The organism is Scytonema sp. PRP1 (genome assembly GCF_036697665.2).
GTDB lineage: Bacteria > Cyanobacteriota > Cyanobacteriia > Cyanobacteriales > Nostocaceae > Kalymmatonema > Kalymmatonema gypsitolerans.
Map to the genome: position 1 here is coordinate 1 of NZ_JBAHYJ020000104.1, position 57671 is coordinate 57671.

The following is a 57671-nucleotide window of genomic DNA, read 5'->3' on the forward strand; positions in this document are numbered from 1 at the left end:
GCCCGGTTTTGGCGTAACGAGGTAAGAACACCGTAACCATCTAGTTCTGGCATCACAATATCGCAAAGTATCAAGTCAGGGGCGTGTTCTTGTGCTTTTTCGACGCCGACAAGACCGTTTTCTGCACTAATGACATCGAACCCTTCCGCCTCCAAGCATTCTAGAAAGATATTTCGGTTTTCTGCCTCATTTTCAATTACTAAAACTTTTGTCATGTTTCCCTCAATCTTTAGTTATTCTTACTGATTGACATAATGGCAATGTGATTGTAAAAGTGGTACCAACGCCTACTTCACTCTCCACAAAAATTTGACCACCATGTATATCCACAAGCTTTTTGACAATTGCTAGCCCCAGTCCACTACCTGGTCTATCGCCAACATTCCCACCTCGATGAAATGCTTCAAACAAGAGTTGTTGGTCTGCTTTTGGAATACCAATTCCTTTGTCTTTTATCTGGAAAATAACTTTTTCATCTTGGCAGGAAAGTACCAAATCAACCGTACTGCTTTTTGGAGAATACTTGAGCGCATTCGAGAGTAAATTCGTGAGAATTGGCTGCAGCAATTTTTTATCCATGCAAACTGCTTGACAATCACCTTGACTGACAAAGGTAACTGTATGTTGGCTGCTTTCGCTCAAATTCATTTGAGCTAAGATGTCATGGCAGAATTGAATCAAATTAAGTGGTTTTGGCTCAAACTTTAGCTTTCCTGCTTGTGCTGTATCGATGATGAAAACTTCATCCATTAATTGATTGAGTTGTTCAACTGTTGTTTGAACCCGTTGGAGATACTGTAGTTTTTTCTCCTCACTCCAAGTGTCACGATGACGTTTCAATAAGCTCGTGGAGAATGAAATCATGTTCAGCGAAGAGCGGAATTCATGACAAATCATGGAGACAAATCGCTCTTTTTGTTCACCTCGTTCTTCTTGTGCTACATTTTCGTCAATTTCTTTTTCTACTTGCAAACGGTTGGTGATGTCCCAAAACTCCATACTGTACCGATGATTTGCTCACCAAGCCGCAGAGGTTGACAGTATCGCTCGAAAATCCGACCATCTTTCAACTCCAGAGTATCGTAGCCCTCAACATCTGCTTGGCTATCTAGTTCCTGGATACGCCTGCAAAAGTTATCTGGATCTTTCAGTTGATTTTTATAAAAAGTCAGGCATTGATTATGGTTGCGTGACTTAACGAGGAATTCTGGAATTTGCCACATTTGGACAAATTTCTGATTAAAACTAACAATATGTCCCTTGGAGTTGACTGCAACAACACCTTCTGCAGTGGATTCTAGAGTTGCTTGAAGTAAAGAAAGAGACTTTTCCAGTTCAGCCTCCGCTTGCAGACGCGCAACTTTCTCGTGGTATAGTTGTTCTGATACGTTACGTAATTTAGCAACAAGGTTTTGCGTTCTAGAGTCTAGAGCTTCATTACTCCTCTGTGAGGGTAATAAAGACAGCTTGCGGTTGTTGGTATCGCGAAGAAACATACAACTATACTCCTTACTGTTGTATTTCACATAGATAACGGTAATTTTTACTGGAAAGCTTTGACTTTCCTGAATCTTAAGTAGTTTATGTATTCATATATACAATTAACTCTCAGAGCTTACGCACCCTTGACGGCATTTCAGGGATTTCAGACGTTGCAAATCCCCCTAACCTCCCTCAAGAAGGCAGGCTTGGTGTAAGTCCTGTGTTTGATAGTTTTCTAGTGCTTTAATAAAACTTGTAGTCATTCCTGTTAGGAATAACCAACAAAACTGTATGCTGCATCAACGACTTTTTGTATAAAAGCATTTTTCTGAAATTGAAGAACTTGGTTTTTATAGAAAGAACTTCTCAACCAGTTCATGAATTTCATTATAAAGTTTCAACCAGGAAAAAATCTCTGAAAAACGTCTTGATTCTTACCGCAACGAATAGATAAACTTCCCTTGACTAAAGTTGACCACATAAGTAAATATTCTTATAACTTTCGTCATGGTTTATCCTGACTCTCATCCCAAATTATAGAAGTGGCATAAATTGCAAGTTGTGCTCGGTTCTTCAAATTCAAGCGGTTAAATAGATTGGTAACGTAAGACTTCACCGTGCCTTCCGAAATAAAAAGCCGCTGAGCAATCTCGCGATTGGTAGCACCTGTTCCAATTAAGCGCAACACATCTCGCTCCCTAGCAGGTAACTCAGTCAGAACAGTTGGGGTAGATTCGCGATGCTTAGAGGCTGAACTGGAAGATTGAGTTATCAACTTTTCCATTAGTCCGGGGGCTAGCTGCGTATAACCACGATGGACAAACCGAATTGACTCTGCCAATTCTTCAGATGGCATATCTTTGAGCAAATAGCCCTTGGCACCAGCCTGTATCGACTCAGCAATGTATTCATCATCATCAAAGGTACTCAGAACAATGACTTTAACTTTTGGAAACCGCTGAGTGATAACCCGCGTAGCATGCTTGCCATCCATGACTGGCATCCGCATATCCATCAGTACCACATCTGGTTGCAGTGCCTCTACTTGCTGGATTGCAGCTTCTCCATTGTCAGCCGTACCTACAACTTGCAAATCTGGCTCTAAGCTCAACATGACTTTGATACCGTTGCGGATAAGACTTTGGTCATCTACTAATAACAAACGAATCATAAAAATGCACCTTCTTTGTAGGCAATAGCTTAAGGGATACCTTGTAAAAAGCGGGACGGGATAGGGTTGGGTGTTCAAGCAACTTATAGCAGTGAGTGACTATCGTAGTAAGCTTTATCTCTATCAAAGAATAGCGGGAGCGCGAGAACCCCTACTCTTTAGAGAGGGGATGAAGCGCGACGAGCGAGGGCTTTAGCCCTTTGTTTCTCTTTATCTCTTTATTTTAGTTTATCTCTTACCTCCTACAAAATGTGCTATGATTTTGTAGGAGGTAAGAAACAAGTGTTAACTTTAACTTACGAGTACAAAGCAAAGCCTACAAAAGAACAGATCCAAGTGATTGAACACACTTTGGATATGTGTCGAAAAGTTTGGAATTTTGCTCTTCGTGAGCGCAAAGACTGGCTAAACTCTCGTTCATGTCAGGTTAACGCTTGTTCATTAACATCTGAATATATTATTCCAGCTTCGGAACCATATCCGAACTATAATGCTCAAGCCAAGTCTTTAACTTTGGCAAAAGAACAGTATCCAGAACTCAAGACAGTCAACGCCCAAGTGTTGCAACAGGTTTTGAGAAAACTAGAGACCGCATTTATCGATATGAAGCGTAAAGGGATGGGGTTTCCCCGCTTTAAGAATCGATACAGAATGCGGTCTTTTGTTTATCCTCAATTGGGTAAGTCTCAATTTTTAAGAGGCAACCAAATCAAGCTGCCACAGTTGGGATGGTTAGAGTATGTCAAGTCTCGCGAAATACCTGATGGGTTTGTTGTAAAACAAGCTCGAATAGTTCGCAAAGCTTCTGGATACTTTGTGATGTTGACGTTGGAATGTGATGTTAATGTGCCTTCACCAGTTGCCTCTGGTCATCCAGTTGGTCTGGATTTGGGTCTAGATAAGTTTACTGCAACTTCCGATGGTTTATTGGTTGAACGTCCTCGTTTTTTGAATTCATTGCATCGCAAGCTGAAATTGCTGCAACGCAGGCTAAAGAACAAAAAGAAGGGGTCGAACAATCGACATAAACTCAATCGTAAGATTGCTCGATTGCATCAACGTATTTCTGATACTCGTAAGGACTGGCATTTCAAATTAGCTCACAAACTTTGTGATAACGCTGGGATGATGTTTGTTGAAGACATTGATTTCCGGACGTGGGCTAAAGGAATGCACGGGTTACATACATTGGATGCAGGGTTTGGGCAGTTTATTGAAATCCTGAAATGGGTATGTTGGAAGCGCGGAGTGTATTTTGAAAAGGTTAGCAAAGACTACACCTCTCAAGTATGTCCGCAATGCGATACGCATACTGGGAAAAAGGAACTGAAGGACAGAATTCACTCTTGTCCTGAATGCGGTTACACTACTCACCGAGACGTGGCAGCCGCACAAGTGATCCGCAATCGTGGGATCTCTGGGCTGGGACGCAGCCTGGAAGAAAATGCCTGTGGAGACGGTCTGACGGGGACGGGAAACCGTCTAGTTAAGAGTCAAAGAAGCAGGAACAAAGGTGGAGAGGCGCGACTAAGTCCTTCGGACACGCTACGCGAACAGTCCGCCTCGTAACATCTTTTAAGAATCTCCGTGGCTTTAGCCCGGAGAGTACGTCAATAATACTCTCAGTTGAGCTTCTGCACTACGAACAACCGCAATTTTCAGACCACAGGTATACCAATTCTCTTCATAGGAAGGCTACAATGCTGACTGAATAAGCGCCATAGCGCGTAGACCTTTCTGAAAATGAGGCAGCTTATGGGTTTCAGGCTGTGCATGGCGGCAGTGCCATTGCTACTTTTACCCCAGATTGGTAGTCAAAGCCAGCAATTGTTTACGCTCTCCAACTTTAGCGTTAGCCTTTAAAAAAGATGTCGTACAGTGATAGCAGAATCTCCACCACAATCAGAATCACCACATACCACTCTACTCGCTGGCTACTGCTATGCTGCATGAACTCCAGCACTGTTTGTGCTGTTTGGGAAATGAGCTCTAGTTTGCGTTCCAAGGCATTGTGACGCTCACGGATTTCGTATTCATCTTCCAAGCGCAGATATAAGTTTTCTAGCTGTGGGGATTCCCACAGCAGATCCGGCTTATCGATGATCTCTACTCGACCGACAATCTTATGTTGAACTAACAATGTAGTGCCGAGTTGACGCAGTAATTCCCGACTCTGGCGTCTACTCCTGTTTTCAGAAAGGAGACTAGCTGCAAACGGTTCAATTTGATCAAATACAGTAGCTAGGCTAGTTTCATAATGAGACAGCACAACACTCTTAGCGAGAATATCAGCCACTATCTGCAAACGTTCTACACTAAAATCATGCAGTAAAATTGTTCCTTCCTTAACTTTCTCACTCTGTGCAACGTTGAGCTGAACTTCTACCTCTTCTGTTTCCGGGTCAGCAAAAGAGTCAATAACTTGAGACTGGAGTTTAGTCAAGAAAGCTACCTTTTCTACAGCCTCAAGGTTAAACAGGACAACTGCACCATAGTCCAGCAGTACCGCACAGCCGTGTTCACCTACTGTAACCATTACTGGCATAGCCGCCAAGCAAACGTAATTCTCCAATCTTTGTACGTTAATCTTCTTACCAAGGAATAGGGCTTGCGCTCTAAAGCTATCTCTGTCATTAAAAAGGAGTTTTTGCATTGTCGCCTTATGCTATATTCTGGCTGTTAATCTGTGCGGGTAGCGATAGCAATTGATCCGGCGTTGTTAGAAATCACTACAATCTCAGCTTACCAAGAAACGGATTAATTAATCTTTTTTGTTCGCCGAGATTACTACATCCTCATTTTCATAGTAATAGCCAATAAATTGCTATCGCTATGATTGTCTCTAATTAAACTAATCATAAAAATGTTTTGGTCACGCCACTGCCTGTCAATACCAAATGTAAGTTGTTTCCCTTTTTTTTAGTTTGTACGTTTTTACTAATTTTTTCATAATCGGAAACCAAAGTAATTTTATGCTTAATTTTGACCAGAAAGAAAAAGGTACAAGCCCCCAACTTTGTTATGGAAAAAGAAAAAATGTATTTCATCGAGTAGGCGCAAGAAATACGGCATCCTTGTTACAAGCCCCCAACTTCAGTTATGGGGTTCTTACTTTTGACTTTTGACTTTTGACTTTTGACTTCCCCGAAGGGGCTGACCTATCTTTTCTTACCATAATTTGGTTTCTTCTTTATCCAATAAGGGTTTTGGCGTGCTTGTCACCTCTTCAGGTATGCAAATTAAATGACACACATAATCCTCTCAAAGACTTATTGAGCAAGGCGAGAGTGTAAAATTCATTTTGCCCAGGTACTTATGATCAGGACTAACTTTTGTTTCGGCTCCATAAATACATCCGCTGTTGAAATTCAACAGCCACCTGAGCATCGGGAATTTTTTTTGCTATCTTTTCTACCAGCTCTAGTTCGCAAATTCCAGGTGAAGACTTGAGCGTTTCCTTCATCAGGAACGAGGCGAACGGTCCTACCAAATCCGTCAGTTGTTGCTTACATTGGCGCAGAAAACTCTCATCAATAATTTGGTAGCTCGATTGCGAGAGATGTCCCCCAGTGGTTTCCACTTGCCTGACGGTTGAGTTAAACACAAGCGTTACCCGCTCTTCAAACTCAGTTTGTTGAGCTGGAGGGATGTGAGACAACAGCCGCGCAACGAGTTCTTTGCAGTTAAGCACCTGTTGCGTCACTTGTTGCAGTAGAGATGAGGCGAGCGGACCAATATAGTCTGCCAAAATTTGTTCCAACCATGACGATTGCTCGTAACAAAGAACCAAGCCTCCTGTTGATTGTGTGGCGGTCAAAGCCAAAATATCAGCAGCAATATTGTCTAGTGAGTGCTTTTGCTGAAACGGCAGTTCAACCCTAAACTGACGGCTCTTTCTTGGTTCTGTTTCAACATGGAACTGACTGCTCAATGCTTGTCGAAATTCAGCAGCCACCTGAGGATCGGGAATTTTTGCTGCTATGGTTTCTACTAGTTCTTGTTGGGAAATTCCGGGCGAAGACTTGAGCGTTTCTTTCATCAGGAACGGAGCGAACGGTCCGACCAAATCCATCAGTTGTTGCTCGCATTGGCGCAGAAAGCTCTCATCAATAATTTCATAGCTTGAGTTCGATAAATAATGTTCGCTATTGGTTTCCAGTTGGCTGGGAGGAGGGTTTAACTTTGAGGATTGTTCGTTGTTACGACGAACTAAGGCTGCTGTTGGTGGTGCAGCGGTCAAGATAGAGACATTATTATTATTATTATGGGCAACGTTATTATAAGCAACGTTATTATGAGCAACGTTATTATAAGCAACCTTGATTGGCGATTTCTCTAGTGTCGCTTCTTGCTGGATTGGCAGTTCAACCTTAACCTGACAGCCCTTTCCTGGCTCTGATTCGATGTGGAACTGACCGCTTAATGCTGCCACCCGTTCTGCCATCCCTTTAAGTCCGAATCCCTTTGGCAAGGCATTCCGTCTAAACCCCTTGCCATTGTCCGCGACTATAAGTTGCATCGCGCCTGGAATGGTTTTGATCTGAATTTTCACTGCTGTTGCTGCTGCGTGCTTGCAGATGTTGTTCAGGGCTTCTTGCACAATTCGGTAGACTGTGGTATTAACCTCTTGAGGCAGAGCACCAGACAGATTTATGCAAGTCGAGATTGATAAGCCAGTGACTTGCTGAATATCTTCTACTAGAGATTCAATCAATTGTTCTAGAGGCTTGCCGGCATTCTCCGTTGCTCGTAACAAACAAACAGACTGCCGTACTTCCTTGATAGCATTGGCACCAAGCCGTTGAGCCTGCGTCAGAAACGATTTAGCTGCTTCAGGATCGAGCCTCCAAAGCTTGAGAGCAGTTTGCAACTGAATATTGAGCGCCGTTAGCGTTTGTCCCAGTGAATCATGCAAATCGCGAGCGATACGTTGGCGCTCTTTAGCTCTAGCGATGTCCTCAATTTGAACTGCACACTGGTGTAGTTGCTCATAGACTGATGAGAGTTCTTCCCAACCCATGCGATCGCTCCCTCGCAATTGAAACTGCGGTACCTACAATCATGCCATGCAGCAACTAGTAGTCTGTCAATTTTAGTTTAAAGGATTAATTTTTTCTATGTATTGCCTTTGCAAAAGGCTCAAAGAAATCTAGCCATCCCTGTTGAATTTCCTTGACAGTCTACTAGCCTCAAACTTTTTATACTGTATTAAGTTCTACTACCCTTCAACGACTCCCTATTCCGCAAAAATATCTGCCTAATATGATCTTTGTAAAACAACTTCAGAAAGCCAAAAGTCAAACAAAAGAAATATTTTGTAACTTTTGAATTTTGACTTTTAATTTGAATTGCTACTTACTACTGAAGTTCACCAAATTGAGTGAAGATATGTAAAGAGAACTAAGAATAATCTTGAACTCAAATTGGGCACAAAGCTGATAAGTCACCCACTGCGGTAGTCTAGATAAAGTGAATTTATCTCTTGGCTTGACATATTTCTTTATGACATCAGTTATTTCCAGTCCTACTCGCACAATTCGCATAGGTTCTCGCAAAAGTCAACTGGCTCTGGTTCAAACTTACTGGGTACAAGAACAACTCCAGAAAAGCTTTCCAGAGATGTCTTTTGAAGTCCACACCATGTCTACCCACGGCGACAAAATCCTCGATGTTGCCTTAGCCAAGATTGGCGACAAGGGATTATTTACCAAAGAACTCGAAGTGGGGATGCTCAACCAGGAGATTGACTTTGCCGTTCACTCCCTCAAGGATTTGCCGACTCGCTTACCAGAAGGGTTAGTCCTCGCAGCGATTACAGAACGGGAAAACCCAGCAGATGCGTTAGTGTTGCATGAAAAACACAAAGGTAAACAAATTGATACACTTCCAGAAGGCGCTGTCATCGGTACATCTTCCCTACGACGCTTAGCACAGTTGCGGCATCATTTCCCACACCTACAGTTTAAAGATGTGCGGGGAAATTTGAACACGCGCATGGCAAAGTTGGATGCAGGTGAGTACGATGCGCTGATTTTGGCTGTTGCTGGGTTGCAGCGATTAGGAATGGGCGATCGCGTCCACCAAATCTTACCAAAAGAAATTTCCCTCCATGCTGTTGGGCAAGGAGCTTTAGGGATTGAATGCCGTGCTGATGATGCCGAACTGCTATCACTCCTTAAAGCTATCGAACATCCCGAAACACGCGATCGCTGTCTTGCTGAGCGCTCCTTTCTACGTGAGTTAGAGGGAGGTTGTCAAGTTCCCATTGGTGTAAATACTGAAATAAATGGTGATAATTTAACTTTAACGGGCATAGTTGCAAGCGTGGATGGTCAAAAGCTTGCCCAAGACACAGTCACAGGCGTTGCTCAAGATGCTGAACAGGTAGGGAAAGAACTAGCACAAATCTTGCGGAAACAGGGAGCTCAGGAAATTTTGGATGAAATCTTCACCCAGATTCAACGAGGTTCCTGAGCTGTTCTGCAAACAGATGTGATTAGATAAGAATGAGATCTCTTGCAATCATTCGGTTTCTTTTAAAAAAAACCACAGATGGACACAGATGGACACAGATAAATCATCTGTGTTTATCTGTGTCCATCTGTGGTTCTAAATAATACAAAGACTTGGATTATTGCAAGCCGTCTACTGATTTCTGTGGCACAGAATGTGAAAAGATGCAATTCGCGTCTTTTCTGTTAGTAGACTTCTAACCTAGGCAGAATCGAGGGACACACAGACTATCATGCGGATTTTATTTGTTGCAGCAGAAGCAGCTCCCGTTGCGAAAGTTGGTGGAATGGGTGATGTTGTCGGAGCACTACCCAAAATCTTGAGAAACATGGGGCATGATGTGCGGATATTCTTGCCTTACTACGGCTTCCTACCAGACAAAATGGAAATTCCCAAAGAACCAGTATGGAGGGGATATGCCATGTTCCAAGACTTTGCAGTTTACGAAGCCGTTCTGCCTGGTACTGATGTTCCCTTGTATTTATTTGGACATCCAGCTTTTTTGCCCCGTCGCATTTACTCAGGAGAAGATGAAGAATGGCGGTTTACATTATTCGCCAACGGAGCAGCTGAGTTTTGCTGGAATTATTGGAAGCCGGAAATTGTCCACTGTCACGATTGGCACACAGGAATGATTCCCGTGTGGATGCATCAATCTCCTGATATCAGCAGTGTTTTTACGATACACAACCTGGCATATCAAGGACCGTGGCGCTGGTACTTAGAGAAAATTACTTGGTGTCCTTGGTATATGCAAGGACACAATACGATGGCAGCTGCGGTGCAGTTTGCAGACAAGGTGAATACAGTTTCCCCAACTTATGCCGAGCAAATCAAGACAGCTGCTTATGGTGAAACTTTAGAAGGTTTATTGTCTTTCATCAGCGGCAAGTTGTCGGGTATTATCAATGGCATCGATACAGAAGTTTACGACCCAGCCACCGATAAGTACATTACCCAAACCTTCACTGCTGATACTTTAGACAAACGCAAGGCGAACAAAATTGCTTTGCAAGAAGAACTGGGGTTAGAAGTAAACTCCAATGCCTTTTTTATTGGTATGGTGACGCGGTTGGTGGAACAAAAAGGCATTGATTTGGTGTTGAATATTCTGGATCGCTACCTGGCGTATACAGATGCACAATTTGTGCTGTTGGGGACAGGCGATCGCTACTACGAAAGCCAAATGTGGCAATTGGCATCGCGCTATCCTGGACGCATGGCAACTTACCTTCTATATAACGATGCCTTGGCTCGCCGCATCTACGCAGGTACAGATGCCTTCCTGATGCCGAGCCGTTTTGAACCTTGCGGTATCAGCCAAATGATGGCTTTGCGTTACGGTTCCGTGCCAATTGTCCGCCGCACTGGGGGATTAGTTGACACCGTATCCCACCATGATCCAACAAACCATGCAGGCACTGGTTATTGCTTTGACCGTTATGAACCACTAGATCTGTTTACCTGTATGATCCGGGCTTGGGAAGGTTTCCGTTACAAAGATTACTGGCAGGCAGTACAGCAACGTGGTATGAGTCAAGACTTCAGTTGGTATCAATCTGCCAAGCAATACGTCAAGCTGTATCGGTCAATTTATGGCTTGCCTGAGGAAGAAGAGCAACCGCCACAGCAGGAAACGCAACTAAGCGAGTCAGTAGCAACTCACACTCCTGAGGAGATTGAACAATTACCAGCTTAAAGTTCTTGTGGGGTAGGCATCCTGCCTGCCCAAAAAATTGAAGGGATGATTGTTGTGGGGTAGGCATCCTGCTGCCTGCCCAAAAAATTGAAGGGATGATTGTTGTGGGGTAGGCATCCTGCTGCCTGCCCAAAAAATTGAAGGGATGATTGTTGTGGGGTAGGCATCCTGCTGCCCAAAAAATTCAAGGGACGGGCAAGATGCCCATCCCACAAGAACACAAAATTCATCCTGCAAATATGCAATGCCATAAATTTAGTAGGGTGCGTTACGGCTTTGCCTAACGCACCAACTAATTTGTATCGTTTGTATCGGCGGTGCGTTGTTTGACTCAGTTAGTGTTGTTTAACCAATGTGATCATCAACAGCGCCATTGCACCCGTAGCAGGTGAGATTAAAGCCGATCGTCCACCGACAAAGGCTGTGATCACAGCGATAGAGAAAGAGGCGTACAGCCCAACTTTCGGATCGACACCTGCGATGATGGAAAAGGCGATCGCTTCCGGAATCAGTGAAGAACGCAACTAACGTACCTAACAATATGTCTGCTTTGATATTGGAAAACCACTCTCGCTACAAAACTTTTGTATTCAAATCATCCTCCGCTTCAGTTGAATCCAGAACACACGAAACTACACGACAGAAAATCTATTTACGCTACATGCTTTAAAGTTTGGCTGTAGTTAGTGAAGTGACTTTCATAAATTTTCTCCAAAGTCGTCTCCAGTAAGTATCCCGCCATCCTGACCAAGCTGTTATGTCAAGATATTGAAAGAACAAATTCTTTTTAGGGTGTTTACATTCCTCTTTCAATCCTGCATACCAGGGTTTAGGAGAATTCGTATAGTGAATAACGCAAGGATTCTCAAGCAGTTCATTATAGACTTCTGGTGCCAAGGGGCTATCTTGCCATGATTTATACTCATATATTTTTGGCATTATATTCCATTTAGGGTGAAGTTCTCCCCATTTTCCTGCAAGCACTGCGTTGAGACCATCCTGATCGTTACGCACATATTCTCTATTTTGTTTTACATATTCGATGACTTTTTTACCTATACTCTCATCTCGCCATTTTTTCAAATTAATGACTAAAAGCCCCGAATTAAAGTATTTATAATCTGGAGAAATACCTACCTCTTTATAGTTTCTTAAACCCTCGGACATTCCTATATTTAACTCAACGTCATCCTGAACTGCTAATACATAATTCTCTTCAATATCAATGTCCCATAACTCTGCTAAATCTCCCGTCACTACCATATCGGTATCTAAATAAATTGCCTTATCAAATTCTTTGGGCAAAAAATCAGTAATCACAAGCCGATAATAGCAAGTAGGTGTCAGATGCCTAGTCAATACAAGATTTTCAAAGAGTGCGTTATCTGGTTTGACCCAGGAAACACTAATTTGTGCTGGGTTAAGCGATTTTGTAATCTTACCTTTATTAAACTCGCTAATTCCTCCATCTAGAACGAATAAGGCTATTTTGCGATTTTTTCTCAGGTTTGCAACTGCTGAAGAAACTGTAACAGCAAGTGGCATTGCATAGTTATTATCAGCAGCACAGACAAGAACGATTGGTTGAATATCAGAATTAACAGACATAAGTTCCACCCTGTTGATTTCTAAATAAATAATGACCTTTCAAAACATTCTTAATCACAAATTATTTGTCATCCTTAGAAAACGAATTTTACTGTGATGATGCCCGTCAAGTAAAACGGAAGGATTAGCTTATAAAATGACTGAAACTATCCTTTAACCACCTAAATACGTAAAAAGCTTTCGGTAAAATTTACACCTACTTAATACCTTGATGACATCAATTTGATAGCAAGACAAATAATTTCTTTTCTAACACATCACTTCCAAACTTTGGCGAAAGTTTGCTGAATGATCAAATCAGAAAATTGAGAGCGATCAAACCGTTGTAGTATTCGGGAAGTTATCCAGGTTCCGACTATAATGACTCCGAAAAGAGAAACCCGCAAAACTTTAATTCCAATCAGTGAATTATTAAATAAAGGTGTCAAGATGTCATCCATCTTTTGGGTGATAAAAACTAAGAGATAGTGAGTCAAAAAAATGTAATAAGACCAAACACCTAACTCACTCATTTTGGAAAAAAAGGCAGGCAACTTTTTCTGGAGAAGTGAGCCAAGGTTGACAAACCACAGAATAATACCCACGGCAATTACAAAATCAGCAAAAACCCACCCCCAGAAGCCCTGATATATCAAGGCATTACCAGCGAGCCAGATGAGGAATCCCAGAACACCCATCCAAGGATTTAAGAGTACTTTATGAAAGATGGAAGGGTTTCGCACCAGAGCAACAGCTGCTACCATACCAATCGCAAACTCACCGAGCCTCGATGGAAAAAAGTTAAAGGCATATTCGTGCTGGAATCGAAACTCGGTTGGAAGTTTATCGAGTGGTACACCTAGCACTGGAAACAGTTTGGAATAATGTGCGTATCCGATAGGACGACCATCTAACCAGTAAAGTGCGATCGCTCTATAGACAAACTCAACTATGATTGCCACGAAAAGGGCAAACAGCACAACTCTCACGGTTTTGTGTTTAGCGATCAGCTGATACAACCAGGGAAAGGCTAGGTAAAAACTAACAATCAAAGGAATAAACCACAATGACCCATTAGGCTCAACTTTGACAGTGGGATTTAACAGGGTTAACTTAAGCAGTAGGGCATTGTTGACTAATACATCCAAGGGTAATGCAAGTGCCTGAAGCAGATTGCGACCTTCAAACAGGTAAACACAAGCCAGGATCAGGTATCCCCAAAGGCAAACCATCCAATACGGGGGTAGAACTTTCCTGAACCGCTTCACATACCATTTCTTCCACGAGATGTCTGAATCTCTTTTGAGACAGGAATAGGTGAGCCCAAATCCACTTAACACAATAAAGACATGAACCCCCTGCCAACCAAACCATTCTGGTCTCCAATGAATCAGAACTATCCAAACAATTGCCAAACCTTTACAGAAATCTAGCAAGCCGAGGACAGGCGATTGCGCGGAGCGCAGTGCCCTCGTGCCCAATCGCGCTTCGGAAGTATTTTTCTGCACCTCGGGATTGACCACAATACAACCTCCTGATGGTAGATACCTGTTCACGAGTTTCCCTTCTCCTTTGTTCACCAAAGGAATAGGGGTTATGGAATGAAGATGAAGGTGAATAGTCTGACAACAAAATACCAGATCAACCGTGCAGCAAATAAACTCTAAGTATTAGAATTTGTCATAAAAAGTTAGGTTATACCTTGGTTTTCTGTAAACTTACAGCATCTTTGACTTTGCGCGCTTTCAAGAAACCCGACATGAATGGTCGCTCAAAAACTAAGTAAAACAGATAGGCAACTAGTACAGAAATTGTCACACCCGCCACGTAAGATGTCACTGCAAATATCCCTGGAGACAATCGCAGGCTAAAAAGGAAGTAACGCACGAGGACTAAGACTGGTCCGTGAATCAGATACAGACTATAGGAAAATGTTCCAAGTGCGATCGCCCAAGGATGCTCAAATACACGCACAATAAGTCGTGGCTTTTTGCCATTAATTACAGACTCAGTGCTGTCAATAAATAAACAAGCAGCTGCAAGACCAAAAAAACTTTCATTAATCCATATATCTAATCCCAGTTTTCGCCATTCTGTTAAAAAACCAACACAAGTAAATGCAATGGCAAGCGCACCCCACGGTAATGATTTCCTTATTGCGATAAGATTGGGTTTTTCAGAGAATCCAATATCTGCTGCTCCCATCCCCAAGGCAAATAAGCCGAGAAACCAAGGACTGGCTGTTTTAAACAATCCATTCAGGAGATACAAGGGTGCTATCCCAATTAAAAATGCAGCGATGACAACTGAAGTGAGTCCGAAACGCCGCCAAATAGGTAGCAATAACAATGGAAGGAAAAAGTATAACTGCCACTCCGTTGCCACAGTCCACAGTGGTGGATTAATAGACATATATGTCTCTTGGCTAAGATTGTGAACGAGTAGCAGGTGAGACAAGACATCAATCAAGGAAAACTTTGGAGAAAATGGACCTGCACCCGCAACTTTATCCCACTGGAAACTGGTAAATTGCTCTAGTGCAAATATTGTTGCCGCTAGAAACAGGCAGAAAAAAAGAGCACCGTAAAAAGGTGGCAAAATTCGTCGCGATCGCCGCTTTATGTAACCAAGTAAACCTCCTGAAACATAACCGCTACGGACTACCGGCAACATCAAAACATAGCCAGAAAGTACAATGAAAATGACAACACTAACGCGACCATATCTCAGTGTTTTCGTAAAAAATTCCAACAATGCAGGTACTTGCTCTCCTATCGATGGTTCAATGTGAACAAGTACCACATATAGAGCTGCAATTCCACGTAAACCATCTAAGTAGCGAAGGTGGGGTTTCTTATCATTAGCTGTTGTTAGTATTTTAGTCATTAGTTTCGTTTCCTACTGTTTTTACTTAAGAACTCTTGTGTTTTTTTTAGCAGTAGTCTTGAAGTCTAATTAATAATTATCCATCCTCTTTTATAAGAGTTTTTTAGCATTTTTTACCCCCTTCTAGTAAATAGATTCCATATGGGTTTATGGAATTCAGTCATAAGATTATGTAGACCTTACAAGTTCGTTTATGTTCCGGTTTCTGATGGCTCATGTAGGCGCAGCCAGAGCAACATAACTCTTAATAAATGAGTCACTAAAAATTCATGAATACGCTTTTATTCCGGAAATAAAAGTTGGTTATTCATGGATATATAGAGCAATCCTTGTCTGAAATATTTACAAACAGTTTGAACATTCTGCTTGTGCCAGCTAAATTTATAAATCTGTATTTTTTGATAGCAGATTTATAACACAAGTTCAGATGGCTCATGCATATTTTCTCAAATTAGAAAATATATCTAATGAGAAAAAATATTCAATGCAGATGTTATTTAATTGCTAATTTTCGCTGTACAAGAGATGTCTTGTTCGCAACAATATGCTATCGCTCACCAATACGGTTCAGTTAGTCATATTAATCTTTCAAATCCCCTAACACCCTTTTCAAAGGGGCTACATTCTCCCCCCTAAGGCAGAGTTAAAGGAGATTTAGCTTTATCTGAGCCATATTGATTTGCTCACAAGCAAATCTTGTGGTTAGTATTCAATATCTAAGATTGAAAATTCACATTTGTTGGAAATGCGAGATACTACTTCCATCTTCGGAACTGATTCACAACTAAATACCATGACTTCGTCGCCTCATCCATCAAAAGATGAGTATGGATGTTCACATGGTTTAACTGGCTATTTTATGAAGTTGTGCCAACAGTTATTTCAATCAATTATACCTTTTCCACTTATTCCAATCGAGAAGTGAAATTTCCTTACTTTTATCAAGATATAATTATTGAATTTTTCGTATTCTTCCCAAACTGCATGACAAGTACATCAGGGTGGAGTATCGCCAACTTCAGCCATAACATTGAAGTTGACCATCGGAGCGAATATATACACACTTCCCCGACTACTATAACGGCTTTCTTGGAGCCAGTTTTTAGAGTCTGTTTTTGTAAACATGATGTACAAAAATGATTTACATTTTAACGAGTTCGCCTTAATAGCTATGTAAACAGTCTATTAACCTTACTTTATAAGTAATAATCAAAAATTTTGTAAAACATTTGTATGTTTTTTACGAGAAATCATAAAGTTTTGATGAAATTCTTTTTGAAAGAAATTAACTAAGGATTCTCTTCAAAAAAACAAGCGTATTACAACTGATGACAGGTTAGAAAAACTACACTGTTACCAAATGGGGAGTGGGAAAAGGCGAGAAATCGAGCTTGGGGATACACTATCGTAGTGCTTTGAGCACACCATTATATCTATAGCAGTCCGCTTTGATTTCTGTTCGCTTGCGTGGCGTTAGGTGCTAGCCGTGGCGTCAGCCATAGCCATACTTATTTGCGTAGGTAGGGAACAGGCAACAGGCAAGAAAGCTCTTCGAGTTGTACTGAGTTTTTAAGCGCAAGCGCAGGCACTTTCACAAAAATCTGCGGAGGAGTCCTATAGATCTATTTAAGTACATGAACTGATTGACAAAAGGCACAATCTCTTCAACTGTTACAAGAGTGCAAGCAATTTCAGCCTTCTGGTACTTTTACAGAAAATTTCCTCTTCGTTATCCAATAGCAGGCATAGTTGCGAATTTACCCAGATGACACTCCTGATATTGCAGGCTTAACACTGTAACAGCAAATAACCAAAGACATCCTAAACCATTTTTCTAATGGGCTTTAACTGATGAAAAAAGTTACTGTTTCTCAAATATGTACGTATGGCTTGATAGGGTTAACGTCTTTAACTGCTGTGATAAGTACAAGTACGCAGGTTTTGACTCAGACAGCACAAAAGTCCAATACTCCACAAAAATCTCTTCCTTCTAACTTGATTTGGCCCACTCAAGGGATACTTTCTCAAGGTTTTCGCAGATATCAACATGAAGGAATTGATATCGCAGGAGCATCTGGAACTCCTATTGTTGCTGCCGCATCCGGTACAGTAGTCAAAGCAGGTTGGAACGAATGGGGATTAGGCAATGTCGTAGTCATTAAGCATACCGATGGCAGTATCACAGTTTACGGTCACAATAGTCGCTTGTTGGTGAAACAGGGTCAACAGGTAAGCCAAGGTCAAGTTATTTCTTCCATGGGGTCTACAGGTAATAGTACGGCACCTCATCTGCACTTTGAAGTTCGTAAAAATGATCGTTTTGCCCTTGATCCGATGACTGCATTGCCATCTTTAATTGCAGGAAAAATCCCACAACACCAGATGACAAGCCCTGCTTCTGTAGCATCCGTTGCAAGTCAATCAATCCGCCAAGTCTCGCCAGCAGAGAAACAGCAGCAAGTTTCACCTTCGCAACCAATTCCAGTGGCTGTGGGCGGTGTAATGGCTGATACTAAATGCAATGGCACTACAGTGATTGAAGGTGAAACAGCAAATGTCTTGGTGAAAGTCTGTCAGGAAAATGGTCAGCTGTTTTATATCGGGCAATTAAAGCAAGATCCAAACGAGCCTGTACGTCTCCCAGCTTGGAGTGTTGGCAGTTCTCAGTATCGTGCAGAGAATGGTACTTTCTCCTACCTCGTTAGCCCTGACAAGGTGGAAGTTTGGCGCAATGGTCAGCAAGTGCGTTCTGATACTTTTTCCACTTCAAAGCAGTTTCAACAGTAAAGTTGGCTATCTGCCCTTACGAATACTACAGATGTAATTCCCGTAAGGGCGCGGCGCTTTATGCGATGGGGGAAGCCCCGCCAAGGCGCTCCGGGGCGAACGCGAGTGCGTGTCCGCTTTCCCTCAGCCCCGCTGGAAGCGATCGCTTCCGTATCAGCCCTTGTATTTTCAACAGCAATCGTGTTTATCCGGATATTTTTTGAAAAATTATTTTTTCTTAATCATGTTCTAGGTAAAAATCCTTTACGATTAAGGGTAGTCTAAGTTACATTAGACCAAATTCAACAGAAAGCGAAGTAAAACTCTGCATTCGTCAGGGTTCTCTAGTTGAGAGCAAACCCCATAGCTAGAAGCTAGGGGCTTGCAGGATACTGCTACCTGACGCCTACTAATCGTTTAGATTAAGCGTTTAAGTTCTTACCGAGGACAATGCTTGAGCGTTCCAAGCTCTAAAACTGGGCGATTAAACAGGCTTACAGGGAATAAACCAGTGTCGTTCGGAAAGTACCGGATCTAAACAAAGTCGAGGCAAACATTACTCTTAGGAGTTCCCGGCAACGGGGTTTTTGGATAAGCCAGAAGGGAAATAAATTTCCCTAAGGGCTTCATCCCCATAAATACAATTTAGGGGCTTCTGCCCTTTGATATTGGTGAATTTTCCAGTATAAAGGAGCTTACTGTGGAATATCTTGCTTATTCTCTCATGGATAGTGCCTACGCAGAGGCAACTAAAGATACGGAATTTAGCCTTCCAGAAATGAAACTGAAACTTAACTGGAACAGAAATTTCAAATCTGCTTGGTTAACTTTTGCGAGCATCGGTGCATTGTTTGCAATTTTAGCTCAGGCTCAAACAGCCTCAGCAGCATACTACGGTCCAGGAAGCAACTATTATGTTAGGACAAACGGCAGTGATCTCATAGTCCGCAGAGGTCCTGGCGAAAATTATGGTGCTATTGCATCTTACCGTAATGGCTCACGACTTCCACGAGTCGTAGCATACAGGAATGGATTTGCTAGGCTATCCAATGGTTATTACGTTGCTGCCAATTGGATTGGCAACAGACCAGGCAGAGGCTACACTCCTGGTCCTGGTGTTGGCGGTCCTACCACTCTAAATTTGGGAGCTGAAGGTTCGGCTGTTGCAAGACTTCAAAGAATTCTGGGAGTCACACCTACTGGATATTACGGTCCGGGGACGCAAAGTGCAGTCCGGAACTACCAGCTAAGAAATGGTTTACGTGTGGATGGAATCGCTGGACCGGAAACGCTAGCTAGTTTGGGATATTAACACGTAAGCTTTCACTCAGAGTTTGGTCTTAGAACCACAATAGCTGGTATTCAACCAAGGTATTCGCGGCATTATTATTTTTCTAGAAAAAATCTTTTCCCCTGTCTGTTTGGGGCAAAAAATAGGCAGGGATTTTTGTCTTTGAAAAACTTATTTAAAATTCATTGAAATTTTTGGTTTGGCTCTAGATGCTGTCAAAATTTCTTATAACGTTTAAATCAGAAAACCCATTGGATAGCTATGGGAGTGACAAAGAACAGCAAAGATACACGTTAGACGAAATATAGGGAAGAGCAAAGAAAAATCTTACTAATCACACTTTCAGAACAAAGGAGAATATTGTGGAATATCTTGCTTATTCTCTCATGGATAGCAGCTACGCAAAAGTAACTGCAGATAATACCGAATTCTGTCTTCCTGAGTTTAAGCTCAGATTCAATTGGCACAAATATTTTAAATCTGCTAAGTTAACTTTCGCTATCATCAGTTCCTCGTTGGCAATTCTAGCTCAAGCCCAAGCAGGATGGGCAGCATACTCTGGTGCAGGTAGGTACTTGGTGAGGACTAACGGCAACTGTCTTAATGTCCGTACAGGTCCAAGCACCTACTATCGCTCTGTGAGATGTTACTCTAATGGCTCACAGTTGCCACGGGTTGTAGGATATAGAAATGGATTTGCTCGGTTGTCTACAGGTAATTACGTTGCTGCCAATTGGATTAACACGAGTTCCGATGGGAGATATACGAATGATCGCGGCATTGGCGCTCGCCTGACTCCAACAAGATCTACTGCTGATAATGGCATTGGCGGTAGCGTCACTTTAAGAAGAGGTTCTCGAGGTGAGGCTGTCAGACAACTTCAGAGAGTTTTGGGTAATGTACCAGTAACTGGATACTATGGTTCGTTAACTGAAACAGCAGTCAGAAATGTCCAAGGAAGAAACGGCTTGCTTGCTGATGGAGTGGCTGGACCGCAAACTCTTAGTTATCTGGGGTTGGGGAGTGATGTGGGGTTGGGGAATTTTGCTACCAGACCACCTGTAGAATATACTCCATATCCTACTGCTTATAATGACGACATAACTCTCAGACCAGCTTCTCGAGGCGAGGCTGTCAGACAACTTCAGAGAGTTTTGGGTAATGTACGGGTAACTGGATACTATGATACGGCGACAGAAAGAGCAGTGAGAAACTTCCAGGCGAGAAGAAGCTTGCGTCCAACTGGAGTTGCTGATCCAGAAACTCTCAGTTTTCTGGGGTTGGGGAATTTTGCCACCCGTCCACCTGTATATGATCCTCAGTATCCCGCTCCTGCTAATTATGGCAATAGCGGTACCCTCACTCTCAGAAGAGGTTCTAGAGGTGAAGCTGTGGCAGAACTTCAGAGAGTTTTGGGTAACGTACAGGTAACTGGATACTATGATACGGCGACAGAAAGAGCAGTCAGAAACTTCCAAGCAAGTCTCGGCTTGCGTGCAAATGGAGTCGCTGGACCCCAAACGCTGAGTTATCTGGGATTGGAAAATATGACTACCAGATCGTATTATCGAGATTATCCTGGGTATTCTGGTATTAGTGTTGGTGGTCGTTAATTGTCAAGAAGCTCTTGAAGTGACATATTGGAATTTCAATGACAAATTCAGTAGCTTGACCCAATTCGCTAAAACAGAGCAGTTGACCACCATGTTTTTCAACAACAATTTGATGACTAATTTTGGATAGTCACTGTAGCTTGCACGGATGTCAATTTTTGACTTTCTTGTTCCGCTATCTTATTGTTAGTAATCACTTCAAAGAAAAAGACTGTACCGCCAATTTCTCCGTTGTGGTCATACCGGAAGAGATATTCGCGCGATCGCCTCCGGCACTGCCCCTTGGGCAATCGCCTCCCTTCTGCGCTCCACGCAATCGGGTTCGCGTAGCGTATCCAAAGGACTCAGCGGGTGCTTTGTGCCAATGCCCTTTGGGTACGCACTCGCGATTGCCTCCCTTCTGCGCTCCGCGCAATCGCACATCCTCCTATCTGCGTTGATTCGGCGACTTGCGCCCGGAGACAGCAGGCTCACTTTTTTCCGTTTTACCAACTTGTGCTCACAAACAACCCACCCAGAACAGAGGTACTTGAAAGGCAGTTCATAGGATTTGGGGCGAACTGCATAAGCTTTACCCCGTAACTCTTATAAGAATCTAGCGAATGAGATATACCGCTATGACTGAGTTAACAAATTTTTATGCTTTACTTATTGGCATCGATCGCTATGAACCAAATAATTTATATAAAAATTTGACAGGATGTGTCGGAGATATCGATCTAGTTGCAGATTATCTCCAGAAGACTTTGCAAGTCCCTTCTGAAAATATTTGGAAATTAACTTCTCCTTTTGAAGAAAGTTCTATTTTATCGGAAATTAGATCGGTCCGAAAGGAAGTAATACCAAGCTACGACAATATTGTTAATGCTTTTAAAGAAATAACTGAAACCGCAAGATCGGGAGAACAAGTATATATTCATTATTCCGGACATGGAGGACGCGCTCTTACCGTTTACCCAGAACTGAAGGGAGAGGGACAAGATGATGAAAGTATTGTCCCAGTTGATGTGGGGAGTTCGGGAAATCGTTATTTGCGGGATGTAGAAATTGCTACCTTGATGAAACGCTTGACTGACAAGGGCTGTATTGTGACTGTTATTTTTGATAGTTGTCATTCGGGGGGTGCTACAAGGGGCGATTGTGCCATTCGTGGTAGCGAAACTGATGGGATTGATACCGCACCTAGAAGCCGAGATAGTTTAGTTGCTTCCCGCGAGGAGTTATTAAATAACTGGCGTATTTTAACGCAAACAGACCCCGAAATATCAACGGGATGGCTGCCGAAAACTCAAGACTATGTATTCTTAGCTGCTTGTCGCCCTTCGGAATATGCTTATGAGTATGCAGTCAACGGTGGAAAAAGAAATGGTGCATTAACCTACTGGACAATTGATACTCTCACCAGCAGTACCTCTGGCTTAACTTACAGGTCGCTCTACAATCGCGTCAAAGGGATGGTTCAAAGTAAATTTCCCCAACAGTTACCGATGCTAACGGGAAATAGCGATCGCCTGGTATTTGGGAATAAGAAAGAATTTTTACCATATGCTGTGAATGTTGTCAAGGTTGATGAAAATCAGCAAAGGATCACCTTGGAAGCAGGATTAGCACAGGGTTTAAGTCAAGGGACTCGTTTTGCAATTTATCCTTTGAATGCAAAAGACTTTGCTGACAAAACACAACAAATTGCGATCGCCGAAATTACAGACGAACTTCAAGCAGACAAATCAACAGCCAGAATTTTAGATGCAGCCGCAGGAGGAATTGCTGTTAAAGGTAAAATCGAACCTGGTGCAACTGCTGTGATGTTAGCTGCACCTGTAGATTTAATCCGGAAAGTGCGCTTATTCCCTGAGAAACAAGCAGGAGACAAAGAAAACGAATTACCGTCAGATTTAGTTAACAAGCAAACCGAAGCTTTAGAAAAAGTTCGCCAAGCTATTGCGGGAAATGGCTGGGTAGTGGAAGTCAAAGACAGGGAAGAAGCACATTATCAAGTTGCGGTTGGTAGAGATGGGGAATATGAAATCTGTATTGGAATGCCAGTGAAAAACCTGTATCCAATATTAAAGATAAACGATTCACAAGCACCAAAAAAAGTAGTTGAGCGCTTGGTTCACTTAGCTAAATATCAGTCTGTGCAAGCACTAGATAATCCAGCTTCCGAGTTAACAGACTATGTGGAATTTCAGTTATGCAATCAAAACAAACAACCTTTCCCCGATTCCGATAATATTACTTTGAAACCAGGGGAAATATCTTATTTACGAGTTAAAAATACTTATTATAAACCACTTAATATAGCCGTACTCGATTTAGAACCAACTTGGGAAATTTCTCAAATTCCCATCCAGGGAGATGATTCATCTTTCTTTGCATTACAACCAAACCAAGAAGTATATACTAAATTGCGTTTTCGACTACCTGGTGAAGGGTATCAACAAGCCAAGGAAACGCTGAAAATATTTGCCACCAAGGGATTAACTAACTTTCAATGGTTAAAATTACCTTCTCTCGCTCGCGGATTGGAAACTAGAGGAGACCTTAATTCACAACTTAGAGAAAAAGCCGAAGAATTGAGAACAAGAGGAAACGCTCAAATCATCAATCCTCTCAATAATCTCTTAAGCGCGATTGGTGCCGATATCGACAATCCTCCCAATAAAACTCGCACTTTAGTGTACGAACCCGATCCAGATGCAGAATGGATGACTCAGCAGATACAAATCGCTGTAACGCAGTAGACAAGAGGGTCATAACTGGACAAAAAGCTTAAATGTGTCAAATATATTCAGCTACATATAACATCTTGGGATTATTATGAAAAAAATCCTAGTTTTGGGATCTAATCCTAGAAGAGACCTCCAATTAAGTCGAGAAATCGATGATTTAACACAAGCAATAGAAAGAAAAATCGAACAGCAAAAACATCAAACATATAGGGTAGTGTCTAGGAATGCCGTTCGACCAGGCGATCTATTACAATTATTGCGGGAGCATAAACCGCAAATTGTACACTTTTGCGGACATGGAGCAGGAGAGCGGGGATTATTATTACAAGATGATCAGGGACGAGAGCAGCTCGTTAGTACGGAAGCGTTAGTCCATGCGTTTGAATATTTTGCCCAAGACATTGAATGTTCGGTCTTCAATGCTTGTAGCAGTTATATACAAGCAGAAGCTGTGGTTAAACACATTGATTATGCGATCGGCATGAGCGAAGAGATTCTTGATCGAGCAGCATACATTTTTGCGGTAGGGTTTTACACAGCTTTAGCAGATGGAGATTCTATAGAGCGAGCTTATGAGTATGGTTGCGTTGCCGTTCATATTCAAATGGAAAACTTGAATGGAAAAACTTCTAGATCGCAAGGTTTTAGCGGGATTCGTAAGTTTGAAATTATCGATCCAAACGAACGGAATATAAAGCCAGAACACTTGAAGCCAATTTTGCGAAAAAAAAACACACAGTCCCCAGCTTCAAGAAATCATTCAGAATCATCAACAAAGCCAGATGTTACACCCAATTTCATCGATACAATCTTCCAAGAAATCGAGCGTAAGGAATATAAAGATATCGTTCGAGATATTTGGAATCGATTTGGGCAGGCTTTACCCAGCAAAAGCGTGCAACCTCCAACTAAACATGAATATCGTCAACGAAAGATTTTACTGGAAAAAGTCAAAAATTTCTGGATTGAAGGATTTCTCAAACCCTCTCTCTACGCTGATGCTGCAATTCATCTTAAACTGAAAAAGCGTCCCGATGCCGTACTTCGTCCGTTTACCGAAATCGAAGCATTATCTGTAGAACTGGATAAATCCTTTGAAGAAATACAGCAAACAAATATCTATAACCAAATAGGACAAGGTAACACGCTGTTAATTTTGGGAGAACCTGGTTCTGGTAAAACTATCGCCCTTTTGCAACTGGCGCAACGCCTCATTGAACGCACCCAAGGAGATTTAAGCCAGCCAATTCCAGTGGTGCTTAACCTATCTTCTTGGGCAAAGAAGCGACAAGCGATTGAGGAATGGTTAATTGAGGAATTGAGAGAAAAATATCAAGTTCCTAAACAATTGAGTCAGCCTTGGATGAAACAGGGACAACTCGTTTTGCTGCTGGATGGTTTAGATGAAGTCCAAGAAAAATATCGCAATGATTGCGTTCGTGCCTTAAATCAATTTCTTGCCACTCATGACATGACAGAGATGGTAGTTTGTAGTCGTGTCAAAGATTATGAAGCCCTCACCGAACGCTTGCAACTCAGTAGTGCAATTTGCATTCAACCCATATCACCAAAGCAGGTATATGAGTTTTTGGAGAATGTAGGCGATTCACTTGCTGGCTTAAAAACGCTGTTACAACGGGATGCCGAACTAGAAGAATTTGCTCAGACACCACTGATTTTGAACATCATGAGCGTAACATATCAAGGGTGGTCGGCAGAGGAGTTGTTGCAAGAGTTTCGCTCACCGCAAAATCGCTATCAAAATTTGTTTGATGCTTATATTGAACGAATGTTAAAGCTACGGCGAGCTTCTGCAAAATATCCAAAAGACAAGGTGAAACACTGGCTCAGTTGGTTGGCAAAGCGAATGGTAAACGAATCGCAAACGGTTTTTTTGATCGAAAAAATGCAACCAAGCTGGCTAAAAAACCGAAGTGAGAGAATAGCCTATAGAATCGGAAATTTGCTGATGGGAGGGCTGATTGTTGACTTTTCAAGAGAAATCACACTAGTTGAGAAAGTAAGTTGGTCGTGGCAACGAGCCAAGTCTAGGCTAATGCTCGAACTGATCTCTGGGCTGATTTCTGGGCTGATTCTAGGGCTGCTTTTTGCACTTATTGGAGTGCTAGTGGAGGCTACTTTAAATAGAGATCTGGCTTTCGTGCTGGAATTTGGGCAGTTTGTTGTAGTGTTTTCTGGGCTGATCTTTGGAGTGATTGGAGCGCTGATTGGAGGTCTAAGTAGTGGGTTAGATAGTATTGAAGTAGAGCAGAGAACAACTCCCAATCAAGGGATTAAGAGTTCGGCTAAAATTTTTACCATGTTTGTGCTGACTTGCGGGGTAATTTTTGGACTGATTTATGGACTGACTTATGAACTGACTTATGAACTGACTTATGAACTGGCTTATGAAGTGACTCCTGGAGTGAGTACAAAATCTTCAGCAGTAATTGGAAAGTCGATTTTAGGGGTGATTGTAGGACTTATTGGAGGATCGATTTTAGGGCGAAAGTATGGTGGAGCAGCCTGTATCCATCATTTCAACTTGCGCTTGATACTCTGGCTAAAAGGTCGCATTCCTTGGAATTATGCTCGCTTTCTCGACTACGCCTCACAACACCTATTGATGAAAAAAGTAGGAGGTGGTTACATATTTTACCACCGAATGCTGATGGAACACTTTGCTCAAATAAATCCGGTAGCTGCTCCATCAAATCCAAGACCTATTGCTCAGCCTTCTACTCCAGTACCAAATTATCTTACCTGTAGCAATTGCGGTCAAAAAAATCCGACTGATAACAAATTCTGTAACAAGTGTGGGACGCGATTGTCTTGAGGGCAGCAATTCTAAATTCAAAAAATCAGGAGTATTTGTGATTTGAATCATAATTAACCAAACAGATGTTACTCAAGGGAATTGCCCACGTAGTGCCAGAAAAAACTGCTGATAGCGATAATATTAGCTCAATTCTGCTGAAAATTTGGGATGCAGCAATTACCAGGCATCCGGACAGCATCAGTGCCAGGGATGCTTATCGAAGTGTTAAGGCGATCGCATTGCGGGCGAAAGAAGCCAAGCGAGAAGTTGGGGCATACACTGCTGAACTATGGGGGATGAGTAGCATTCGCAGAAAACAGGATTAAGGCAAGCACGTCACAAAACAGCCAAAAGGTTGACCTGATGGCTCAAAATATTAATTTATGTTCCAAATCAAATTCAATATGAGTTTTATAAGCAAAGCCCAAAGTAATTTTGCACAATTTGTAAAATTCGCTTTGCTGCATGACCATCCCCAAAGGGATTAATTGCGTTTGCCATCGTTTCATAAGCAGTTAAGTCAGATAGCAATTTCTCAGTAGTCGTGAATATTTTCTCTGGTTGAGTTCCCACAAGTTGAGCTGTACCTGCATTTACTGCTTCGGGTCTTTCTGTGGTTTCTCTCAAGACCAAAACTGGTTTTCCCAGGCTGGGTGCTTCTTCCTGCAAGCCACCAGAGTCGGTCAGCAAAAGATGCGATCGCATAATCGCTCCTACCAGTTGAGCATAATCTAAAGGTTCGGTTAAAAAAATTCGAGGATGATTGCCCAATAGTGCTTGCAACGGTTCTCGCACTGTGGGATTACGGTGCAATGGTAGGAGCAACGCTGTATCAGGAAATTTATCCAACACCCGTAAAAAGCCTTGAGCAATATCATGCAGCGGTTCTCCCCAATTTTCACGCCGGTGAACTGTCGCCAGCAAGACACGATATTTCCCCCATTCCAACCCAGGTATATCACAAACAGGAACGCTTGCAGCCACAGTCAACAACGCATCAATCACTGTGTTACCTGTCAGGTGAATTTCACCCAAAACGCCAGAACGTTGTAGATTTTCCACCGCTAAAGCAGTAGGTGCAAAGTGCAATTGAGTGAGTTGAGAAATCAGCCGTCTGTTGGCTTCTTCTGGATAAGGATTAAATAGCTCATCTGTTCTTAATCCAGCTTCTACATGTCCTACAGGAATTTTTTGGTAAAATGCAGCCAAAGTCGCGGCAAAAGCCGTCGTTGTATCTCCCTGCACGAGCACTAAATCTGGCTGACTCTGTTGGAATAATTCTTCCAAACCTCGTAAACTACGGCAGGTAATATCACTAAGAGATTGCTTTGGCTGCATAATCTCCAAGTCATGATCAGCTTTGAGGTTGAACAGCCGCATCACTTGCTCAACCATCTCGCGATGCTGTCCTGTCAGAATCACTTGAGTGTCAAGACTTGAGGAGTTTTGGAAAACCTGAATGACCGGAGCGAGTTTGATTGCTTCCGGACGCGTACCCAATATAATGTAAATTTGCTTTTTAGTCATGAGTCATTAGTCAAGGGTCAATAGTCAATAGTTAACAATTAATAATTCATAGTCAATGGTCAATAGCCTGAAACTTTTGACTATGAATTTTAGACTCTTGACTCATAAAACATGAAAAAACCCGGCTTAACCGGGCAGATGTACTGTTTGTCGAATTAAGCAGGATGGTTACGGTTCAATTTCACAAGTTAACGGACAAGCAGCGTAAACGGTAGTCGTTTGCATATTTTCTGCTTCTCCATGCAGCCAACTCAACCATTGGACTTCCTTGGGATGGACTCCTTTAAGAGTTAGCACTCCGGCAGCCATCACAACTGCCATCACATTAAACATGATTAAACCACCTGCAACAAGCAAAACTGCACTAACAGGCATCACCGATTCCAAAACAATTGACAACAGACATCCGACCGTAGCCATCAAAACAACTAAAGGAAAACCGACAACCAGTAAGCATACTGCCAATGTAAAAGTCCATATTAAAAAACTTTTGATCATCAACAATGAGTAGGTCTTGCTTAAATTAGACGTTTGAGACAAAGCCATGACTTTTTCTCCTATTCTCCAAATACAAAACAAACGAAACAAAAACTTAAATTCAGAAATGTCTAGCTCATCATGAGCGGGATCAACGATTAGTAGTTCAGTATATAAAAACCAACTGAGAAGATGAGCATTTATTTAATAAACTTTACAGTTAATCTTTCGCAATTATGGGAATAAATCTAGTGATTATTCTGATAGAAAACTTGTTTTTCGCATCTATCTTCAGGTATATAAGCTAAAAAGCAATCACTCTTAAGGTTTATTTCAACAAGTTGACTTATCGTATGCTTAACATTTCTTTTCAAAGTTTAGGGTGTTTCTCATAATTCACCAATGCTCTTGAACAGACGTGAGTTCGACAAACCTCTTTCTTCCCCCTACACTCCGCACCCTACACCCTAGACCGCTATTTTCAAGTCAGATAGGTAGAAATAAACCGAACTATGTTAAGAAATGTAAAAGCTTCTAAAACCCTTACCAATGAGTCATGACTAATGACTGCCGAAACTCGTTAACTTTATTTGTACCGACCTGACTTGAAAATAGAACTCAGAACTCAGAACTCAAGATAAATTTTCATTCGTTCTGGTGTACGCAGTTCATGAGGGCTACTTATCAAAGAGCTTAATACTGCATAAGTTCAACCGCGCAACTTCTATAACAAGGTAATTATAGGAGATACATTGTTATGACTCGCAACATTTATGCATTACTGGTAGGTATCGACAACTACCCCGCGCCTGTTAGTCCTCTCAAAGGTTGCATTAATGATGTCATTGCGATAGAAGAATATTTGCGATCGCGGGTGAAAACAGAAGGATGGAATTTACACTTAAAAACTCTCAAAGATGAGCAAGCAACGCGCCAAGCAATCATTGATAATTTTCGCCAGCATTTGTGTCAGGCAAATAGCAACGATGTGGCATTATTTTATTACAGCGGTCATGGTTCCCGAGAGCCAGCACCACCAGAATTTTGGCATTTGCAACCCAGTAGATTGAATGAAACCCTAGTTTGTTATGAGAGCCGTCTTCCAGGAGGATGGGATTTAGCAGATAAGGAATTAGCCAAGTTAATCTCAGAAGTTGCTCAAAAAAATCCCCACATGACCCTGATTTTTGATTGCTGTCATTCTGGTTCGGGAACTAGAGATCCATTCCAGGAAACCGCAGTCCGTGAATATGCGACTAATGAGCGATCGCGTCCTTTAGATAGTTTTATTTTTTCACCCGAAGAGATTCAAAATTTAATATCATCAGATAAACAAACTTCTGGTTGGAACTTACCCAGAGGACAACATATTTTGTTTGCATCTTGTCAAGACTCGGAAACCGCCAAAGAATATCGTGCAGATGGCGAACACCGGGGAGCATTTTGTTACTTTTTGACACAAACTCTTCAGCAAACCCAAGGAAACCTGACTTATCGAGATTTATTTAAACGAACGAATGCTTTAGTACGCAGTAAAATCAAACAACAATCCCCGCAGTTAGAAGCAATCGATACAAGAGATTTAGAGCAATTATTTTTAGGTGGTGCAATTAGCGATCGCCATCCCTACTATACTGTGTCATATCACAAAGAATATGGTTGGGTAATTGATGGTGGTGCGGTACATGGTGTACCTCGTCGGGATGGTTCCGAAACTATGCATTTGGCTCTTTTCCCGATTGAAACTCAAGGACAAGATTTGCGAAAAGTCTCGAATAAAATTGGAGAAGCTCAAGTAACAGAAGTTTTACCGCAATTGAGTAAAGTCACAATTAGCAATGTTACCAACTTAGACCAAGAACAAACTTTTAAAGCCGTCATCACCAGCTTACCTTTACCGCCCAAAGGTGTACGCTTTGCAGGCGACGCAGAAGGCGTGCAATTCTTACAACAAGCATTACAAACCATTACAGATAATAATCAACCTTCGCTATACGTGCGAGAAGTTAGCGACAGCGAAAAAGCAGAATTTAAGGTATTGGCTTGTAACGGAGAATATATCATTACTCGACCTGCTGATGGTTTACCAATAGTTAATCAAATTCAAGGCTATACCAAAGATAGCGCCATTAAAGTCATTCAACGACTTGAACATATTACCCGGTGGACAAATCTGAGCGAACTTTCCAGCCCAGCGAATAGTCGCATTCGCCCTGATGCGATCAAGATGGAAATTTATCAAGGCGATAAAGTTTTGTCAGATGGTGAAATCCGCCTCAATTACTATCAAGATGATAGCGGTAAGTGGAACAAACCTGCTTTTAAAGTTAAACTCAAAAATACCAGTAATGAAACCCTCTATTGTGCGTTACTCGATTTAACCGAACAATTTGCGATTAATGCGGGCTTTTTTGAAGCTGGTTATCTCAAACTTGAACCAAACCAAGAAGCTTGGGCGCTAGGTGGAAAATCGATTCGTGCTAGCGTTCCCCAAGAGTTATGGGAACAGGGAATCACTGAATATCAAGATATCTTGAAACTTATTGTTTGCACCTCGGAATTTGATGCTACGCTTCTACAACAGGATAAACTCGATTTACCGCGTCAAAAATATACTCGCCGCAGTTTGCAGAAAAGTACCCTCAACCGTTTAATGAGTCGCTTGCAAGAGCGTGATTTAATCACTGATGATGAACCTGAGGAATACGATGATTGGGTGACTTCTCAAGTCGTCATTAAAACTATTAGACCCCTAGAAACTACGCCCATACCCAACTCTGGGAATGGAGTGTCTCTCGGTGCAGGAGTATTATTAAAAGCTCATCCACACTTACAAGCTAACGCTCGCCTAACAAATATTTCCCCATCCACCAGAGATGTAGACAATCATCATTTACCACCATTATTACGGGACGGAACAATCAGTCAATCCTTTGTATTAACTAGCGCTCGATCAATCGGACCAGGTTCAAACGTGTTAGAACTCAGGGATGTAAATCCTGAAACTATCCCAACAGTCACCCGCGAAACACCCCTTAAATTAATTGTTGATACCCCCTTAGCACCGGGAGAAAAAGTTTTACCGATTGCTTATGATGGGGAATTTTATCTTCCCTTGGGAGTTGGATATTCTCGCAACGGTAGAACTGAAATTAGATTAGAACGTCTACCAGAACCGGAAAACCAAGGAGAACGCGATTTAAAAGGTGCTTTTCGGATTTTCTTCCAAAAAATAGCAAGTGAAAAACTAGGATTAGAAAGATTGGGATTAGAATATTCCTATCCGCATCTAGCAGTAGCAAATGTAGCACTAGATGAAAGCGTTAGTTATGAATTAAACACAGAAAAAGTCAAACAACGGGTTAAGCAAGCACAGAAAATAGTCTTGTTTATTCACGGTATTACTGGTGAAACTCAAAGTTTACTACCCTGTATGCAACGGGCGAAATTGCAAGTAGAAGGTCAAGAAAAATCACTAGCTCAAGCGTATGATTTGATTCTTTCCTTTGACTATGAAAATCTCCATACTTCTATTGAGGAAAACGCCAGACTATTAAAACAACGCCTTGAAGCGGTGGGTTTGGGTAAAAATCATGGTAAGCAACTGCAAATCGTCGCGCACTCAATGGGTGGTTTAATATCTCGTTGGTTTATCGAACGCGAAGGTGGAAACCAAATCGTCAATCATTTGATTATGTTAGGTACACCAAACGGTGGTTCACCTTGGGCTAGAGTAGAAGACTTGGCAATAATGTTAATAACACTTGGGTTAAATAGCTTATCTACAGTCGCTTTACCCGTGAAAATATTAGGTAGTTTGGTTACTGCTGTTGAAAGCATTGACATTTCACTAGATCAAATGCGAATAGGGTCAGATTTTATTAAATCCTTGGCTATGAGTCCAGACCCCGGTATTCCCTATTCTATCGTTGCTGGCGATAATTCAATCCTATCTGCAATGATTGAAAAGGAGAAATTGCAGCGACTCATGCAAAAACTGCGAAATCAATCAATAGACTTAGCTTTCTTCGGTCAACCCAATGATACAGCTGCAAGCGTTAAGAGTATCACAAGCGTGAATAGCGATCGCGTTCCCCAACCTCAAATTCATCATGTTGGTTCCGATCATATGACTTACTTCAGCGGTCAAGAAGGATTAGCCGCACTTACTAGGGCGTTGATGGAAATCTAAGTACTGCTTTGCTTAAAAAAGTAGTGTTTGGAACGCAGAGGCACGCAGAGTCAACGCAGAGGTACGCAGAGAATTTCTGGATTTAATTGGTACGTGACGCAACAAATTTATATTTTCTTGAACAAGAATTTGTGTAGCGTCATGCACCAACGATAAATAGTAGATAAAATAACTTGAAATCAGAGGTATCTTGTGAATATCACTGAAGATGAAATATTTAGCGAAACAGAAGCGATCGCCACGAATGGATTTGAGCGCAACCTCGCATTTATTATCGGCATCAATAACTACAGTAACGGCATTTCCCCCTTGAAAACCGCCGTCAACGATGCCAAAAAACTTGTAGAAGTTCTCCGGGAAAAGTATAAATATCAAGTTTGGGTATGTTTAGACGAAGTTGCAACCCTGACTAACTTAAATCAACTTTTAGAAAAAACATTACCAGAACAAGTTCGTGAAAATGACCGCTTGTTATTTTACTTTGCAGGTCATGGAGTCGCCCTCAACGGCGATGATGGTCCTGCTGGTTATTTAATTCCTCAAGATGCAAAAGGAGGTAATACTAATAGTTATCTGCCGATGACGAAGTTACACGATGCTTTAAGTAAATTACCCTGTCGTCATTTTTTGGGGATTCTCGATTGTTGTTTTGCTGGCGCTTTCCGGTGGTCGAGTACGAGAGATTTATTAACTGCACCAGAAGTCATCCACAAAGAACGTTATGACCGCTTTATTACTGATGCAGCATGGCAAATAATTACTTCCTCAGCCTCCGACCAAAAAGCATTAGATAACTTTAATTTAGATACCCAACGTGGTCAAGTCGGGAATCATTCGCCTTTTGCTGCTGCATTATTAGAAGCCCTCGAAGGTGCAGCAGATGCTTATCCTCCCGCCGAAAATGGTAAACCTGCGGGAGATGGAGTCATTACAGCAACGGAATTATATTTACATTTACGCGATAGAGTCGAAATTCCCACCGAAAAATCTCGTCTGCGCCAAACCCCTAGTATTTGGTGTTTAAACAAGCACGATAAAGGCGAGTATATCTTTCTTTCCCGGACATGAACTCAATTTACCACCCGCGCCACCTTTAGATGAGTCACAAAATCCCTATCGTGGTTTAAACTCATTTGACCAAGAACATAGCGAACTATTTTTTGGTAGAACCCAACTAGTTGAAAAGTTACAAGCTTTTGTCAAAATCCATCCTCTCACTGTGGTACTCGGTGCTAGTGGTTCGGGTAAATCCAGTTTGGTTAAAGCAGGATTAATTCCCAGCTTGAAAAAAGAAACTAAAGAGACTAGCAATAAATGGTGTATTTTATCACCTATACGTCCTGGTGAAACCCCTTTTCAAGCCCTGAATAATGCCCTTGTTGATGCCCAATTACCAAAAGTAGAGTTACAAAACCAACAAAAAACTCTGACTCAAAGTATTGCTGTTTGGGCTAAAAATAATCCCAATTCCAAATTATTAATCTTTATTGACCAAAGCGAAGAAATAATTACACTTTGTGATTCCGAGAATGAGCGCCAGGAATTTTTCCAACAGATTCTTACAGCTATTAATGCCCATCGGGATAAATTACGGGTAGTGTTAAGCCTACGTTCTGACTTTGAACCCCAAATTAGAGATGCTGGTTTAAAGTTTGTCCCCACAGTTCTGAAAGTAGGAAACACAGTGCTTAAAAATCGTTGGCAAAGCGGACGATTTATTGTACCAGCCATGACACGAGGGGAACTGCGCGAAGCAATTGAGAAACCCGCAGAAGCACGGGTAATGTATTTTCAGCCCCACGAACTTGTAGAACAATTAATTGATGAAGTGGACATGCCCGGAGCATTACCACTACTGTCTTTTGCCTTGAGTGAGCTTTTCTTAAAATATTTACAGCGACAACGGAATGCGAAAAATAGAGGTATAACAGTTGACCGCGCTCTCACCAAGAAGATTATCAAGAATTGGGGGAAATGATGCGATCGCTCACTCAAAGAGCGGATGAGGAATATCAAGCCTTAGTGGAAGAAAATCCTGCTTACGAGCAAGTTATCCGTCATGTGATGTTGCGGATGGTAGCGATCGGTGGGGGTGAGTTAGCGCGTAGACGTGTACCTTTATCGGAATTGGAATATCCGCCTCCTAAAAATATTTTAGTTAAACAAGTAATTGAGCGGTTTAGCAAAGCTAGGTTGCTGGTGGAAGGACAAGATGCGGAGGGTAATCCTTACGTGGAACCAGCCCATGATGCTTTAGTGCGTGGATGGCAAAAGTTGTTGATGTGGAAGCAGGAGGATGAGGAGAGTTTCATTCTGCAACGGCGGTTAACATCGGCTGCGGTGGAGTGGAAAATGCAGCAATCAGAAAAATTGGATTGGAATACTGCCCCGCATATTTGGTTCCAGCAATTAGGGAAAAAAAACCAACAGCTAGGTCTGCTTTGGAATGCTAACCCCCGCTTGGATTTGTTAAAACAGGTACTCAATTCTCAGACAGACAATTGGTTAAATCAGCTAGAGGTTGAGTTTGTTCTTTCCAGCCTGGAACGCCGACGAAATAACCACCTTCGCGCATATGGACTGGGTGCTTTAGTGCTTGCTGGCGTGTTGCTATTTGCTTTTATTCAGTGGAATCAAAACCAACAAGCACAAAGTTTAAACTTGGCTACATCTTCAAAACAACGCTTTGGTTTAGACCAACAGTTGGATGCCTTAGTAGACAGTATAAAAGCAGGAAAAACACTACAACGAGCGGTTAACGCACCACCTGAAACCACAATTCCGGTTGTGACTGCCCTACAGCAGGTAGTTTACGGTGTGAAAGAACACAACCGCTTGCAAGAGCATAGTACTGCGGTTGGTAGCGTCAGCTTCTGCAATGACGGCAAGACGATCGCCTCAGTAAGTTGGGACGGGATCGTAAAACTCTGGAGCTTAGACGGTAATGAACTCGCCACCATCGATGGGCAAACCGCTAATGTTAGCAGCGTTAGCTTCAGTCGCGACTGCAAGATGGTAGCTTTGGGCAGTACAGACAGAACCATTACACTTTTGAGCTTAGATAGCAAAAAATTTATTACCCTCAAAGGTCATAGCACCGTTGTTACTAGTGTCACCTTCAGTCCCGACGGTAAGCTACTGGCTTCGGGAACTGAAGATGGCACCATTACACTTTGGAGTATAAACGGCAACCGCATCTGGACTATCCAAGGTCATAGTCCTGAGGTTAATAGCGAGAATATGAACATTGGGAGAGTTGGGAGCATTAGTTTCAGCCCCGATGGTACAACGATCGTTTCAAGTGGGGGCGGTATTAAACTTTGGAGCCTCGATAGTAAGGAAATCAAAGCTTTCCAGGGATTTGGGTATGTCAGTTTCAGCCCTGACGGCAAGATGCTGGTTTCGGCAAATAATAGCGACATAACACTATGGAATCTTAACGGCAACCCACTGTGGACGCGCTCATTGAAAGACGACGGGCAAAGATATCAGCGTATCAGGAGCGTTAGCTTCAGCTCCGATGGCAAGACAATTGCTTCGGCAAGTGATGACGGTACTATAAAACTTTGGAGCTTGGACGGGACGGAACAAGTCACCTTCAATGGGCATAGTGGTAGTGTCAATAGCACTAGCTTTAGCCTTGACGGCAAAACTTTGGCTGCGGGGAATGAGGATGGTAGCATCAAACTTTGGAGTTTGTCAAACGAGCAACTACCAACGCTTAAGCTCGATGACAAAGCTTCAATCAATAGCTTCAGCTTCAGCCCAGATGGTAAGACAATTGCTTTAGGTGGCTTCCAGAATGTCACAATCTGGAGCTTGGATGGTCAGAAACTCCAGACGTTCGAGGTAGCTCCTAATACCCCACAGAGTGAGAGCAGTGGTAAGGTTTACAGCCTCAGTTTCAGCCCGGACGGCAAGAGCTTGGCTGCGTCTGCTAACAACATTATCCAACTATGGAGCTTGGAGAACGGCAAAGAATTTTGGAAGCGCCCAGAAAGTGGCGAAAATTACAGTAGTTCGTTCACTAGCGTCAGTTTCAGCCCAGATGGCAAGATAGCTACACCAGGTGGAGGCAAATCGCTCAAGCTCTTTAGCTTAGACGGCAAAGAACTTAAAACACTCACGCTTAAAGAGTATAGTAGAGACTTCAGCTTTAGCCCGGACGGCAAAACTCTGGCAGTACCGAATAATGACAATACTATCGAACGCTGGAGGACAGCGGACGGCAAGCCACTCCGCTCACTTGGACTTGCGGCAAAAATTATACAAGGAGGTAGAGTTCAGTCCACCAGCGTTAGTTTCAGCCCTGATAGCAAAATCCTGGCTTCGGGAAGTGGTAATGGCATCATCAGACTCTGGAACTTAGAGAATGGCGAGGTCATTAGGCAGCTCAACGGGCATACAGACAATATTAATAGTGTCAATTTTAGCCCCGATAAAGTCCTGGCTTCGGGAAGTGATGATGACACCATCAGACTTTGGAGTTTGAACGGTACGGAACTCGACAAAATCGAGGGATACAAGCGCAGTAGAGCTTACTTTAGCCCCGACGGTAAAACCCTGGCTGTAGTGAGTGATGACACTGTTACCCTTTTGAACATAGATTTAAATGATTTATTGAGGCGCGGGTGCGATCGCGCACGTAACTATTTAAAAAATAACCGCAATGTCAGTGAGAGCGATCGCCATCTCTGTGACAATGTTAAGTAGTTGCAAAAAGGGGGAACAGGGAATTCCTTAGCCATCAGACTAAGTACAGCATTTCATTAATTCGTAACGTTTTTAAACGCAAAGGAGCGCTCTCGGTAAACGCAAAGGTACGCAGAGTTTTCGTTCTAGTTTTCACTATGAACTTATGCAATTATGTACTAAGCCTAATTTTTCTTTGTTGTACTTTCCTGTTCAGGCTTCTTGACCTCATTATTCTTAGATATATTTTCTGAACTATTCGGATCTCTGTCTGTCACTCCAGGAGAAAAACCATCTGAACTATTCGGATCTCTGTCTGTCACTCCAGGAGAAAAACCATCTGAACTATTCGCACTTCTGTCTGTCACTCCAGGAGAACGAGAATCATCAGGTGTTTGGTTTTCTGCGTCAGATTTTTTTGGTTTTTGATTTTCTGTACTCATACCAAAATGAAAATATTACACATATTTTTCAGTAAACCAATCTACATTTTGGATGACTTTTAACAACATTCATATCCCTCCTAAGAGTGAATTTTGCTTTGGAAATGGGGAAGCCGCATCTGGTGTCTAAAATACGAGGAGTTTTGCACCTATCGTTTTAGCTGATAAAGCTCTATTCTCCAACTGCTCCCAAGGATTTTAAGATACTTTTCTGAGCAGTTGTTAAACCAGTAGTATTGTTAATATTCATACCTTCATATGGTCTACTGCATCTTAAGGTTTGCCAGCATTCACCTGTTTGCAGATGCCAAAGTTTGATGGTTTGGTCTTCGCTACCGCTGGCTAATATGCAATTATCGGGGCTAATTGCAACCGTCCATACTGCTTTATCATGTCCTGACAATGTTCTAATATGTTTACCTGTACTGGCATCCCATAGTTTTACTGTTTGGTCGTCGCTACAACTAGCTAGAATCTGACCATCTGAACTAAATACTACCATGCGGATACGGTGGGTATGTGCTTCTAATGTGTGCAGACACTCCCCGGTATTCACATCCCATAGTTTGATGGTTTTGTCGCAACTAGCACTGGCAATTATGTTTGCATTGGGGCTGAAAACTACGCAATCAAGCCTATCTTGATGTCCTACCAGTGTTTGCAAGCAAGTTCGATTATTGACATCCCATATTTTGATGGTTGTGTCATCACTAGCGCTTGCTAATATGTTACTGAAAGGATTAAAGGCAACTGATTTGACTCTATTTTGATGTCCGACTAAAGTGTGCAAACATTCACCAGTCCGCCAATCCCAAAGTTTTACAGTATTGTCACGACTACCACTAGCTAAAATTTTCCCCTGGGGACTAAAAGCAACCGAATATACCCAAGCCTCGTGTCCCCGGAGTGTTTTCAAACATTCGCCTTGATGATTCCACAGTCTAATGGTGTTGTCATCACTACCGCTAGCTAGTAGACAATCTTTGATATGTTGAGGAGCAAAGGTGACTGAAGATATTAAGTTATTGTGTCCTTGTAATATTGAGTGGCATTTTCCTGTTTTAATATCCCATAGTCTAATTTTCTGGTCTTGGGAACTGCTGGCTAATGTTTGACCATCTGGACTAAAAGCGAGAGATAATATCCAGTTACTATACCCTTTTAATGTTTTTAAGCAGCGTTGCGATCGCATATCCCAGAGTTTGATGGTTTGGTCTTCGCTGATACTCAGTAAAGTTTGATTGTCTGGATGCAAATCAACTAACCAAACCCGCTGCTTATGTTCCTGTAAGGTTTGCAGACATTCTCCAGTCTGTATATCCCAAATTTTGATTGTGTTATCTTCGCTGCCAGTAACTATGGTTTTATCGTCGTGACTAAAAGTTATAGTCCAGACAAAGCTGTTGTAATGTGGTAGAGTTTTGATGCATTTACCACTGGATATATCCCAGAATTTTACCGTATTACCATCGCTTCCGGTAACTAACGTTTGTCCGTCGTGACTTAAAGCAACAGCAAGTTCCCAATTAATCGGAATATTAAAGATTTGTAAACATTCCCCAGTTGGGATATCCCACAATCTAACGGTTTTATCGACACTTGCAGTAATTAATATTTGCTTGTGGGGATGGAAAGTGACAAAGGTGAGATTATTTGTATGTCCTCGGAAAACCTGCAAACATTGTCCGGTTGAGATATTCCATAATCTGATAGTTTTATCGTTGCTACCACTAGCTAAAGTGTTACCGTCGTGGCTAAAAGCAACGGATTGTACATCTGATGTATGACCTGTTAGTATTTGCAAGCATTGTCCGCTTTCGACGTTCCATAACCTGATAGTGCGATCGCGACTACCGCTAGCTAGGATTTTACCATCCTGGCTTAATGCAAGCGATCGCACCCAAGCTGTATGACCGTCAAGTTGAAGTAATTGTCTGATGTTGTCAACTTCCCATAGATATATTTCATTCTCAATCGCTGTTGCTAATAATTTACCTGTGGGGCTGAATTTGGCTGCTAAGATACTACCTAAAGTTTGGGTAAATACTGATTTACTTAAATCGGAATGAGCAAAGTTTGTTTGTTGTAAGTTAATTCCTTGCAGGTAAGCTTGCCAAATATTTAGATTAGAAAAGTCATAGTTATTTAGTTCTATATCAAGTTGTCGCAAGAGATTAATTATATTACCCGCAGCATATCCCGGTTTTGGGGTTGTAGAGGATTTGAGTTGCAATAAAATTTGATTTAAATGCTTTTGAATAATTTCCTTTTGTACCCAAAATTTTGATAATTTATCAGTAATGGGTTTGAGAATAAATTGGAATTGAGCATTTCTGAGGTAATCTTGGCTTTGGGCTTTAATTAAAGCATATTTATTGAGATTTTGAATTTCTCCCGTAGAAATATCTTCGGTAACTTGTTCGATTAATTCTTCAATGACATACTCCATTACCACTGGTTGCTGAGTAAACTTACCTGCTTGATTTTCAAGTAAGCAGCGCGATTGTAAAGACTCTAAAGCTGTCAGTAAATCTCGCGTTTTGACAATGTCAATGATATCGCTTTGTAACTCTTTTAAAGATACCCACTCTCGATGAATCGCCAACCAATACATGACTTGTTTTTCTAAAATCGAAAGACGGAGAAACTGCTGGCTGAGTAAATCAAAAATATCGCCGAAGATAATTGTCCCTGCTTGCAAAAAATCAGTAATACTACCAGCAAATAATTCTTCAATTGTCGTCGCTGCAATCTTTAGCGCCAGCGGATTACCAGCATAAGACTCAACTAAGCTGTTTATTTGAGTTGCTGATGGCGATAAACCTTTTTGTACTAAAATTAATTTTCCTTCTTGGTAATTTAACCCTTTTAATGTCAGCGATCGCACTGGAAAATTCTCGCCTTCCCTCGCGCCAAGTCCTCTAGGTTTTTCTCGAGTGGTAACTAAAACACAACTTTGATGGCGAGTATCTCCCACACATTGCAAAAGTTGCCCATATCCTGCATATCCTTCAAGGTAATTTTCGGCTTGTTTATCGCTGTGTAAAATCGATTCGAGATTATCCAACACAACTAAACAGCGAGAAGCACGCAGACATTCGATGAATTGAGATATTTGTTTATCTAAGGAATTTGCTACAACTATTTGATGTTCTTGAGATAAAAAACTGATTAAATCGCTCAATAATTCTTCTACTGGTGGCGCATTCCGTAAGCTTCGCCAAATTAAACAATCAAATTCATTTTCCACCAGTTCTGCTAACTTGACAGATAAAGCTGTTTTTCCAATTCCACCCATGCCAATTATTGTAATTAATCGGCAATTATCCGTCACAATCCATTTTTTTAATATGTTAATTTCGTCATTACGTCCGTAAAATATCGAAACATCAATCGCCTCTCCCCAAGAGAGGCGCTTTTTTTTACTTTCTACGTGAGTGTGATTAAATATAGCTTGAGATGCAATTTTTTCCTTCAGATTCACCCAAGTTGGTGGTTCTTCAGCGGGATTAATAAAAATTACAGGTAGCCAACTCGCACCGGGAAAATCATCTTCTAATCCTTGTAGTCTGCGTCGCGCTTGCTGTACTGACGTATACAAGGATTTTTGTTCAAACACAAACGCTTGTAAAAAATAATTAAAAAATTCTTCTGCAACGCGATTTGGTACTGGTTCGCGCATAACAATTGTCGTCGGCAGGTTTAATTTTTCCAAGCCATGAGCCAACCCTAAACCATTGCAAGAATTAAAAATTGCTAGTTGCAAACCCTTCTCAATCGCCGCTTTTAACGCTTCTGCTAATTGTTCAATCGTCAAACTATTATTGGTCGGATTTTCATTAATATAAATTATTCCTGTTTCCTCCTCAGTTTGACTATGCCCAGCAAAAAAGAGCATATCCCAACCTTGAGAATCCCAAAGTTTATCGTTAAATTCTTTCCGTGAAGGCTTGACAACTAGCTGTATCTCTGCATCTGGTAAACTTTGTAAAAACCTCTGTTCTCTTTCTAAATCAATACCTTGAGAATTGCCTAAAATTGCCAAAATTCTTGCGTGATTTCTCTTAACTTGCGATAATTGCAACTTAGGAGTGCGTTTATATTCAGTTCTCGAAAAAGAAACTTCTGAACGCGGATAATCTTGAAAAAAACTGCAACAATGCCAAGGTAATTTTTGGATAATAATATCTTGAGTTTCGATAATTACCCGTATTTCATCTGCGGGATGAAGTGCAGCGCGTAGCTGTCGGCTAATACCAGTAATCCCTGGTGATTCCAGCCAATTATCAATACTTAGCTGTAACTGGTGGCACAAATCATTAAAATCTACTACAGAGACATTCGTGATATTACCTTCATCAATTTCTAGTTCATCATCATCATCCGCCAAATTCCTAATCGATCCACTTCCTAGGCGATGGGCTGCGCCCCGCCAAAGGCGATCGCACAAACTCTGATAAATCGATTGCCAATTTCGATACAACTCTACCAAATTCGGCGCTGGTGGTAAACTACCGATAAACTGCTGCGGACGAGGATTATTTAATGCCCACAACCCAGCAGTCACAACAGGAAATCCCTCGTATAAATCACCATATCCTAGATTGATGACAACTGAATGAATCATCTAAAACCTCGAGGTGACTACCAGTGAAACGCTACGGCTCTCAGTGGTGGGTAGTTTATGCAAGTATGCCTAGCGGGGAGATAGACATTTTATGATTTTATATTTATTTTAATTTTAACCTATGATCGATCATAGAATTTTCCATCCGCCATGCGGTGGGGATAGTGTGCGATCGCAAATGATCGCGATCGCCAAAACAGTTATGGCAATCTCTACCACCTGTCTCTCGCCAATATGCGATTTGTTACACATATTTTTGGCAAGCGTACGAACAGGTTTTCCCCAGCAAACAACATCAACCAGTGAGCAAAGATAGTGGTAAGACAAGCTATATTGAAAGCTTCATTGACACTCCCCGGGCTAAAGCCACGGGGATTCTACATTCTACGTCACAACTTGCTCTACCAGGCTTGCGCCAAGAAGAGTAGAGGTTCCGACTCCTGTAGCGTTACTTCGGGACTGTCCGTCCCTAGCTTGTCGTGCAAGATTTAAAATATTTATTGCTGCATTGACATCCCGCTGCAACTTGCATCCACAACTACATTCATGGGTACGAGTTGAAAGAAATTTTTTCACAATTGCACCGCAATCTGAACACTTTTGAGAAGTCATTCTAGGATTGACAGCTACAACTGTAGTTCCAAATTTAGCAGCGAAATACTCCAACCAACGACGAAACAGAGTCCAAGCTACATCATTGATAGACTTGGCAAGGCAGTGATTTCTTACCATGCCTTTGACATTCAAGTTTTCATAGGCGACTAAAGCGTTAGCTTTGCATACGCAGCGTGCAAGTCTCTTTGCATGCTCATTACGTTGCCTACTTACTCTTAAATGCTTTTTGGCATATCTGAGTCTAGCTATTCGTCGTTGGTTCTTTCCTTTTTCTTTCTTGTAAATCTGACGTTGAGCATGCTTAATGGCTTTTTCGACTTTCCTCAAGAATCTGGGATTCTCTTGATGATGCCCATTGGAGTCAGAGTAGAAAAACTCAAGTCCAACATCTAAGCCCACTTCACCGTGGCCTATCCTTGTCTCGGCCTTGACCTCAACATCAATAGCAAGTTGACAGTAGTAGCCGTCAGCCTTCTTAACTAACCGAACGCGCTTAATTGACTTAACGGGGTAGGTCTGAATATCCCACTTACCTAACAACTTGACTTCACCAATACCTTTTTTATCAGTAAAAGTAATACGTCGTTTTGTCGGGTGTAATGACCATCCTGAAGTTTTGTATTCAACTGAACGGTTATCTTTTTGAAAGCGGGGGAAGCCTTTTTTCCCTGCCTTCTTAGACTTGCAGTTCTTGTAAAATCTGTCAATAGCGCTCCAGGCTCTTTCGGTTGCAACTTGACAAGCCATTGAGTTTAACTCTTCTACAAACTTAAACTCTTTTCGCAGCGCTGTCGAGTAATTGTTTAAGGCTATTTTGTTGATTTTTGATTCTCTTGAACCATCCATCCAATATCTAATAGCTTTGTTTCGGATGAACTGAGTAGTTCTAATAGCTTCATCAATTGCTTGATATTGATATTTTTTACCCTTCACCTTGTACTCTAATACAAGCACTGCGTTATCACCTCCTTGTTTTGTTTCACTCGATATATGCTAACATGAATATGTTCATAATATGTGTAAAGTATGGCAAAAAAACATTTACACATCCTTGTCTCAGAGCGAAGGATGAATAAACTACAGTTATTGGCAGTGGAAAAAGATAAGACAATGACTCAAATAATGGAAGAGTTAATTGACACTCTCCCCGAACCAAAGAAACAAAACATCACGGCAGGCTAAAGCCTGCGTCTGTGGTTTTCATCCCCGGTCTGAAGCACGAAATACGCAACTACGTTGCTGTTTCTCCGGGGTTTTCAACCTACTTTCTAATAACACCTTGCGGTAACGAGTCGGACGGCTAGTTCGCACGCACATTGTCCTTCTCCAAAACCCTGGATAACCATATTGACATAGTAGAGTTTAAGTGTTGACAATTGTAAATTATGAATTATGAATGATAAAAAATTTCATAATTCATAATATATAATTCATGATTTTTCTCCGAACACGCCCTTGACACTCGACAAAGCACCTCTACCCCAACTGTTTAAAGGCATTGCGCTATTTACACCTGGAGGAGATTTAATTTACTGTATCGACCCTAGTAAGCAAGGTCGATGGCATTTACATTTGTGCGCGATGTTGCAGGAAATCCTAGACTTACCAGAACCGCCTCACTTTTTAGTACCATGCTACACAGCGACCATAGACCATTGGTTAGATCCGCGCAGCCAGCAAATCCAGACTTTTGCCGAAGCTTATCCGGCAGTCATGCGACATCAAGCAGTCCTTAACGCTATTTTTGGTACAGGGGAGCTAACATGGCAATCTGCACCTTGGCAGGAGGGGTTGTGCGATCGCCTAGTATTAACAACATATCGTTCCACATTTCCCCAGCTTTGGGAAGACCACGACTTAGTTATGCGGCTCTCACTTAGTGATCCAACTCCTTCGTACTATCAACCAGTCACATCCGCACAACAACCTCAATCAAAAACAAAGGGCTATGTTCTTCGCTTATTTGTTGCAGGACATAGTGCTGCCACTGAACGCATTTTAAAGAATTTACACGAACTTTTAGAAAGATATCTTGGCAACCCTTATACTCTGAAAGTCATTGACGTATTAACGAATCCAGAACAAGCAGAATTGGATCAAGTTTCTGCAACTCCCACCCTGGTTAAAGTTTGGCCTCAGCCTGTACGGAGAATTGCTGGGGATTTGGATAATGTAGAGAAAATTTTACAGATGTTAGCAGGTCAGGAAAACTTGTAAATCAAGTGAAAACTCAAAAGTTAAAACAAAGAAATAATTTTTTTAACTTTTTACTTGGTTCTTTTTACCAAGTCGCGCCCAGAATGCCCACACCACAATGTTTGAAAAGGTGATGGGACTGCCAGAACCGTGGCTGGTCGGTCGGGAGACCCCTTCGGGTGAGTCCTATGCCTTCGCTAATGCCGCTCTTGCGTGCCGTGCCTCCTAAAAGAGGTCGCACGGTACAGGCGATAGCCGTGGTCGTACCCACTAGGCATAGGACTTATGTAAACCCAATCCCCAATCCCTAATCCCCAATCCCCTTCACTTATAACGACGACTCACTTCCTCTAACTGCTTAATCTCATCATCGCCCAATTTCCAACCCAAAGCGCCTGCATTTTGTTGTACCTGTTCGGCAGTTTTCGCCCCAGCAATAGGAATGATGTTTCCTTGATCAATTAACCACCTCAAGGCAACTTGGGCTGGTGTGCGATCGTGCTTGTCTCCTAACTGGCGTAGCAAAGAGATCACAGGCTCAAGTTTCTGCAAGCCTTCTTTACTAAATTTGGGGTCTATCCTTCTGCCATCTTTGGGAGTGTTGTCGCTATCAGCAGTGTATTTGCCAGTCAGTAAACCCTGCGCCAAAGGACTATACGCCAAGATTGTTACACCTAATTCACGGGCTGTTTGGAGAATACCATCCGTTTCAATCTGGCGAGTCAGCAAAGAGTAACGCACTTGATTCACAGCCAAAGGGACTCCACGCGCAGCTAGTATTTGGTGCGCTTCCCGCATTTGCTGTGCCGAGTAATTACTAACACCTACTGCTTCAATTCTGCCGCGCTTCACTTCATCTGCAAGAGCATTCATCAAGGTTTCTTGACTCATAAAGAAGGTGAAGGGCCAATGCACTTGATACAAAGCGACTCGCTCTAATTGTAGGCGTTTGAGACTATCTGTGAGGGCATCGGCGACAGACTGACCCAGAAATCGCCAGGGAACTGGACCGTATTTGGTTGCAATCTGCACCTGTTTGTCGGTTTTCTGCAAGAATTGCCCCAAAAATTCCTCTGAAAGTCCAAATCCGTAAATTTCAGCCGTATCAAAGAAGGTGACACCAACCTCCAAAGCTGCTGTAAAAGCTGCTTGCAATTGATCTGCACCATAGTTATTGCCATAATTCCAAAAAAGCTTATCACCCCATGCCCAAGTCCCAATGCAAAGGGGTGTAACAGCCGGACCATTTTGCCCTAGTGTGATAGTTTCCACGTTTACAACATTAATTTTTTTACAATTCTTTACTTTTCAGTGTATTGTAAAACTTTTCTTAAAATATCTCTCAGAGTATAGACAAATGATACGCTAGCCTTTAATGTTCAAATCCTCATGAGCAATAATGCCATATAGCAATACGGGCGCACATTTGTGTGAAAGTGCCTGTGCTTAGCGCATAAATCACCCATGCTTAGATACCCGACTTCTTAAACGAGCTTAGAGAGATGATTGGCATAATCTTCCCTCAATAGAGATGGAAGCATCATCGATAATCATACCGCTAGCTGAGTACACATTGATTGTGGATGTACAAAATTTTGGGTATCCGGATATATAGATGTAACTAGGGGGTACTGAAAGACGAATAAGCGGGCGAAAGGCGATCGCAGCTCTTTGGGAGGGCGATCGCTACTCACGCGCCTCCCATCACCCTCGCATCGCTTTCTGTGCAGTGAGCTTTCCGCAATGCTAAGCTACTAAAACTTAACTCTATATTTACCAACCGTTTACTAACAGGCTATATTTTACTTTTATGGAGGGGAAAACCTTTGCCATCGCACTTCCGGCGATCGCAAACGCGGTTTTCTATAACAAAGCACCCGCAAAACCAAGGAGTATTTACCCCCTTCATTACCAGGTCGTCAGGGTCTCGTCTACCTTTCTTCATCCACAATACGCTAGTACTTGTCATTCTTTATGTCAAGAATTTCTTTAAAGTGACTAAAAGAATATTGATACACCGAATATGTTTACCCACATATGCCGCTACATCCAATGTTTGCAACGGTTGAGGGTGATATCTAAAAATTAACCCCAGTTCATCTGGGGTTAATTTTTACTCATTTTCTTGGCGAGATTCCCTATTCCCCAAAGGTCACTAGGGTGGTTATATGACAAGAGAAAACGTTCAATAAGCCCCAGGAATCTGGGGTTTTCTTATGAAAGGATAAATAATAGCAGTCGTCTGTCACTTTGTCTAGGAAACGCTGCTACAAAGAAACCACTAAAATACCTAGGCTTTGCCAAACTCAGTCGCTGCTGCCCCAAAATAAAAAGCCCTTCACACACAGAAAGGGATGGCAGATACACAGTTTAACTAACGAATAATCTAGATTAGCGGCAAACAAGGTGAATTATCATCACAACGGCAGATAGCATTCAAGGTAACAACTTAGTGCAATACTTACCTGTACGGTGGGCATTGCCTTGCACAATTTTGGTATCTGTTCAGTGAACATAAGAGCAATGCCCAGCTTATGATTTCTGCATTTAATCTAAACTTGTGTTACTCGGCAGAATTTGCCCCGACATCATGGCTCTGTTTCTACAGCGGTTTTCTGTAAGGTGGGCATTGCTCACAAAAGCATATGCAATAGACATTCAGATATTGGTGAGCAATTGCTCCACCCTAATAATTATCATCTAGTAGCAACAATCTTTGTGAATCCATATCCTTTTGAGTACCGCATCAATGGCAAAGGACAGCATGGGTTACGCTTCGCGCTTTCCATCCTACATTTATCATTTATTTACGTCGAGCTACTGTATCTGGATAAGTTCGCCTTAAGGTAGCTTTGGATAGGCGTATGCCAGTAGTTTATCTTGGTTATAAAACCAATGAAAAATCAAATTATATATTCCCTGTAAGAAAGTATCTATGGCAAGCGGCGATTTCATTGATTCCCAGGGAAATTCCCTGGCGATGCCAAAGGTTAATGTGTTGACCATGTTTCGGCTTGGCTTATTTCAGATGGGGCTAAGCATGATGTCTATCCTGACTCTGGGAGTACTCAACAGAGTCATGATTCAGGAAATAGCCATTCCGGCGACGCTGGTAGGAGCAGTGCTAGCAATACAATTATTTGTTTCTCCTTCTCGGGTTTGGTTTGGGCAAATGTCCGACGCCAAGCCGATATGGGGCTACCACCGCACGGCTTATGTCTGGGTGGGAGCTGCGGTATTTGCTGTAGCCTCATTTTTAGCTGTGCAGGTGTTATGGCAACTGAACACTGTCGTCAGCAGTGCTGGTGGCTGGGCATGGACAAGCCAAACAATGAGCTGGATTGCTCTTCTGGCTTTGGTTTTTGCTTTATACGGTTTGGGAATTTGTGCAAGCGGTACTGCATTTGCGGCTTTGTTGGTAGATATCTCTGAAGAAGACAACCGTTCCAAAGTTGTCGGTGTTGTTTGGTCGATGCTGATGGTGGGGATTATTGTCGGGGCAATTATCAGTTCCAGTTTGCTCAAGCAATTAACACCCGAGGCAACAACAGCGACATTACAGGCATCAGTTAACAAGCTGTTTATCGTTGTTCCGGCAATTGTCTTTGCGTTGGGGATTATAGCGACCTTTGGCGTAGAGAAAAAGTATTCTCAGTACACCACTCGTTCCACAGTCATCAACCGAGAAGACAGCATTACCCTTGGCGCAGCTTGGCGAATACTAACAGCTAGTCCGCAAACAGGTCTATTTTTCACCTTTTTAGTGGTGATGACACTGGGCTTATTTATGCAAGACCCGATTTTAGAACCTTATGCTGGTCAGATCTTTCGGATGCCTCTAGCAGAAAGTACTAAACTGAATGTTTTTTACGGCACAGGTATACTGATTGCCTACGGTGTCGGGGGCTTTTTGATTGTGCCGCGTTTAGGTAAGCAAAGAACTATACGCCTTGGTTGTATGTTAGTGGCACTCTGTGCAGGATTACTTGGGATATCAGGATTTTCTGCGAATCCAGCGTTACTCAAGCTCGCTTTGGTATTGTTCGGTTTAGCAACTGGTATTCTAACGACTGCCGCAATCACCTTGATGCTGGATTTGACAGCGCCTGAAACCTCAGGAACGTTCATTGGTGCTTGGGGACTAGCGCAATCTCTAGCGAGAGGAATGGCTGTGTTTGCAGGTGGTGCGATCTTCGATGCCGGACGTAGGCTGCTGCCCAACTTAGTGCTAGCCTATGGACTCGTGTTTGCCTTAGAAGCCGCATTAATGCTGCTGGCGATTTGGTTTCTAAACCGTTTGAATGTGAGAGAATTTCAGACAAACGCCAAGCAGGCGATCGCATCTATTTTGCAAAGCGAACTTGATTAATTTTGTTTCGCGCCAAGACACCAAAAACTTTTTGCGTCTTGGCGTCTTTGCGCGAAAATAAAACTATGACTGAATTTTGGACAACAATTCTAGATTTTGCCCAAACCACTACCGCAAGAGTGGGAAACCAGTTAATGCAAGATTTTGGGCAAGTGCAAGCTCTGCAAAAAGCTGATGGCAGTTTGGTAACGCAAGCGGATAAATGGGCGGATCAGGAAATACGGGACGCCATAGCATCTACTTTCGCTGGTTACGGTATCTTGAGTGAAGAAGGCGACAAGGTTTTTCCTGGTACCGAATGGTGCTGGGTCATTGACCCCTTGGACGGTACAACTAACTTTACTCGTGGGATTCCCATTTGGTCGATTTCTTTAGGTTTGCTGTATCAAGGGACACCAGTTTTTGGTTACGTCTACGTGCCGCCATTGAATCAAGCTTTTCACGGCTACTGGGGAGGTATACCTGAGTTAGAAGCACCAACTGGGGCTTTTCTTGATAGACGTCCTATTTATACCAGTAATGACGCTCCCAGTGGAAATCACTTCTTCAACCTCTGTTCCCGCAGCACCGCAGCGATACAGAAAGACTTTCCCTGCAAAATTCGGATGCTGGGTGTTGCTAGCTATAATTTCCTGACGACTGCTACTGGCGCAACATTAGGTGGTGTCGAAGCTACACCAAAAGTTTGGGATATAGCGGCAGCTTGGGTGATTGTCCAAGCTGCTGGGGGAAGCTGGGTATCGTTAAAGTCGGAACCCTTTCCTTTAATACCAGGGGAAGATTATACGACTCGTTCTTTCCCGACTTTAGTTGTCAGTCGGAAAGAATTGATTCCGATTTTTACTCCGTTTGTGGAGAAGGTGAAAATTTGAACCGCCAAGACGCCTTAGACGCAAAGCGGCGTGCCGAAGGCTAGAACGCCAAGAAATTAAGATGCACAGATATTGAGAAGGCGATCGCGTAACATCAATAGCATTAATAGAGCGATCGCCTTTGATGGTTTGATAGTTTTAGGTGAGCGATCGCCTGTGTAACACCATCATTCAAGCTTGGAACTCGGAACTTGGTGCTTGGAACTTGAAACTTGCGCTTCTGAACTCGGGGCTTCAGCTTCAAAAGTACAAAGTCCGAGTTTAGAACTTCGGCGTTGAGCCTTAGAAGTTCATTTCTCTAGTATGATTTTGGTTATTGAAGCATCAACGATATCCCCGCCTCAAGCAAATTACATAATTTCCTCGAATCTTTATTGTTAACGGATGCCCTATCCCTAAACTGCGCTCAGAAATCTCCAAAGCTTTTTTATACAATGGCTCAGCTTCGCTATAACGTCCTTGGAATTGGTATACTGCTGCTAAATTGTTGAGGTCATTGGCAACATCAGGATGTTCTTCTCCCAGCAGGCGTCGCCTTAGTTCCAATGCTTGTTGGATCAAAGGTTCAGCTTCTGCGTATCTTCCTTGGGAATAGTAGAGTCCCGCCAAGTTGTTGAGGTTAGTGGCGACATCGGGATGTTCATCTCCCAGTAGACGTCGCATTAGTTCCAATGCTTGTTGTAACAGAAGTTCAGCTTCTGCGTATCTTCCTTGGGAATTGTACATTGTTGCCAGGTTGTTGAGCTTACTGGCAAAATGAGGATGTTCTTCTCCTAGCAGGCGTCGTGTTAGTTCCAAAGCTTGAAGGTAGAGGGGTTCAGCTTCTGCGTATCTTCCTTGGGAATTGTAAAGCCCTGCCAGATTGTTGAGACTAGTGGCGAAATGGGGATGTTCTTCTCCTAGCAAGCGTCGGATTAGTGTTAATGCTTGGAGGTAGAGGGGTTCAGCTTTTGCGTATCGTCCTTGTGAATTGTAGAGCCCTGCCAGGTTATTGAGACTAGTGGCGACATCAGGATGTTCTTCTCCCAGCAAGCGTCGCCTCAGTTCCAAAGCTTGTAAGTAGAGAGGTTCAGCTTCTGCGTATCGTCCTTGTGAATTGTAGAGATAAGCCAAGTTGTTAAGACTTAGAGCGACATCAGGATGTTCTTCTCCCAGCAAGCGTCGCCTCAGTTCCAAAGCTTGTAAGTAGAGAGGTTCAGCTTCTGCGTATCGTCCTTGTGAATTGTAGAGATAAGCCAGATTATTCCAACTTGGTGCGACATCGCGATGTTCCTCCCCTAGGCGCTTTTTAGTGACTTCTAGGCACTGCTTATACCAAGGTTCTGCCTGTTCATAAAACCCTTGACCTTGGTAGAATCGACCCAAACTCAAGAAAGGTGAAATTATATCCTTATCATTGAGATAGGTCGTAAGGTTGTTTGCTACCTCTGCAATATGAGGCATAGCAGTGCTAACAGCTTTGATTTGCTCACGGTTAGGGGTTTCAGGAAACCCTTGGGCAACTTTTACCATTGCTGCAGCAAAGGCACTTTTCATATCATCTGCTACCTCTAACCCTTGCAGCTTCATTTGGAAAAATTCCCTAAGTAGAGGGTGTAGTTGGTAGATACCTTCACCTTTGCGCTGTAGCAAATGCAACTGCAACAAATTGGGTCTAGCTTTCTTCAAAACTGTGGCTTTATTGCCTGTTTCCATACTTTCTATCACTTCCCAAGGAATGGGAGACAAGGCAAACAAACTCAGCAGACAACCTAAAAATTGGCCGTTTTCATTCAAGCGTTGCCAACTTAACTCAAAAGCAGCAGTCACACCTCGTTCAGCAGTCATTTCTGGCGGTGCTTGGTCTAAGGCTTCGTCCTTCAGACGCTCATCTTCCAACCTTTGCAACATTTCTGTGAGGGATAAATCCTCATCCAATGCGAGATAACGTCCCACCAATTCCAATCCCAAGGGCAAATAACCCAGCCATTTACAAAGTTTTCTGGCAACCCAAGGCTCACGTTGCAACCGTTCTCTACCTATTAGGGATTTTAATAAATTCATTGCCGCCCGTGGTTTCAGCACATCTAAATCTAATCGCACAATAGGCGGCTGTAATTTTTCCCGTGTCGTCATCAGCACTTTAAACCGAGACGATGACGTCTCGAGATAAGGCTTGACTTGTTTGTAGTCGGTGACGTTATCCAACACTAACAGCACTTCACCTTCACGCCAGTTTCGCCAGCAGTATACGACTTGCGCCAGTAAATCAAAATCCTCTGGTGGGTTTAATTGCAGTTGTATACGAGCAAATTGCACAATCTGCAATCCCACATCTTGTAAGGCCAGCAACCAGCAAATTCCACCTTGGTAAGTTTCGCGGTGTGCTATTGCATATTGCAGCGCCAGTTCAGTTTTACCCACGCCACCCATACCAGCAATGGCGGCTATTGCCACGCGGTCATTTTGCTGCAAGAGTTGGTGGAGATGTTCGAGTTCTTCTTCACGTCCGACAAACTTCGTCGCCCCACTCAGGGGTAAATTTTGTGGTATTCCAGTAGGGGGGTTTAACTTTGCCCGTTCCCGTTCAGGCGACTGGAGTCAGAAATTGAAAGTATTACCAGAAATAGTATTAGTTCCGCCTTTAACGTTTATGCCTTGCCAATTTTCAATAATTGTTTTTGTCAATTGAGGTTGTGCTTCATTTGCCACAGATGCGACTGCTTGAGCAATTTCAGAATCTTTTTTTGCCGCTTTCTCTACTTGTTGTCCAATGAGATAAGCTTGACCATAATTTAGAGGTTGTTTTTGAGCCAGTTCTATAGCATTTGCCGTATCAGGTTCTTTGCGCTTAAGCAGTAATATCAACTTCTCGCCTTCGTTCCAAGCCTTTTCCCCGATGATTTCACCCGTTTTTTCAAAAGCTTTGGTGATGACTAAAGTGGCGATCGCGGCTGCTGTTAGTGTTGCAGGTTCCATAAACTAGCCCTGAAATTGAGATGGCATTTGGTTATTCATACAATACTATTTTAGGAAATTTCGGAAAATGACTAGAGGGATTTTTGCTACTATGACCTACTAGCCTGTTAATTTTGCTTTGAGGGCTTCGTAGTAAGCGCTAAATTGGCATAAACCAAAATATTGGTGTCAATGAAGACAGGGTTATCAGTCGTTGGCATATAAGTCTTCTCGGCGGAAAGTAACGCTTTCCGAGACTAATCCTACAGGATACGAGGAAAATTTCAGCGGTGTACGCTTTTCTTGAGTGACCGAAACAATTCGCTCATTCGCTCATTCAAAGTTCAACTTAGGAAAGACGGGAGTAATTTTGAATTAATTAATTCAGGGTGCAAGCCCCTAATTTTAATTATGCAAAAAAAAGAAACTGCAAAGCATCGTTATTCAAGCCCCTAACTGAAGTTAGGGGGTCTTAAATTTTGAATTTTGAATTGATAATTTTGAATTTTTGAGAAGCGAGTGACTGGTTTCTCATCAATCACCACTACAATTTGATGCTCACCTGCTGGGATATCTGGTGGTAACTGCACGGTAATTTTTCCATCTGTTGTAACTGTAGCAATTCTCGTAATCGCTTTCATCTCATTTCTCCTAAAATACAGTGTTACCGTCCCCAATCATCATAGATATCCTCACGTCTTAGAGAAAGATTTTCAGACCAAGAATCAACATGAATCACAGGAAAATCTAGCAGCGATCGCTTTTCCTTTGTCTCTGTTTTTTTGGGTAAAGGCTGTTCATCAATCATCACCACAACTCTATGCTCACCTGCTGGGATATCCGGTGGTAACTGTACTGTGATTTTGCCGTCTGCTGTAACGGTGGCAATTGTTTCGATAGTCTTCATATTATTCCTCCTTTTTATCAGGGCTATTTTATTTTAGGGATTTCTAAATTAAAAAATATCCAACTTTTTTTTGTGGGATGGGCTTCTAGCCCGTCCTAATAAACTGGGCGGGCAAGATGCCCACCCCACAAGATTGGATAATTTATTTGTTGGAAATCCCTTATGTACGACCACTTTGTTTGTTTAGTAATCCAAACGAGAAGCGCTATATTTTTAGGGTAATTAACCTAGTCTAAAGCTGTTTACAAAAAGTGCGATGCTCCCAAAGGGAGCCGCCAAAGGCGATCGCCTAAGCAGGTAGCATCACTGTTCTAAAGGTCAAAAAAACTCGTCTTTCACACTTAATAATTTCACGTTGCCACTTATCACTCTTTGCTACCCCAAATCGCTACAATAGAGATTTGGAGCATAGTGCATCCGGTTATGGGTCTTCCTATTGTTGCTATTATTGGTCGCCCGAATGTGGGCAAATCTACCCTGGTCAATCGCCTTGCCGGGGAAAAATCTGCTATCGTTCATGACGAACCAGGTATGACACGCGATCGCACATATTTACCCGCCTACTGGAATGATCGCGAGTTTCTCGTCGTCGATACTGGTGGTTTGGTATTTAATGACGATACAGAATTTTTACCACTGATTCGCCAACAGGCTATGACTGCGCTTGCAGAAGCAAGTGCCGCTATTTTTGTGGTAGATGGTCAAACTGGACCAACACCCGCTGATCAAGAAGTCGCAGAGTGGTTGCGACAACAACCTGTTCCTGTTCTCCTGGCTGTCAATAAGTGTGAATCCCCAGAACAAGGTTTAATGCAAGCTAGCGAATTCTGGGAATTGGGCTTGGGTGAACCTTACCCCATTTCTGCCATTCATGGAAGCGGCACAGGAGATTTTCTCGACGAGTTAATTAAACATCTGCCACCGACAGAAGAAATCCCAGAAACCAATGAAATTAAAGTGGCAATTGTGGGACGCCCGAATGTTGGGAAATCCAGTTTATTAAATGCTTTCGTGGGAGAAGCAAGGGCAATTGTTAGCCCAATTTCTGGTACAACCCGCGATGCGATTGATACTGTCGTGGAACGCAATGGGCAAATTTACCGCTTAATTGACACAGCAGGGATTCGCAAAAAGAAGAACGTGGATTATGGTCCCGAATTCTTTAGCATCAACCGTGCTTTTAAAGCAATTCGTCGCGCTGATGTGGTTTTAATGGTGATAGATGCTCTTGATGGTGTCACCGAGCAAGACCAAAAATTAGCTGGGCGGATTGTCGAAGAAGGTCGAGCTTGCATTATCGTGGTCAATAAGTGGGATGCTATTGAAAAGGACTCTCACACGATTTATGATTACGAAAAACATCTGCAAGAACGGATGCATTTCACGGAATGGGCGCAAACCATCTTTGTCAGCGCTTTGACTGGGCAACGGGTGGAAAAGATTTTGGAGTTGGTGAATACAGCAGCAGAATCGCACAAACGCCGTGTCAGCACAGCGGTGATCAACGAAGTCTTGGAAGAAGCGGTTGGTCGGCATTCCCCGCCAGTCTCTCGCGGTGGGCGTCAGGGCAGGATTTATTATGGTACGCAAGTCAGCGCTCAACCGCCTACAATAGCATTGTTTGTCAACGATGGCAAACGCTTCAACGACAACTACCGTCGCTATATTGAGCGACAATTTCGGCAACATTTGGGCTTTCAAGGAACTCCCATCCGTATACTATGGCGGAGTAAGAAAACTCGTGATGTCGAAAGTGGTAGTGCCAATCGCGCCACCCGCGTGTAAATGAAGATATGAAGAATAAAGAAAGAAGAGTGAAACTTTTTCTTTCTTGAATCTTCAATCTTCACTGTTCTTTCTTCTAAAAAATGGATTTACTGCGATCGCTGCCCATTGGTCTTTACTTAGAACAACCTCAAACTTGGCTACACAAACTCGACCCGCGAGTCAAGTTGGTTTGGTTGATGAGCTTTCTCACAACGTATATTTTTGCCAACAACTTATGGCGCGTGCTATTGGTAGTCCTGTTGATTCTTGCTACCTTAATAGCACGTATTCCCCGGCGAGTTTGGCGGCAGCAAATGGTTTGGCTGTTGACATTATGCTTTTTTGTGCTAGTAATTATATCTATCAGTCCTGATGGGCTTGGTATAAGTTATCAACCGCGCCTGCCAACCAACCAACAAGTATTAACAGAAAAATCACCTGCGACTCCTGCAACTCCAGCCCTCGCAACAAACAACCAAAAAGACTACAAATACGTACTGGTTGACAAAGGTCCAGTTAAAGTAACTCGCCGTTCGTTGGATTTGGCAATCAGTGTGAGTACGATGATATTTACCTTGATTTACAGTACTAACCTATATTTGCTGACAACCGCACCAGAGGAAATCACAGCAGCTCTAGAAAGCTTAATGCAACCCTTGCGACGGTTTAAATTACCTGTGACTGAGATGACTTTGACTTTAACTTTATCGTTGCGGTTTATTCCTCTAGTTTTAGAAGAAATCCAGAATTTAATTCGTTCTGTTATGACAAGGGCGATTAATTGGAAAAAGCTGGGATTGAAAGGAGCCGTCAAAGTTTGGTTGTTGGTTGCACAACGGCTGTTGGAAAATTTGCTACTTCGAGCAGAGCAAATGGCTAGCGCGATGATGGTGCGAGGTTTTACGAGTCCTCATGAACATCGAGTGCAATGGCACGACTTACGGCTGAAAACAGGTGATTGGGTGGCGATCGCACTTCTTATCGTATTTTGGGGAGTGCGACTGGCTATAGGAACTGAAGTTTAAATTGTCAAATTTCATGCCAAGTTTTACCTAACTTGCCTTTCAAGCCATGATAGGTACCCGTGAGGCAAGCCGATATTTTTAACAATTTATGTTCAGAATCATATAGCAAAATCAAAATAATTGCATGAATCATATATTTCATTCGCCTCATCCAGCTTGTTAAGCGATAGCATCCTTTAGCATACTGATTAGATAAATAGGTATGGTTACGGCAAATATAGTAGTGGCGTAAGGCAGAATATTTTTGTACTGTCAGCTCTTTGTAAAAAAACTTAGTTTTGATAGGATTACCAAAGTTATGGTACATAATTGCGTCAGGAACAATCAAGTTATGAAATCCTTGTTGCACAAGCCGTAGTCCATAATCCAGATCAATACCATCAATAAATAGTTCTACTAAAGGGGGAGAAATAGTCTTAGCGGCTGCAATAGAAATCAAAGAGCCAGAAGTGATAGGTGCATCACAT

The 57671-nt window shown here is 42.3% G+C and carries 42 protein-coding genes and 2 pseudogenes (1 of these 44 running past the window's edge); 20 read left to right on the plus strand and 24 right to left on the minus strand.

The window, feature by feature from the left end:
- The 4 genes from V5G28_RS27020 to V5G28_RS27035 all read right to left on the minus strand — a co-directional run.
- On the minus strand, positions 1–215 hold a 215-nt coding region (locus V5G28_RS27020), incomplete at its 3' end, for a response regulator transcription factor (protein ID WP_332996304.1).
- Positions 216–222: 7 nt separating this feature from the next.
- Complete coding sequence (locus tag V5G28_RS27025) at positions 223–999, minus strand: sensor histidine kinase (RefSeq protein ID WP_332996306.1); 777 nt, start codon at positions 997–999, stop codon at positions 223–225.
- Entirely contained in the window at positions 963–1496 is a 534-nt protein-coding gene (locus V5G28_RS27030) for a PAS domain-containing protein (protein ID WP_332996308.1), read from the minus strand. The genes V5G28_RS27025 and V5G28_RS27030 overlap by 37 nt, the downstream gene beginning before the upstream one ends.
- Before the next feature lie 491 nt (positions 1497–1987).
- Positions 1988–2653: a response regulator gene (locus V5G28_RS27035; protein ID WP_073628216.1), complete on the minus strand. Its 666-nt coding sequence runs from the start codon at positions 2651–2653 to the stop codon at positions 1988–1990.
- A 282-nt stretch (positions 2654–2935) separates the two neighbouring features.
- On the opposite strand from V5G28_RS27035, the gene V5G28_RS27040 reads away from it, so the two are divergent.
- Positions 2936–4222, plus strand: a complete 1287-nt coding sequence (locus V5G28_RS27040) for an RNA-guided endonuclease InsQ/TnpB family protein (protein ID WP_332996313.1) — start codon at positions 2936–2938, stop codon at positions 4220–4222.
- Between the two features lie 283 nt (positions 4223–4505).
- On the opposite strand, the gene V5G28_RS27045 is transcribed toward V5G28_RS27040, so the two are convergent.
- Together V5G28_RS27045 and V5G28_RS27050 are read right to left on the minus strand one after the other, a co-directional pair.
- Positions 4506–5306 (minus strand): RMD1 family protein, encoded by an 801-nt coding sequence (locus tag V5G28_RS27045; RefSeq protein ID WP_332996315.1) that lies wholly within the window; start codon positions 5304–5306, stop codon positions 4506–4508.
- Between the two features lie 672 nt (positions 5307–5978).
- On the minus strand, positions 5979–7673 hold the full coding sequence (locus tag V5G28_RS27050; RefSeq protein ID WP_332996317.1) for a sensor histidine kinase: 1695 nt from the start codon (positions 7671–7673) through the stop codon (positions 5979–5981).
- Between the two features lie 482 nt (positions 7674–8155).
- On the opposite strand from V5G28_RS27050, the gene hemC reads away from it, so the two are divergent.
- Both hemC and glgA read left to right on the plus strand, forming a co-directional pair.
- Positions 8156–9127: a hydroxymethylbilane synthase gene (gene hemC, locus V5G28_RS27055; RefSeq protein WP_332996319.1), complete on the plus strand. Its 972-nt coding sequence runs from the start codon at positions 8156–8158 to the stop codon at positions 9125–9127.
- A 271-nt stretch (positions 9128–9398) separates the two neighbouring features.
- Positions 9399–10865, plus strand: coding sequence for a glycogen synthase GlgA (gene glgA / locus V5G28_RS27060; protein WP_332996321.1), 1467 nt, complete (start codon positions 9399–9401; stop codon positions 10863–10865).
- On the opposite strand, the gene V5G28_RS27065 is transcribed toward glgA, so the two are convergent.
- The 6 genes and pseudogenes from V5G28_RS27065 to V5G28_RS27090 form a co-directional block, all read right to left on the minus strand.
- Positions 10862–11116, minus strand: a complete 255-nt coding sequence (locus V5G28_RS27065) for a hypothetical protein (RefSeq protein ID WP_336231375.1) — start codon at positions 11114–11116, stop codon at positions 10862–10864. The two genes, glgA and V5G28_RS27065, sit on opposite strands and share 4 nt — an antisense overlap.
- A gap of 87 nt (positions 11117–11203) precedes the next feature.
- Positions 11204–11420 (minus strand): annotated as a pseudogene (locus tag V5G28_RS27070) (SulP family inorganic anion transporter); the annotation flags it as partial.
- A 111-nt stretch (positions 11421–11531) separates the two neighbouring features.
- Positions 11532–12473, minus strand: coding sequence for a glycosyltransferase family 8 protein (locus V5G28_RS27075; RefSeq protein WP_332996323.1), 942 nt, complete (start codon positions 12471–12473; stop codon positions 11532–11534).
- A 257-nt stretch (positions 12474–12730) separates the two neighbouring features.
- Entirely contained in the window at positions 12731–14008 is a 1278-nt protein-coding gene (locus V5G28_RS27080) for an acyltransferase family protein (RefSeq protein WP_332996325.1), read from the minus strand.
- Positions 14009–14147: 139 nt separating this feature from the next.
- On the minus strand, positions 14148–15338 hold the full coding sequence (locus tag V5G28_RS27085) for an acyltransferase family protein (protein WP_332996327.1): 1191 nt from the start codon (positions 15336–15338) through the stop codon (positions 14148–14150).
- Positions 15339–16334: 996 nt separating this feature from the next.
- A complete protein-coding gene (locus V5G28_RS27090; protein ID WP_336231376.1) occupies positions 16335–16463 on the minus strand; it encodes a hypothetical protein in 129 nt (42 codons plus the stop codon).
- A gap of 726 nt (positions 16464–17189) precedes the next feature.
- On the opposite strand from V5G28_RS27090, the gene V5G28_RS27095 reads away from it, so the two are divergent.
- The 4 genes from V5G28_RS27095 (at position 17190) to V5G28_RS27110 (ending at position 21008) form a co-directional block, all read left to right on the plus strand.
- Positions 17190–18125: a M23 family metallopeptidase gene (locus V5G28_RS27095; RefSeq protein WP_332996329.1), complete on the plus strand. Its 936-nt coding sequence runs from the start codon at positions 17190–17192 to the stop codon at positions 18123–18125.
- 2 nt (positions 18126–18127) lie between these two features.
- Complete coding sequence (locus tag V5G28_RS27100; protein ID WP_332996331.1) at positions 18128–18328, plus strand: hypothetical protein; 201 nt, start codon at positions 18128–18130, stop codon at positions 18326–18328.
- Between the two features lie 476 nt (positions 18329–18804).
- Entirely contained in the window at positions 18805–19416 is a 612-nt protein-coding gene (locus V5G28_RS27105) for a peptidoglycan-binding domain-containing protein (protein WP_096561985.1), read from the plus strand.
- Positions 19417–19757: 341 nt separating this feature from the next.
- Entirely contained in the window at positions 19758–21008 is a 1251-nt protein-coding gene (locus V5G28_RS27110; protein WP_332996334.1) for a peptidoglycan-binding protein, read from the plus strand.
- A 116-nt stretch (positions 21009–21124) separates the two neighbouring features.
- On the opposite strand, the gene V5G28_RS27115 is transcribed toward V5G28_RS27110, so the two are convergent.
- On the minus strand, positions 21125–21298 hold the full coding sequence (locus V5G28_RS27115; RefSeq protein WP_332996336.1) for a hypothetical protein: 174 nt from the start codon (positions 21296–21298) through the stop codon (positions 21125–21127).
- A gap of 327 nt (positions 21299–21625) precedes the next feature.
- Between V5G28_RS27115 and V5G28_RS27120 the strand changes: the two genes are divergently transcribed.
- The 3 genes from V5G28_RS27120 (at position 21626) to V5G28_RS27130 (ending at position 26884) form a co-directional block, all read left to right on the plus strand.
- The gene (locus V5G28_RS27120) at positions 21626–23752 is read left to right on the plus strand and encodes a caspase family protein (RefSeq protein WP_332996338.1); all 2127 of its coding nucleotides are present in this window, start codon (positions 21626–21628) and stop codon (positions 23750–23752) included.
- Between the two features lie 76 nt (positions 23753–23828).
- A complete protein-coding gene (locus V5G28_RS27125; protein WP_332996340.1) occupies positions 23829–26576 on the plus strand; it encodes an NACHT domain-containing protein in 2748 nt (915 codons plus the stop codon).
- Positions 26577–26641: 65 nt separating this feature from the next.
- Entirely contained in the window at positions 26642–26884 is a 243-nt protein-coding gene (locus V5G28_RS27130) for a hypothetical protein (protein WP_332996342.1), read from the plus strand.
- 85 nt (positions 26885–26969) lie between these two features.
- Here the strand turns inward: V5G28_RS27130 and wecB are convergent, their stop codons facing one another.
- Positions 26970–28085, minus strand: a complete 1116-nt coding sequence (wecB, locus tag V5G28_RS27135) for a non-hydrolyzing UDP-N-acetylglucosamine 2-epimerase (protein WP_332996344.1) — start codon at positions 28083–28085, stop codon at positions 26970–26972.
- A gap of 168 nt (positions 28086–28253) precedes the next feature.
- Positions 28254–28631, minus strand: a complete 378-nt coding sequence (locus tag V5G28_RS27140; protein WP_332996346.1) for a hypothetical protein — start codon at positions 28629–28631, stop codon at positions 28254–28256.
- A gap of 688 nt (positions 28632–29319) precedes the next feature.
- Here V5G28_RS27140 and V5G28_RS27145 point away from each other — a divergent pair.
- From V5G28_RS27145 to V5G28_RS27160, 4 genes are all read left to right on the plus strand, one after another.
- The gene (locus tag V5G28_RS27145) at positions 29320–32754 is read left to right on the plus strand and encodes a caspase family protein (RefSeq protein ID WP_332996348.1); all 3435 of its coding nucleotides are present in this window, start codon (positions 29320–29322) and stop codon (positions 32752–32754) included.
- A gap of 192 nt (positions 32755–32946) precedes the next feature.
- Positions 32947–33822 carry a caspase family protein gene (locus tag V5G28_RS27150; RefSeq protein WP_332996351.1) on the plus strand — a complete coding sequence of 292 codons (876 nt, stop codon included), beginning with the start codon at positions 32947–32949 and terminating at the stop codon, positions 33820–33822.
- Complete coding sequence (locus V5G28_RS27155; RefSeq protein ID WP_332996543.1) at positions 33800–34732, plus strand: nSTAND1 domain-containing NTPase; 933 nt, start codon at positions 33800–33802, stop codon at positions 34730–34732. Before V5G28_RS27150 ends, V5G28_RS27155 begins: the two co-directional genes overlap by 23 nt.
- Positions 34729–37467 (plus strand): WD40 repeat domain-containing protein, encoded by a 2739-nt coding sequence (locus tag V5G28_RS27160; RefSeq protein ID WP_332996353.1) that lies wholly within the window; start codon positions 34729–34731, stop codon positions 37465–37467. Before V5G28_RS27155 ends, V5G28_RS27160 begins: the two co-directional genes overlap by 4 nt.
- Positions 37468–37631: 164 nt before the next feature.
- On the opposite strand, the gene V5G28_RS27165 is transcribed toward V5G28_RS27160, so the two are convergent.
- A complete protein-coding gene (locus tag V5G28_RS27165; RefSeq protein ID WP_332996355.1) occupies positions 37632–37889 on the minus strand; it encodes a hypothetical protein in 258 nt (85 codons plus the stop codon).
- Between the two features lie 172 nt (positions 37890–38061).
- The gene (locus tag V5G28_RS27170; protein WP_332996357.1) at positions 38062–42516 is read right to left on the minus strand and encodes a CHAT domain-containing protein; all 4455 of its coding nucleotides are present in this window, start codon (positions 42514–42516) and stop codon (positions 38062–38064) included.
- Positions 42517–42716: 200 nt separating this feature from the next.
- On the opposite strand from V5G28_RS27170, the pseudogene V5G28_RS36880 reads away from it, so the two are divergent.
- A pseudogene (locus V5G28_RS36880) lies at positions 42717–42837 on the plus strand (IS1 family transposase); the annotation flags it as partial.
- Positions 42838–42900: 63 nt separating this feature from the next.
- Here V5G28_RS36880 and V5G28_RS27180 read toward each other — a convergent pair.
- Positions 42901–44085 (minus strand): RNA-guided endonuclease InsQ/TnpB family protein, encoded by a 1185-nt coding sequence (locus V5G28_RS27180; protein ID WP_332996361.1) that lies wholly within the window; start codon positions 44083–44085, stop codon positions 42901–42903.
- A gap of 501 nt (positions 44086–44586) precedes the next feature.
- On the opposite strand from V5G28_RS27180, the gene V5G28_RS27185 reads away from it, so the two are divergent.
- Complete coding sequence (locus V5G28_RS27185; RefSeq protein ID WP_332996363.1) at positions 44587–45348, plus strand: circadian clock KaiB family protein; 762 nt, start codon at positions 44587–44589, stop codon at positions 45346–45348.
- A 303-nt stretch (positions 45349–45651) separates the two neighbouring features.
- Here V5G28_RS27185 and V5G28_RS27190 read toward each other — a convergent pair whose 3' ends face one another.
- The gene (locus V5G28_RS27190) at positions 45652–46599 is read right to left on the minus strand and encodes an aldo/keto reductase (protein WP_332996365.1); all 948 of its coding nucleotides are present in this window, start codon (positions 46597–46599) and stop codon (positions 45652–45654) included.
- 1663 nt (positions 46600–48262) lie between these two features.
- Here V5G28_RS27190 and V5G28_RS27195 point away from each other — a divergent pair.
- Positions 48263–49696, plus strand: a complete 1434-nt coding sequence (locus tag V5G28_RS27195) for a BCD family MFS transporter (protein WP_332996367.1) — start codon at positions 48263–48265, stop codon at positions 49694–49696.
- A gap of 65 nt (positions 49697–49761) precedes the next feature.
- The gene (locus V5G28_RS27200) at positions 49762–50568 is read left to right on the plus strand and encodes an inositol monophosphatase family protein (RefSeq protein ID WP_332996368.1); all 807 of its coding nucleotides are present in this window, start codon (positions 49762–49764) and stop codon (positions 50566–50568) included.
- 324 nt (positions 50569–50892) lie between these two features.
- On the opposite strand, the gene V5G28_RS27205 is transcribed toward V5G28_RS27200, so the two are convergent.
- From V5G28_RS27205 to V5G28_RS27220, 4 genes are all read right to left on the minus strand, one after another.
- A complete protein-coding gene (locus tag V5G28_RS27205) occupies positions 50893–53082 on the minus strand; it encodes a tetratricopeptide repeat protein (RefSeq protein ID WP_442994295.1) in 2190 nt (729 codons plus the stop codon).
- Positions 53083–53148: 66 nt separating this feature from the next.
- Positions 53149–53526 carry a hypothetical protein gene (locus V5G28_RS27210; protein WP_332996370.1) on the minus strand — a complete coding sequence of 126 codons (378 nt, stop codon included), beginning with the start codon at positions 53524–53526 and terminating at the stop codon, positions 53149–53151.
- 431 nt (positions 53527–53957) lie between these two features.
- A complete protein-coding gene (locus V5G28_RS27215) occupies positions 53958–54146 on the minus strand; it encodes a hypothetical protein (protein ID WP_332996372.1) in 189 nt (62 codons plus the stop codon).
- 23 nt (positions 54147–54169) lie between these two features.
- Complete coding sequence (locus V5G28_RS27220; RefSeq protein ID WP_332996374.1) at positions 54170–54412, minus strand: hypothetical protein; 243 nt, start codon at positions 54410–54412, stop codon at positions 54170–54172.
- Positions 54413–54835: 423 nt separating this feature from the next.
- Between V5G28_RS27220 and der the strand changes: the two genes are divergently transcribed.
- Together der and V5G28_RS27230 are read left to right on the plus strand one after the other, a co-directional pair.
- A complete protein-coding gene (gene der / locus V5G28_RS27225) occupies positions 54836–56197 on the plus strand; it encodes a ribosome biogenesis GTPase Der (protein ID WP_332996376.1) in 1362 nt (453 codons plus the stop codon).
- A gap of 83 nt (positions 56198–56280) precedes the next feature.
- Positions 56281–57204, plus strand: a complete 924-nt coding sequence (locus tag V5G28_RS27230) for an energy-coupling factor transporter transmembrane component T family protein (RefSeq protein WP_332996377.1) — start codon at positions 56281–56283, stop codon at positions 57202–57204.
- A 4-nt stretch (positions 57205–57208) separates the two neighbouring features.
- Here V5G28_RS27230 and V5G28_RS27235 read toward each other — a convergent pair whose 3' ends face one another.
- Positions 57209–57671 carry the final stretch of a glycosyltransferase gene (locus V5G28_RS27235; protein ID WP_332996380.1) on the minus strand. Its footprint extends 485 nt past the window's final position, so only the last 463 of its 948 coding nucleotides appear in the window; the start codon falls outside the window, past its right edge — the gene reads right to left on this strand; it ends in the stop codon at positions 57209–57211.

Bases quoted from the DNA above. Each gene is read 5' to 3' on its own strand.
- V5G28_RS27045 (WP_332996315.1), bottom strand. From the start codon at position 5,306: ATGCAAAAACTCCTTTTTAATGACAGAGATAGCTTTAGAGCGCAAGCC.
- V5G28_RS27160 (WP_332996353.1), top strand. From the start codon at position 34,729: ATGATGCGATCGCTCACTCAAAGAGCGGATGAGGAATATCAAGCCTTA.
- V5G28_RS27140 (WP_332996346.1), bottom strand. From the start codon at position 28,631: ATGGCTTTGTCTCAAACGTCTAATTTAAGCAAGACCTACTCATTGTTG.
- V5G28_RS27050 (WP_332996317.1), bottom strand. From the start codon at position 7,673: ATGGGTTGGGAAGAACTCTCATCAGTCTATGAGCAACTACACCAGTGT.
- V5G28_RS27035 (WP_073628216.1), bottom strand. From the start codon at position 2,653: ATGATTCGTTTGTTATTAGTAGATGACCAAAGTCTTATCCGCAACGGT.
- V5G28_RS27215 (WP_332996372.1), bottom strand. From the start codon at position 54,146: ATGAAAGCGATTACGAGAATTGCTACAGTTACAACAGATGGAAAAATT.
- V5G28_RS27230 (WP_332996377.1), top strand. From the start codon at position 56,281: ATGGATTTACTGCGATCGCTGCCCATTGGTCTTTACTTAGAACAACCT.
- V5G28_RS27195 (WP_332996367.1), top strand. From the start codon at position 48,263: ATGGCAAGCGGCGATTTCATTGATTCCCAGGGAAATTCCCTGGCGATG.
- V5G28_RS27095 (WP_332996329.1), top strand. From the start codon at position 17,190: ATGAAAAAAGTTACTGTTTCTCAAATATGTACGTATGGCTTGATAGGG.
- V5G28_RS27025 (WP_332996306.1), bottom strand. From the start codon at position 999: ATGGAGTTTTGGGACATCACCAACCGTTTGCAAGTAGAAAAAGAAATT.
- V5G28_RS27220 (WP_332996374.1), bottom strand. From the start codon at position 54,412: ATGAAGACTATCGAAACAATTGCCACCGTTACAGCAGACGGCAAAATC.
- glgA (WP_332996321.1), top strand. From the start codon at position 9,399: ATGCGGATTTTATTTGTTGCAGCAGAAGCAGCTCCCGTTGCGAAAGTT.
- V5G28_RS27120 (WP_332996338.1), top strand. From the start codon at position 21,626: ATGACTGAGTTAACAAATTTTTATGCTTTACTTATTGGCATCGATCGC.
- V5G28_RS27130 (WP_332996342.1), top strand. From the start codon at position 26,642: ATGTTACTCAAGGGAATTGCCCACGTAGTGCCAGAAAAAACTGCTGAT.
- V5G28_RS27145 (WP_332996348.1), top strand. From the start codon at position 29,320: ATGACTCGCAACATTTATGCATTACTGGTAGGTATCGACAACTACCCC.
- V5G28_RS27170 (WP_332996357.1), bottom strand. From the start codon at position 42,516: ATGATTCATTCAGTTGTCATCAATCTAGGATATGGTGATTTATACGAG.
- V5G28_RS27165 (WP_332996355.1), bottom strand. From the start codon at position 37,889: ATGAGTACAGAAAATCAAAAACCAAAAAAATCTGACGCAGAAAACCAA.
- V5G28_RS27200 (WP_332996368.1), top strand. From the start codon at position 49,762: ATGACTGAATTTTGGACAACAATTCTAGATTTTGCCCAAACCACTACC.
- wecB (WP_332996344.1), bottom strand. From the start codon at position 28,085: ATGACTAAAAAGCAAATTTACATTATATTGGGTACGCGTCCGGAAGCA.
- V5G28_RS27210 (WP_332996370.1), bottom strand. From the start codon at position 53,526: ATGGAACCTGCAACACTAACAGCAGCCGCGATCGCCACTTTAGTCATC.
- V5G28_RS27125 (WP_332996340.1), top strand. From the start codon at position 23,829: ATGAAAAAAATCCTAGTTTTGGGATCTAATCCTAGAAGAGACCTCCAA.
- V5G28_RS27030 (WP_332996308.1), bottom strand. From the start codon at position 1,496: ATGTTTCTTCGCGATACCAACAACCGCAAGCTGTCTTTATTACCCTCA.
- V5G28_RS27065 (WP_336231375.1), bottom strand. From the start codon at position 11,116: ATGGCATTGCATATTTGCAGGATGAATTTTGTGTTCTTGTGGGATGGG.
- V5G28_RS27090 (WP_336231376.1), bottom strand. From the start codon at position 16,463: ATGTTTACAAAAACAGACTCTAAAAACTGGCTCCAAGAAAGCCGTTAT.
- hemC (WP_332996319.1), top strand. From the start codon at position 8,156: ATGACATCAGTTATTTCCAGTCCTACTCGCACAATTCGCATAGGTTCT.
- V5G28_RS27075 (WP_332996323.1), bottom strand. From the start codon at position 12,473: ATGTCTGTTAATTCTGATATTCAACCAATCGTTCTTGTCTGTGCTGCT.
- V5G28_RS27085 (WP_332996327.1), bottom strand. From the start codon at position 15,338: ATGACTAAAATACTAACAACAGCTAATGATAAGAAACCCCACCTTCGC.
- der (WP_332996376.1), top strand. From the start codon at position 54,836: ATGGGTCTTCCTATTGTTGCTATTATTGGTCGCCCGAATGTGGGCAAA.